Genomic DNA, 55475 nt, shown 5'->3' on the forward strand with positions numbered 1-55475 from the left:
GTTGCGCGCGATCTTGCTCTTCTTAGCCATGGATCAACGCTCCTCTCGGAATTCGACGTGCTGACGGATGACCGGGTCGTACTTCTTGAGCACGAGGCGGTCGGGGGTGTTGCGGCGGTTCTTCTTGGTCACGTACGTGTAACCCGTACCCGCCGTCGAACGCAGCTTGATGATCGGACGGACGTCCTGAGCCTTCTTGGCCATTAGAGCTTCACACCCTTCGCCTGGAGGTCCTTGACGACGTTCTCGATGCCGCGGACGTCGATCACCTTGATGCCCTTGGCGGACACGTTGAGCGTGATCTTACGACCGAGCGACGGGACGAAATACGTCTTCTTCTGCACGTTCGGGTCGAAGCGACGCTTCGTCCGGCGGTGCGAGTGCGAGACGTTGTGTCCGAAGCCGGGAACAGCTCCGGTCACCTGGCACACTGCTGCCATGATGTGACTCCTTCTATACCGTGAGACCGGACGGCCTCACCCAAGATCCCTTGTCTGCACGCAACCCCACCACGCCCGATCTCTCGGTCACTGAGGGGGAAGCACGCGAACTGCGCACAGGAGTGTGCGCAGACGAAGAGTCAGTCTAGCACGGCGCCGGACACCCCGAGAGCCGCCGCCTCCTTGGCACCGCGACCCCATCGGAACGACGAGACCGTGGGGTCGCCGTCGATCCAGAAGCGCCAGGGGAACGCCGCGGTTCCTGCGATGCCGGCCACACCGACCCGCGGGCCCGTGGCCACGTCGCTGCGCCGGGACCCCAGCCACAGCTCGGCCGTGGCTCCGTGCCGTTCGAGAGCCGTGATCGCATCGATACCGTCGTGGATCGGATGCCGGAGTCCGACCGCCTGTCCGAGCCGACCGGGACCGCGGGCCAGGTCTCGGAGCGTCGCGCGGCTCAGCGGCGCGGTCGCGTTCCGGCGCCGCGCTGCCGCATCCACACCGGACACGATCTCGCCCGCCCGCAGCAGCACACCGTCGCCCTGCCCCTCCGGTCCGCAGGCGACGTTGATGCAGGAGTGGATGCCGTGGCTCAGGTACACGTACAGATGCCCCGGCTCCCCCACATCGTGGCGTTGCGCGCCGTCCGCCCCATCCGCGCATGCGACCCCGGATCGGCACGGTCCCCCGTGCCCTGTCCGTGGTAGGCCTCGACCTCGGTGATGCGCACCCGCACCTCGACCGCCCGTCCGTGCTCGACCACGACGGTCCGCAGCTCTCCACCGAGGAGCGACGGAGCGACCTCGACGGCCGAGCCCCCGACGTCGTCTCTGGTCGCTCGACGCAGTGCTTCCGGCGCGGGCATCTCAGAACCGCGGAGCCGTCTGGCACCAGGACGCGTCGAAGCCGGTCAGGGCCACGATCTCCTTGCCCGACTCCATGTCGATCAGGTGCGTCTCGACGTTCTCGGGGAGCGGCAGCAGCATCCCGTCGTAGGCGTTGTTGGCCAGGTCAGGGGCGACGACGACCGCGGCGTACTGGCCGCTCGGCGACGCGCATGCCTGCAGGATCGAGTCCGTCGAGCCGACCTCGACCAGGGGCGTGGCCGTGCCGTCGTCGTCGACCCGGATGACGGCCTGTCCGACCGGGAGTCCCGCATCGTCGCGCGCGACGACGTGGCGGAGTGTCCCCCGGGGTACGGCGTGATCGAGGTGGCCGTGCCGTAGTCGGGGTCGGATGCCGCGAGCGGCTGCTCCGACCCGTCGGCGAGGTCGAGCTCGACCACCGACCCGTCGAGCCGTTCCACGATCGCCGTATAGGTTCCTCGGGAGATGCCCTGGATCGTCGCCGCGAGGCCCAGCGACTGCACGCCCGCGTCGCTCGAGCGGTCGACGAGCGACAGCGCCCCGTCGAAGTCGATGAACAGCACGGCAGCACTGTCGGGAACGAACTGCCACACGAAGACGCTGGCCTCCGCGCCGGCGACCTCGATGATCTGCGGTGCGTCCTTGCCGCTCAACGACTGCGTGACCAGCACGCTCGCCCGGCCCTCGTCGTCGCTCAGCTCACGGTCGGAGTAGCTGTAGCCGACGAGCCCACCGCGCTCCGACACCTGGATCGCACCGACGTGGCCGTCGCCCGGGAGCGTCAGTTCGCGCTGGTTCTTCCCGTCGCGGTCCATCACGAGCAGCTGAGAGCCGTCTTCGTCGCCGACCGAGACCACCAGCTGCGTCGACGTGGCACGGAAGTCGTTGATCTTGTCGTTCTCGTAGACCGGCACCGCCTTCTCGCCGCTGAGATCGGTGAGGAAGATCTTGTCCTTGCCCTCGACATCGCGGCGCAGCAGGAAGATGGAGGATGCCGGAGTGCTGAAGGTCGTCGTCAACGTGGTCGTCGGCCCGCCGCCGGCACCGCTCACGCCTGCGACCCGGATCGTGTATTCGGTCGCGTCGTCGAGCGGCACCGTGAACCGCACGCCGACACCGCGACCGGAGGCATCGACCGTGAACGGCACGGCGGGATCGACCGTCACCTGCTTCGGATCGATGTCGGCGAGCGCCTGATTCGCGGTCAGGATGACACGGCTCCCCGACGACTCGATCGCCTGAGCCGCATCGACCTGCACGTCGCTGATCCGCGGACCCTGCAGCAGGCTCGCGATGCCGAGCCCGGTGCCGACGAGCACCAGGACCCCGAGCACCGCCGCGAGCGTGAGGACGAAGCGTCGGGGCGGCACGGAGGTGCGCGTGACCGATTCGGCGGAGGGGATGCGGGGCGCCGGCTGTTCCGAGTCGACGTCTGGCCGCTCCTCTTCGGCGGGGTCGACCGGGGTCGCGCCCACGAAGACGGGGTCGGTGGCGAGCGGGACAGCCGGAAGCGCCGTCGCCTCGGCATCCTCTCGGGCCGCGGCCTCGAACGCCGCCATCTTGCGCGCGGCGGCCTCCTGCTCCGCGACCTCACGGTCGCCGGCCTCACGGACGGCGGCCTCGCGCGCTGCCGCCTCACGCGCAGCGGATTCGTCATCCGCCGCCTCGTCGGCGTCGGCATCCGACGCGGCGCGGGCATCCGACTGCTCGTCGCCGTGGGCGGCGAGACCCGACGTCGCGGCCGCGCGCTCGATCCGCTCGGCCTCCTCGCGCTCGGCGGCCTCGCGCGCGGCACGCAGCTCCGCACGCGTGCGCGGCACGGCGGGCACCTCGGGGCGCTCGTCGTCAATACTCATAGGGGTCCCCGGGCTCGTCGATCGCGACGACGTCGGTCGGTTCGATGCGGAGCTTGCCATCGGCATCGGCCCGCACTGTCCCCGTGACCTCGACCCACTGGCCCGTCGCATAGTCGCCCTTGTCGACGTCGACCGGCAGGGCGGCGGTCTGCGCATCGATCACGCAGTGCGTGATGACCAGGCGCGTGAGGTTCACGTCGTCGCCGGAGGACCCCGGCGTCACGAAGCCCGTGAGCGTCACCGCGGTGCCGTCGTACGCCGCCGTGTTCGTGGACGCCGCGAAGACGGCGGCCCAGTCGCCGACCCCGAACGTGGAGGTGTCGGCCGCACCGAGCGCGACCGTGTCGGCGCCCGCGAACAGCGCGGTCTGCTCCCCCGCGCGAGACATGGCGAGTTGGACCGACAGCGATGCCGGAGGAAGCACGAGCGCTGCCGCGACGACTCCCGTGGCGATCACACCACCGGCGATCGCCGTGACACCGGACAGAGACCGCCGGGCCGAAGACGTGGGGCGATGATCGCCGTGGTCGGGGTGCTCCGCGGCCTCGGCGACCGGTCCGTGATCGTGCCCGTGGTCACCCTCTTCACCGAGGGGGAGCGTGCAGGACCAGATCGCGCCGGCGAGGGTGACGACGGCTGCGGCACAGGCGAACCACACCGACTCGGGGCTGATGTAGAGGGTCAGCCGTCCGGTGAGTCCGAGCCCGAGCGTGACGACCGAGATGACGGCGGCGAGCCCCACACCCAGCCAGCGGGTGCCGAGTGCGCGGGCACGCGTCCTGGTCTGCTCAGACAAAGACGTTCACCCCGATCCCGATCGCGAAGGCCGAGGCGAGGACGATGCCGACGATCCCGACGAGCGTGCGGCCGGTGAAGGTCGTGCGCATGAGCGCGAGCATCTTGATGTCGACCAGGGGTCCGACCAGAAGGAACGCGACGATCGCCCCGGAGGAGAACGTCGATGCGAACGACAGCGCGAAGAAGGCATCGACGTTCGAGCAGATGGCGACGGTCATCGCGAGGACCATCATCGCGACGATCGACAGCACCGGGTTCGACCCGATCGCGAGCAGCATCTCTCGCGGGATCAGCACCTGGACGGCCCCGGCGAGCGCGGATCCGATCACGAGGGCGGGCATCACGGCGCGCAGCTCGACGAGGAACTGCGTGAGGCTGCGGCGCACCGGCGTGCCCGGTTCGTGCGTCACACGGTCGCACGTGTCGACGAACCGCTGCGTGAGCATGCCGTCGGGGTCGGGGTGCCGACTGTAGATCCAGCCGATCAGGTTCGCGATGAGGTATCCGCCCACCAGGCGCGCCACCAGGATGCCGCCGTCCCACCCGAACGCCGCGTGCGTGGTGAGGATCACGATCGGGTTGACGATGGGCGCCGCGATCAGGAACGTCATGGCCTCGGCCGGTGCGAGCCCGCGCATCATGAGTCCGCGGGCGAAGGGCACGTTGCCGCACTCGCACACCGGGATCAGCATGCCCAGCAGCGACAGCACAGCGCGTCGGGCCCAGGCGCGTTTCGGCAGCCAGCGGTGGATCACGTCGGCCGGCAGCCACACCTGCACCACGATCGACAGCAGCACGCCGAGGACCACGAAGGGCAGGGCCTCGATCAGGACGCTGAGAGCGAGGGTCAGGCCGTCCTGCGCGCGAGTAGGCAAGGAGGCGGGGAAGAGGGTCGGCAGGAAGGCGTCGATCAGGAACAGCGCAGCGATGATGACGGCACCGAGGCCGAGACCGATCCATGCCGAGCGCGGCGAGGCGCTCGGGCGGTGCGTGTGACCGTGTCGGGTCGCCGTGCCTGCCGAGGGGCTCACGCGTTCGCAGCCCTTTCGGCATCGCGCTTGTTCGCGCACGGAGTGCACAGTCCGAAGATGTCGACGACGTGCGCGGCTTCCGTGAATCCGTGCAGGGCCGCGGTGCGGTGCGCCCACTGCTCGACGTCCTTGGCCTCGATCTCGACCGTGAGACCGCAGTTGCGGCAGATGAGGTGGTGGTGGTGTCCCTGAGTGGTGCACGCACGGTACAGCGCTTCACCCTCGGGGCTCTGCAGCGAGTCGGCATCTCCCGACGCCGCGAGACCTGCCAGTGCGCGGTAGACCGTGGCGAGGCCGATGCCCGTGTTGTCGTCGCGCAGCGAGGCATGCAGCGATTGGGCGCTCACGAAGCCGCGCGCGTCGGCGAGCGCTTCGCGTACACGTTCGCGCTGCCAGGTGTTCCGCTGAGCCATACGTCGAGTCTAGGCCGCGGGGGTTGGCGAGGGCTGGGAGCCCGATTCGACGGCACCGGACCGACCATCCGCCGAGGTTGCGACGATCCACCGACGATCCGGCCGAATGCCTCGGCGGATCGTCATGCCGTCGGTGAATCGTCAGGCAGGGACACGCCGCACACGCGCCCGCGTCTTCTGCACGATCCAGCACACGACGTAGATCGTGAACGACAGCGTGGTGATGTACGGGCTCACCGGCAGCGTCCCCGCGAGGGCGAGCAGGATGCCGCCGACCGCCGAGACGAACCCGAACAGCGCGGCCAGCAGCGGCACCGCGATGGGACCGGCGGTCACGCGCATCGCGGCGGCGGCCGGTGTCACCAGGAGCGCCATCACGAGCAGTGCCCCGATGATGTGCACGCTGACGGCGACGATGAGTCCGAGCAGCACCATGAACAGCAGGCTCACGGCGCGGGTCGGGACCCCGCGGGCGGCAGCCGACTCGGGGTCGAGCGAGTCGAACCGCAGCGGGTTCCACATGATCAGCAGCCCGAGCAGCACGACGATGCTGATGCCGATGAGCCAGCCGAGGTCGGGGCTCGACACCGACACGATCTGGCCGGTGAGCAGGCTGAACCGGTTGGCGCTGCGCCCGTCGTAGAGCGAGAGGAACAGGATGCCGAGGCCGAGGCCGAACGGCATCAGCACGCCGACCACCGAGTTGCGGTCGCGCGCCTTGGCGCCGAGGATGCCGATGAGGATCGCGGCCACGAGCGCCCCGCCGAGGGACCCGGCGACGACGCTGCCGCCGAAGAGGAGCGCGGCAGCGGCTCCGGCGAACGACAGTTCGCTCACGCCGTGCACCGCGAACGCGAGATCGCGCTGCATCACGAAGACGCCGATCAGACCGCCGACGATGCCGAGCACGGCGCCCGCGATGATCGAGTTCGAGAGCAGGGCGACGAGCTCGCCGTAGTCCTGGAACGAGAAGATGTCGCTCCAGTCGAGGAGAGGCCTCATGCCGCGCCTCCGTGCTCGTGGCCGCCGTGGTCGTGGTGGGGCTCGGCATCCGGGACGCCGACGACGACCAGACGGTCTCCGGCGCGCAGCACGAACACCGGAGTGCCGTAGAGGTCGGTGAGCACCCGGGTCTGCAGCACCTCGTCCGGCGTTCCGAGCAGGAAGCGTCCGCCGGCGATGTAGAGGATGCGGTCCACGCGGCCGAGGATCGGGTTGATGTCGTGCGTCACGAAGAGCACCGCCGCCTCGCGCTCACGACGCTGACGGTCGATGATGTCGGTCACGGCGAGCTGGTTCGCGAGGTCGAGGTTCGACAGCGGTTCGTCGCACAGCAGCAGGGTGGGTTCGTCGGCGAGCGCCTGACCCACGCGCAGTCGCTGCTGCTCACCACCCGACAGAGACCGACGCGGCGGTCGGCGAAGTGCGAGGCCCCGACCGCCTCGAGGAGACGGTCGACCTTCGCCCGGTCGCCGCGATGCGGGATGGGAAATCCGAACCGGCTGCCCTGCACCCCCAGAGCGACGAGGTCGCGCGCACGCATGCTCGTGTCGGGGGCGAGCGTGCGCTGCTGCGGGATGTAGCCGATGCGGGGGTTTCCGCGATGCACGGGCTCCCCGGCCACCCGGATCGCCCCCGACGAGAGCGGCTGCAGGCCCAGGATGCTCCCGCAGCAGAGTGGTCTTGCCCGACCCCGACGGACCGAGCACCGCGATGAACTCCCCGGCTGCACCGTGAGGTCGAGTCCCGACCAGAGTTCGCGGTCTCCGCGGTGCAGGGCCGCGTCGGTGATCTCGAGGACCGGACTCTCGCGCTGTGCAGCGCCGCTCACGACTGGACGGCGGCGGCGAGGCTCTGGATCGCGTCACTCATCCACTCAGAGTACGACGATCCGTCCTCGAGCAGCTCCGTGAAGGCGACGACGGGGATGCCGGCGTCCTTCGCCGCGACCTCGACGCGTTCGGTCTCGGCCCCGCCGGTCTGGGCGTTGGTCAGCAGCGGTGGCCTGTCCGTCTTCGATCACCTTCAGCGCCTCGAGCAGCACGGCGGGCGCGACGTCCGTGCCCTCCTCGACCGACTCGGCGAACCCCTCGGGAGTGACGTCGGTCAGGCCGGCCGCGGCGGCGAGGTAGCCCGGCAGCGGTTCTGTCATGAAGACCGTGGCGCCCGCGGCATCCGTCTTGATGGTCTCGAGGTCGGCCTCGAAGCCCTCCAGGTCGGCGACGATCGCGTCGGCGTTCGCGGTGAACTCCTTCGCGCCGTCCGGGTCGAGCTCGGACAGTTCGTCGGCGATCGCCTCGACGACGTGGATCATCGTGTGCGGGTCGAACCACACGTGCTCGTTGAAGCCCTCGATGTGGTCGTGTCCTTCGTGACCTTCTTCGCCCTCGGCGTGGTCGTGGTCGTGTGCGTCCTCTTCGGGGGCGTCGGTGGCCGACTCGTCCGCGTGATCGTGGTCGGCGTCCTCCTCGTGCCCCTCGTTGCCGGGGAAGTCGTGCGAGTACTCGACGGCCGTGACGACGTGCGGGTCCTGCGCATCCTGCAACAGGGTGTCGACGAATGCGTCGTAGCCGCCGCCGTTCTCGATCACGAGGTCGGCCTTCTGCACGGTGAGCCGGTCGCGCGCGCTCGCCTCGTAGGAGTGCGGGTCCTGGGTGGCGGACGTGATGATCGCTTCGACATCGACCCGGTCGCCGCCGATCTGCGCGGCGATGTCGCCGTACACGTTGGTGCTCGCGACGACGGTGATGGTGCCGTCGTCGCCCTCTCCCGCTGCCGGGGTGGAGCATCCGGCCAGCGTGAGGGCGGCGACGGATGCGAGGGCGAGAGCGAGGACGGGCTTCTTCATGCTCTCACTCTAAACGCTAATGAGAACCATTATCAAATCAGCTGTTCCGCGCGTCTCCTCAGTCGACGAGCAGAGCGGGCTCCTCGAGGATCGACGCCACATCGGCGATGAAGCGGCTCATGCCGTCGCCGTCGATCACCCGGTGGTCGAAGGAACCGGCGACCGTGGTCACCCACCGAGGACGCACCTCGCCGTCGACCACCCACGGCTTCTGGCTGATCGTGCCCATCGCCACGATGCCGGCCTCGCCGGGGTTGATGATCGGGGTTCCGGCATCCATCCCGAAGACGCCGATGTTCGTGATCGTGATGGTGCCGCCCTGCTGGTCCGCGGGTGAGGTCTTGCCCTCGCGCGCCGTGAGGGTCAAGCGGTTCAGCGCACGAGCCAGGTCCTTCATGCTCAGGTCCTGCGCGTCCTTGATGTTGGGCACCAGCAGGCCGCGCGGGGTCGCCGCCGCGATGCCGAGGTTCACGTAGTGGCGCACGGCGATCTCGGCTCCGGCATCCGTCTCGATCCAGGCGGCATTGACCATCGGGGTGCGACGTGCGGCCCAGATCACGGCGCGCGCCATGATCAGCAGCGGCGACACCCGGATGTCGGCGTAGTCGGGCGAGGCCTTGAGCCGCTTCACGAGCTCCATCGTGCGGCTCGCATCGATCTCCTTCCACACGGTCACGTGCGGGGCCGAGTACGCGCTCTGCACCATCGCGGAGGAGGTGGCCTTGCGCACGCCCTTCACCGGGATCGACTCCGTGCGGTCGTCGCCGGCCGCCGACGGACGGGTCGGCGCGAGGCCGCGCGCGAGCCCCGCAGGTGCGCTCTGCGGCGCGGGAACGGTCTCCTCGCGCACGGCCCCCACTCCGGCGTCTCGATGTTGCGGAAGACGCTGGCCTGCGAGGCGTGCTTGACCACGTCGTCGCGGGTGACCTCCCATCGGCGCCGGTGGGCGCGACCGTGGTGAGGTCGACGCCGAGGTCGCGGGCGAGCTTGCGGATCGGCGGCTTGGCGATCACGCCGACGGAAGAGCGCACAGGACGCTCGGCCGGGCGCTTGCGACGAGAGGTCGCTCCGCCGCCCGTGCCGTAGCCGACCAGCACCGAGCCACCGCCCTCTTCCGGCGCCGGAGCCTCCGCGGTGACGACGACACCCGGGCCTGCATCGTCACGCGTCGGTCACGAACGTGATGATGGGCGTGCCCACCTCGACCGTCGCCCCCTCCTCGACGAGGAGTTCGCCCACCACCCCGGCGTGCGGTGACGGCAGCTCGACGAGCGACTTCGCCGTCTCGATCTCGCACACCACGTCGTTGATCGCGACGGTGTCACCGGGGGCGACCTTCCATGCCACGATCTCGGCCTCGGTCAGACCTTCGCCGACGTCGGGGAGGTTGAAGTTCTGGGTGCTCATGACGAGTCCTTTCGGCCGAGCGACGGTGTCAGTAGGCCAGCGAGCGGTCGACGGCCTCGAGGATGCGGTCGGCATCCGGAAGGTACGCGCCTTCGAGCTTGGCAGGGGGGAACGGGGTGTCGTAGCCGGAGACGCGCAGCACCGGAGCCTCGAGGGCATAGAACGCGCGCTCCATGACGGTCGCCGCGATCTCGCCGCCGATGCTGCCGAAGCCCTGCGCCTCCTGCGCGTAGACCATGCGTCCGGTCTTGCGGATCGAGCCGAGGATGGGTTCGTAGTCGACCGGCGACAGCGAGCGCACGTCGACGACCTCGCAACTCGTGCCCTCCGCCTCGGCGAGCGCCGCCGCCTGCAGGAGCGTGGTGACCATGGCGCCGTGACCGACGAGGGTCACATCCGTCCCGGTGCGCACCACACGAGAAGAGTGCAGCGGGACGGCCGGCGCATCGAGCTCGACCTCGCCCTTCTGCCAGTAGCGGCTCTTCGGCTCCATGAAGATCACCGGGTCGTTCGAGGCGATCGCCTCCTGGATCATCCAGTACGCGTCGTTGGGAGTCGACGGCGAGACGACGCGAAGACCCGGAGTGTGCGCGAAGTACGCCTCGGGGCTCTCCTGATGGTGCTCGACCGCGCCGATGTGCCCGCCGTAGGGGATGCGGATCACGATCGGCATGCTCAGCGCGCCTTCGTGCCGGTTCGTCAGCTTCGCGAGCTGCGTCGTGATCTGGTCGAACGCCGGGAACACGAAGCCGTCGAACTGGATCTCGATGACCGGACGGTAGCCGACCATGGCCATGCCGATCGCGGTCCCCACGATCCCGGACTCCGCGAGCGGGGTGTCGAGCACCCGGCGGTCGCCGAAGTCGCGCTGCAGGTGCTCGGTCACACGGAAGACACCGCCGAGCTTGCCGATGTCCTCGCCCATGAGCAGGACCTTCGGGTCGTCCTCCATCGCCTTGCGCATGCCGGCGTTCAGGGCCTTGCTGAGCGGCATCGTCTCGAGGGTCACTGTGCTCCTCCTTCGAACGACGCCTCATAGCGGGCGCGCCAGGCCTTCTGCTCGTCGATCAGCGGATGCGGCTCGCTGTACACGTGGTCGAACATCTTGTCGGCGCTGGGCGGTCCGAGCTCGACGGTGCGCGCTCGGAGGTCTTCCGCGGCATCCGCCGCCTCGGCCTCCACGTCGGCGAACAGCTGCGCCGAGGCACCGCGCCCTTCGAGGAAGGCGCGCATCCGGACGATCGGGTCACGACCGGCCCACATCAGCTCCTCGTCGTTGCCGCGGTACTTGGTCGGGTCGTCGCTGGTGGTGTGCGCGCCGAGCCGGTAGGTGACCGCCTCGATCGCCTGCGGGCCCTTGCCGCTGCGGGCGTCGTCGAGGGCCACCCGGGAGACCGCGTAGCTGGCGAGCACGTCGTTGCCGTCGACACGGACACTCGGGATTCCGTAGCCGGCGCTGCGCTGGACGAGCGGCACCCGCGACTGCGTCGAGACGGGCACCGAGATGGCCCAGTGGTTGTTCTGGAGGAAGAACACGGTCGGTGCCTGGTAGCTCGCGGCGAAGACCATCGCCTCGTGCACGTCGCCCTGGCTCGACGCCCCGTCGCCGTAGTAGACGATGACGGCCTCGTCACGGTCCTTGTCGCCGGTGGCGGTGCGGCCGTCGAAGGCGAGCCCCATCCCGTATCCGGCGGCGTGCAGCACCTGCGACCCGAGCACGAGGGTGTACAACCGGGTGTTGCCGTTCTTGGGGTCGGTCGGGTCCCACCCACCGTGCGAGACGCCACGCATCAGCTTGATGATGTCTACCGGATCGACGCCACGGATGCGCGTGACGGCGTGTTCCCGGTAGGACGGGAAGATCGTGTCCTGCGCGCGGGCGGCACGACCCGAGCCGACCTGCGCCGCCTCCTGTCCGCGGCTCGGCGGCCACAGGGCCAGCTGCCCCTGCCGCTGCAGGTTCGTCGCCTGGGTGTCGATCGCGCGGATGACGACCATGTCTCGGTAGAACTGCTCGAGCTCTGCATCGCCGATCGCCTCGATCAGCGGGAGATACGGCTCGGCGGCGGGGCTGGGCGCGAAGGTCCCGGTCTCGTCCAGAACGCTCACAAGGGGTGTCTCGGAGGTGGTCACGGTCTCACGCTACCCGCGCCCGCATGCCAGGTCACGCATACCTAGGACGCCCACATAACTGCCCGGAAACCGGAGAATTCCGGGCGAAACGGGGCGCGGCGCGACGGTGGCGGCAGGTCAGCGGGCGGCCGCAGCGACCTCGAGCACGCGGTCGATGGAGTCCTCTTCGCCGACCGAGATGCGGATGCCGTCGCCCGAGAAGGGTCTGACGACGAGGTCGTTCTCCACGAAGGCGGCCGCGACGTCGTCGGTGCGCTCCCCCGCCGGCAGCCAGACGAAGTTCGCCTGGGAGTCAGGGACATCCCAGCCCTGCGCGCGGAGGCCGGCGACGAGACGGGTGCGCCGCTCGACGATCACGGCGACGCGCTCGAGGAGCTCCGCTTCGGCGTCGAGGCTCGCGATCGCGGCGTTCTCGGCGGCCGAGGTCACCGAGAGCGGGATGCCGGTCGTCCGCGCCGCATCCAGCACCTTCTCGTGACCGATCGCGTAGCCGACCCGCAGGCCGGCGAGACCGTAGGCCTTCGAGAACGTACGGAGCACCACGACGTTCGGGTGCTCCTCGAACACCCGCTCGGCGAGACCGTCGACCGCATCGGGGGCCGTGACGAACTCGGCGTACGCCTCGTCGAGGATGATCAGGATGTCGTTCGGCACGCGCTCGACGAAGGCGGCGAACTCGGCGCTCGTGATGATCGGGCCGGTCGGATTGTTCGGGGTGCACAGAATGATCGCGCGGGTGCGTTCCGTCACGGCCTCCAGCATCGCGTCGAGGTCGTGACGGGACTCGGCGGTGAGGGGGACCTGCACACCGGTCGCCCCGGCGACGAGCGGCAGGCTGGGGTACGCCTCGAAGGAACGCCAGGCGTACACGACCTCGTCGCCCACGGACGCCGTCGCGAGGATCAGCTGGTGCAGGATCGAGACACTGCCCGAGGCGACGTGCACCTGGTCGGGGTCGACGCCGTAGCGCGCGCCGAGTCGTTCGCGCAGCCGAGCGGCGGTGGCGTCCGGGTAGCGGTTGATGGGGGTGGTGCGCTGCAGCGCGTCGAGCACCGCGGGCAGCGGATCGAACGGATTCTCATTGCTCGAGAGCTTGAAAGCGTCGGGCCCTGCCTGCTTGCCCTGCCGGTACGGCGCGAGGGCGGCGATGGCGGGGCGGATGCGGGGCAGGATCGGCTCGGTCACGAGACCGAGTCTACGAGGGGAGTTCGCAGCGCGAGTCCGGGTCTCCTCTGTCGACACGCGAACTGCGGTGGTACCATTTTGGTATGGCGATGACGGTGCGACTCCCGGAAGAACTCGATGCCCAGCTCGAGGCGATCGCGCGTGCGCGGCACACCTCCAAGCACGCGGTGATCATCGAGGCCGCCGCGCGGTTCGCGAACAGCGAGTCCAAGACGGATCGAGTGCTCTCCCTCGCCGCCGAAGTCACCGAGCGCTACGCCGACACTCTCCGGCGGCTCGAAGACGCCTGACAGATGGCGACCGAGTACATCGAGCCCGAGCAGGCACTCGCTCTGATCGCGAAGCTCGGGCTGCACGTCCGCGATGAGGGGCTGCTCTTCTCTGCACTGGCTCGCCCTGCAGCCGGGATGTTCGGCGTCGACGCCTATCCGACCTTCGAAGAGAAGGCCGCGGCACTGATCAGTTCGGTGGCACAGAATCATGCGTTGTTCGACGGCAACAAGCGCATCTCCCTGTACCTGACGTTCATCTTCATCCGGCTCAACGAGTACGACGTCACCTTCACGAACGACGAGGCGTTCGACTTCGTCCTCGACGTCGCTCAGAGCCGGCTGGACCTGAAGGAGATCGCGCAGGTCCTCGCCTCGCATATCCGGGAAGCCGCCGAAGGCTGACTCTCGCGGGCGTCCGTGCGACACTGGTCGGACTATGCGCTTCATCATCCGCGTCGTCGTCAACGCCTTCGCTCTGTGGGTCGTCACGCTGATCCCCGCCCTGCAGGTCACGATCACGGCCTTCCCTCCCGGCGAGACCCTGCAGCTCGTGCTGACGCTGCTCGCCGTGGCCGCGATCTTCGCGCTCGTGAACACGATCATCGGCACCGTCGTCAAGATCGTGGCGTTCCCGCTCTACATCATCACGTTCGGGCTCATCGGCTTCCTGATCAACGGCTTCCTGCTGTGGCTGACCGCGTGGATCACGAGCGGTTTCGGATGGGGACTCGCGGTCGGCGACTTCTGGTGGGGAGTTCTCGCCGCGCTCATCATCTCGGTCATCAACGGCATCTTCGGGTTCATCCTGCGTCCGCAGAGCAAGAAGTCCCGCCGCGACTGACCCGACCATTGTGGTCATCCCGTCCGCTCCGCGTGGAACTCGGTGCGCTCGACGTCGACCGCTTCGCCGAGTTCTGCCCAGTACGCGTCGAGCGCCTCGGCGCGCGGATCCGGCGACGCATCCACCATCTCCGCGGTCTCGATGTACGTCTCGAGCGCGTGCGCCTGGAGCTTCAGGTCTTCGACGCCCGCTCGCGGATCGCCGACCCGCGACGCGGTGAAGCTGTCACCTGACCCCGTGCCCGCCGCCGACCCACCTCCCGCGAGCGCGGAGACGACATCGTCGGTGTGCCGGAGCTGAACGAGCGTCTGGTCGTCGCCGATCGTCGGCTCCTGCGGGCTTCCGCGGTCAGCTGCATCGTCACCTCGTACGGGCTCTCCATCGCCAGATGCGCGGCGATCATCCCGCCCTGCGAGTACGCGACGACGTCGACCCGCGCGCCGCCCTCCGCCCCCGCGGCCTCGAGCGCATCCAGCGTCGCCTCGTAGGACGCCGACTCCCGCCCCTGATACAGCTCGACGTTGGACTTCATGTCCCACGGCTCCTCCTCTCCGCCCGCCACGGCGCGGAGTCTCGGGTCCCCGTGACGTAGGCCACATAACGAGGCGCACCGTCGCGCATCGTGTACTTCTCGACGGCCACCTGCGCGTCGGATGACGGGATCCGCCGCAGTGCTCCGGCAAGGCTCTGCGGCGCTTCGGGGTCGATGTCTTCACCGCCGTCACCCGCACCGGGTCGGCCGATCCGTGCAGCGTCATGCCGGGAACCAGCTTTCCAGCCCCGGAGGTCACCCCCACGAGCGCCCCGGCCAGGAACAGCGGCGGCAGCAACCCCCGGCGTCGAACTGCTCGCCCAGCCCATCGAAACGCCGTTCCTCCCATCCCGCCACCAGATAGTCCGCCATGTCGGCGACCCTTCCGTCGGCCGCCACGAGTCGGTCGGCACGGGCGCTGGCGGCATCTGCTGCGGCCGCGTCGGTCAGGGCGAGCGCTTCCGCTCTGGCGCGCAGCTCGACCACCTCGAACGCGTCGGCCATCAGCATCACCCCGGTGCAGGCGCTGTCGAGTTCGGTGCGCAGCGCCTCGAGGTGCTCGTCGCTCCGCTGCAACGCCGAGGCATCGAGGTGCGGGCAGGCGGTCTGTTGCGCTGCGGCGGCACGGAGCGCGCGACCCACCGCATCACGAGCCTCCTCGTACTGCGCCGTCACCGCCCGCATCCGTGCTCCGACGTCGCGCAACTGCCCGGTGTCGACAGCGATGGCCCCTCCGTGATCGATCTCCAGTGCGCTCATCCCCTGCCTCCCGCACTCGATTCCCACGCACGCACGTTCAGCCTCCCGAACTCGGCGCCGGTGTCGTCGCGCATCCGGACGAGCAGCGCATGCAGTGCGCGGAACCCCTCGGATCGCCAGTCGGCCTCGTCGACGAGCCGCACCAGCAGCGCCTGCCTCCTCGACGGTCGACAGCGCCGCCATGATCTCGCGATGGATGACGAGGCGGGCCCAGAGGTCGTCGGAGGCGACGATGTGATCTCGTGCGACGGGGTGCATGGCTTCAGGTTCCCGGATCGTGACGTTCGCGGGCGCGATGCTCCCCTCGGAAACACACGAGCAGTGCAGAGCCGACGTGCGGATCTGCGTGTGCAGAAAAGGCCCGCGCTCCCGCGCGCGCTGTGCAGGAACGCCCGAGGCGGGCAGAATGTACCTGTGACGTCCCCGGTTCCCTTCCGCGTGATCTTCGTGTGCACGGGGAACATCTGCCGGTCCCCCATGGCCGAGGTCGTCTTCCGCGACCTGGCGGAGAAGCAGGGCCTCGGCCAGCGCATCGTCTCGCGCAGCGCAGGAACGGGAGACTGGCACCTCGGTGAGCGCGCCGACCACCGCACGATCGACTCGCTCGCGCGCCGTGGGTACGACGGCTCGCAGCACCGCGCGCGGCAGTTCACGGCGGCGACCTTCGCCGAGAACGACCTCGTGGTCGCCCTCGACCGCACCCACGAGCGCATCCTCCGCGAGTGGGCCCACGACGAGGACGAAGAGGGCAAGGTCACCCTCCTGCTCGCTTTCGACCCGAACGCGTCGACACACGATGTCCCCGATCCGTACTACGCGGGCGCGGAGATGTTCGATTCGGTGCTCGGTATGATTGAGACGGCGACTCGGGGCCTGTTCCGCCAGCTCGAACCCGCTCTTCGTCTCCCCCGCACGCCCCGGACCTTCGGGGCCCCATCAGGAGGACTCCCCTGACTTTCCAGCCCTCGCTCCCGCCGCAGCCGCTCAGCCCTCTCGACGGTCGCTATCGCGGCGCCGTCGCAGGTCTCGCCGACTTCCTCTCCGAGGCGGGCCTGAACCGCGCACGCGTCGAGGTCGAGGTGGAGTGGCTCATCGCCCTCACCGACCGCTCGCTGTTCGAGACGACTCCGCTGTCCGACGCCAACAAGGAGCGTCTGCGCGCGCTGTACCGCGACTTCGGACAGGCCGAGATCGACTGGCTCGCCGAGAAGGAGGCCGTCACCCAGCACGATGTGAAGGCCATCGAGTACCTCGTGCGCGACCGGCTCTCCACGCTCGACCTCGACGCCATCGCCGAGCTCACGCACTTCGCGTGCACGAGCGAGGACATCAACTCCGCGGCCTACGCCCTGACCGTCAAGCGCGCCGTCGAGGAGGTCTGGCTCCCGGCCCTCGACACCGTGATCTCGAAGCTCCGCGAACTCGCGGTCGAGCACGCCGACGCCGCCATGCTCTCCCGCACGCACGGCCAGCCCGCGACGCCCTCGACGATGGGCAAGGAGCTCGCGGTCTTCGCGTGGCGCCTCGAGCGCGTGCGCTCCCAGATCGCGGCATCCGAGTACCTCGCCAAGTTCTCCGGCGCGACCGGCACGTGGTCGGCGCATCTCGCAGCCGACCCCGACGCCGACTGGCCGACCATCGCCCGCGAGTACATCGAGGGCCTCGGCCTCGGGTTCAACATCCTCACCACGCAGATCGAGTCGCACGACTGGCAGGTCGAGCTGTACGACCGCGTGCGTCACGCCGGCGGCATCCTGCACAACCTCGCCACCGACATCTGGACCTACATCTCGCTCGGCTACTTCGCGCAGATCCCTGTCGCCGGTGCCACCGGTTCGTCGACGATGCCGCACAAGATCAACCCCATCCGGTTCGAGAACGCCGAGGCCAACCTCGAGATCTCGGGCGCGCTGCTCGCCTCGCTCGGCCAGACGCTCGTCACCAGCCGGATGCAGCGCGACCTCACCGACTCCACGACGCAGCGCAACATCGGCGTGGCGTTCGGCCACTCGCTGCTCGCCCTCGACAACCTGCGCCGCGGGTTGAATGCGATCTCCCTCTCCCGCGATGTGCTGCTCGCCGACCTCGACGTGAACTGGGAGGTGCTTGCCGAGGCCATCCAGACCGTCATCCGCGCCGAGGTCGTCGCCGGCCGTTCGACGATCACCGACCCGTACGCGCTCCTCAAGGAGCTGACACGCGGACACCGGGTGGGCGCCACCGACCTCGCCACCTTCGTCGAGCAGCTCGAGATCGGGGACGCCGCCAAGCAGCGCCTGCTGGCGTTGACCCCTGCGACGTACACCGGCATCGCGGAGCGCCTCGCCCACTAGCGAGACGCCCCGTTCCGGCCCGTCAGCCCCGACGGATCGCCTCCGTGAGCACGCGGCCCTCGGCGGCGGCCGGCGCGTCCATGCCCAGCAGAGCGGCGATCGTCGGTGCGATGTCGACATGCCGCGGGGCATGAGCGACGTGGTTCGGACGCACCCCGGAGCCGGCGAGCACGAGCACGGTCTGCCTGGTGCGCGAGACCCCGTGCACGCCGGACACGCCGTCCGACGGGGCGGCGCCGAGACTCCAGCCCTCGTCGGGCTCGATCACCAGCTCGCCGTACTTCGCCGACATGTGCATCGCCTGCTGTTCGACCTCGTCGTACACGGCGGAGATGTGCGGCATCGCGGAGACCGCCGCATCGATGGCCGCCGCGGCCGTCGGATCACCCGCCGCTTCGCCGACGAGATGCAGCGACCCGACGCCGCCCACGACGATCACCGCGTCGGTCTCGGGGCGTGGCGACTGCCCCGCGGTGAGCAGCTCGGCCTGATAGCCGGCGCCGGAGATCGTCGAGAGCAGTTCGTCGCGCATACCCTGCGTGAACGTCTCCATGCCGTGGTCACCGGTCACCACGAACGCCGTTCGGCCGAAGATCCCGGCGTCCTTGGTCGCCTGCACGAGACGGCCGATCTGCGCATCGACCTCGGCTACGGCCGCCGGCATACCCGGAGCGTCCTTTCCGTCGGCATGACCGAGGGCATCGAGCCGATCGCAGTACACCGCGATGAGGTCCGGGACGCCGGACATCTGCACGGCCGCCCCCGCGCTCATCACGGGGCGGCCCTCGATCACGGCGACCGCGTCATCGGTGCGCCGTGCGCAGTCCCCGCCCGGCTGCGTGTACAGCCCCTGGGGATCGCCGAACGCGGTTCCGTGGTTCTGCACGATGAACCACTGCGAGGACAGCACCGTCCCACCCTGCTCCCTGATCGACTCCGCGATGGTCGGCACCGCCAGGTCACGCTGCTGGGCCACCGCCACGCCCGTTGCCGGGTCGTAGAAGTAGGCCGCGTTGTCGTGGGTCTCCGGCCAGGCGCCCGTCGCGATCGATGACCAGGATGGGTTCGTGATGGAGGTCATCACTCCGGTCGACTCGCTGATCGCACCGCGCGTCGCGAGCGCGCGGAGGTTCGGCATCGCGTCGCCGGCGAGATAGTCGGGGTCGAAGCCGTCCAGGGCGATGAGCACCACGTGATCGGCCAACGGAGGCCGCTCGCCCCGGTCACCGCCCGCCATCGCGGCCGCCGGAGCCGCGCCGACCGTGGCGCCCGCAGCCAGGGCCACCGTGGCGAGCAGGCCGAGACCCCCTGCCGCACGCGTCCTGCTCCTCGTCGTGAACCCGCTCATGCTGCCTCTCCTCACGTCGCACGCCCGACGCCTCTCGTCGACCGACTGCGTACGACGGTGTCGACATCCGGCGGGAAGGATCAAGGCACGGGCGGCCGGGTGCAAGAGATCGCCCATCCGCTCACGCCTGCTGAGTGATTCCGGCAGGATGGGCGACCCGTCAGATGATCGGTTTCTTGCGAGCCGAGCCGCCGGGGTGTCGATCCCTCGCATTCCGCCGTGCTCACGGGACATGGCGGTCGCCGTCTCGATTGGGTGCTGCAGGAACGCCCACGACGAGGAGGAGCGGACAGTGGAGCACACAACACCGAACAGACCCGTGACAGAGACGCCGCTGACCAGGCGAGGATTCCTCGGTGTGACGACCGCGGGCATCGCCCTCGGAGCGGCCGCGGGCTGGGGCCCCTGGCCGGGTGGCGAGATGGCGTCCGCATCGACGGAAGAGACCTCGGAGGGCGCTCTGCGCTTCGCCGTCCTCACCGACACCCACGCCAACGAGGACGAGTCGGCTCGGATGACCAACCTGCGCCGGGTCTTCGCCGCGATCGAGGCGGAAGATCCGCAATTCGTGCTGCACTGCGGCGACATCACGGACTACGGCAGCGACGACGCGTTCGAGGCCTACCGCGACCTCATACCCGCGGCGCTCTGGAGCCGTCTCCGGCACGTGCCGGGCAACCACGAGATCCGCTGGGACACGAGTGCCCGCCGGCGGTTCCAGCACTGGTTGGGCCCCACGAGCTACGGCTTCGACGCCGGTGGCGTGCATTTCATGGCGCTCGATCCGACGCAGCTGCTGCAGGAGCCCGGTCTCTTCGCCGACGACCTCGCAGCCCTGAAGGAGGAGCTGAGCGAGGTGAAGGACCGGCCGTCGATTCTGTTCCTGCACTATCCGCTCGGCGGCGCCAACTACTACGTGAATGACACGGATGCGCTGCTGCGCACGATCGCACCGTTCCCGGTGCGCGGCATCTTCGCCGGGCACCGCCACCTCAACGAGGTGGATCGCTTCAACGGCCTCACCCAGGTGACCACCAACGCCGCCAGGCAGGGCCCCTTCTACCTCCGCGTCACCGAGCGGCGGGGCCAGCAGGGGCGTGCACTGCACGTCGAGCACGTGACCCTCGGCACGACCGACGCCGACGTTCCGACCGTCGAGTCGCTCGCCGAGATCCCGCTGGAGGCGCCGTCGAGGCGCACCGAGGCGATCCGCATCGCCCCGCGCCCCGGCGACACCGAGATCGCCCTCACCGCGGTGCCGGACCGTACCGCCGTCTCGGTCGAGGCGCGCCTGCACCCGCAAGCCGTGTTCGGCGCGCGGGACGAGACCGCGTGGATCCCCCTCGTGGCCCGCGGCCGTTCCTGGCACGGTGCGGTCGACCGCACCGGGGTCGCCGCCGGCGCACAGCGGGTGCAGGTGCGGGCCGTCGACGCCTCCGGCATGCGCCGAGAAGAGTGGGCGGAGGTCGAGCTCCCCGGTTCCACGCGCGCTCGCCTCGCGTGGGAGCTCGACATCGGCGGACAACTCCAGGGAGCGCTGGCGGTCAACGGCACGACAGTGGTCGCATGCTCCACGTCGGGTCGTGTCACAGCGGTGGATGCGTCGAGACGGGGCAGAGTCAGACCCCTCTGGACCGCCGACGCCGGAGCCGTGCATCGGGGCGCCGCGTTCACGCCCGACGGCAACCGAGTCGTCGTGCCCGGCGCGGACGGCCGTCTGCTGGCGCTCGACGCGCGCTCCGGTCATGCGGTGTGGACCAGCCACTTCGACAAGCCCGTCCTCACCACGCCGCTCGTGGCCGGGACCGATGGCGACGACGGCCGCATCCTCATTTCGGCCGAGGACACGCTGCGGTGCCTCGACCTGGACGGTGCGACCCTGTGGGAGGCTCCGGTGCCCGTGCGCACCGCGGGCCGCGCGGCCTGCGACGGCGATCGCGTGTACGTCGGAGCCGGCGACGGACGCGGGTACGCCTACGACCTGCGCACCGGCGCCGTGCTCTGGTCGGTCCTCACGACCGACCGTCCCGACCGGTACCGACAGCTCATCTACGGCCCGTGGGACGACTGGGTCGAGGTGCTCCCGACGGGCGCCGTGGTCTTCAGCACCGTCGTCGACGCCATCGCCGTCGACCCGCGCACCGGGGAGGAGATCTGGCGCTCACCCGGAAGCTACATCTTCGCCCCGAGCCTGCCGCTTGCCGACGGCGGGCTGCTGCTCACCTCCGAATGGGGCGTGGTCACCGTCGTGGACCAAGCCACGGGGGCCACACGGTGGAGTGCCCAGGCGGTCCCGCGTGTCGTCAACGCCGGGCCGGTCATCGATCCGCGCACGGGTGCGGCGTGGTTGGTGTCGGTCGGAGGGCTGCTCGCCGAGGTGCGTCCCACCGATGGGGTCGTGACGATCGATCGGCAGCTGTTCACCGCGAACACGTTCTCGACGCCGGTGATGGCAGCCGACAAGCTCGTCGTCGCAGCGCAGGACGGTGTCCTGCGCGCCTTCACCGTATAAGCGGCGCGGCCATGCTGTGCGGCTCCACCGCGGCGACTTCGCGGAGGAGACCCGCACGCTTGACCGACCGCAATGCGACCGCCACATCGGCGTGCTGGAGTCCGGGGAGACCGCCGATCGTCGCGGAGATGAACTCGTACAGCGCGGCATCCGACGCGAGCGCCACCTCACCGCACAGATTCCGGTCGCCCGTGGTGGCCGAGATCATCAGCATGGACGGGTGCTGCGCCAGCATCTCGCCCGCCCGACCGAGCTGCGTCGGATTCACGCTCAACGAGATGAAGGCGTTCACGGCCAAGCCGACTGTCTCGGGGTCGACGACGGCTCGCATGCGCAGAGCTCCCGATCCGAGCATCGCCTCTGCGCGACGCCGCACGGTGACGGCACTCGCGTCGCAGCGGTCGGCCAACTGCTGCCAGCCGAGGCGTCCGTCGCCCGCGAGCGCATCGGCGATCCGCTCGTCGAGGGCGTCCAGACGAACCGGCTCGCCGGGCAGGGGGTCCCGCCACGGATCGAGCCGCTGCGACCGCAGCTGCGACGCGATCTCCTCGGACAGCAGCGCAGGCAGCCAGCTGTGCGGCGTGGCGAAGCGGCGCACGACCTGGTTGCTCCAGACCGCCAGCACGCCATCGAGCGAGGGCAGCTGCTCGAGCGTGATGGCGAGCAGGTGATCGTTGGATGTGTAGTTGATCTCGGCGATGCAGTCGACGCTTCCCGTGACGAGCTTGACCGAGCCGCACTCCGGCCAGGCGGCCAGCCGCTGCGCCGACCGGTTGCCGTCGCCGGGGCGGCATCGCAGCCGCACGAACAGAGAGCGCGAGCGCGCGGTGGCCTCGCCGTCGAGCACGCCGATCACGCGGACGGCGCCCTCGCGGATCAGCCGGGCCACCCGGCGTGACGCCGTTGCCTCGGAGGTGAACACCGCATCGCTGATCTGGGCGTTGGTGGCGCGCGGGTTGGCCAGCAGCGCCCCGACGATGCGGCGGTCGAGATCATCCACGGATCGTACGATACCTTCACTATGACCGTTCCAGAAGACGATTCTTTGCATCGATCTGAACAATCTCACTAGAATCGCTCGCTTCACGGGAGGATCGCACCACTGCCGCGGCACCGCCGCCTCGGCGTTTCTCCCCCCGGCGCGCTGCGCCATGACCCGAGGAGTGTTGACGTGACCCGTATGTCAGCGCCGCGCATCGCGGCCCCCCTTGCGGCCCTCGCCGCACTGTCCCTGCTCGCCGGCTGTTCCGCTGCCGAAGACTCGCCGGAGGCCGAGGACCAGAGCATCGTGTTCTGGACCCCGCAGACGACTCCCGAGCGACTCGCCGCTCAGGAGGAGGTCGCCACCGCCTTCACCGAGAAGACGGGCATCGAGGTCGAGGTCGTGCCGATGGCCGGCGCGGATCAGGATCAGGCGCTCGTGACAGGTGCCGCCAGCGGGGATGTGCCCGACGTGATCCTGCACGCCTCGACGCAGACCGGGGCGTGGAGTTCGCAGGGCCTCCTCGACACTCAGGCCGCGACCGCCGCAGTCGACGCGCTCGGCCCCGACACGTTCAACGCGAACGCGCTCGAAGCCGTCACGATCGACGGGCAGATCTCCGCGGTTCCCAGCGACGGCTGGTCGCACGTGATCGCCTACCGCACCGACCTCCTCGAGCAGGCAGGGGTCGATGTGCCCACCTCGGTCGAAGAGCTCGCCGACGCAGCGACCACGGTCAAGGAGGAACTCGGCATCACCGGGCTGGCCTTCGGCACGCAAGCAGGCACCGCATCGGCCACCGAGGGCATCCAGTCCCTGTTCCAGAGCGCCGGATGCGAACTCGTGACCGACGGCGAGGTCACCATCGACTCCGACGCGTGCACCGAGGCCGCGGAGCAGTTCCTGGCCCTGCGCAACTCGTCGACCGCGGGAGACTTCGACGTGACCAGCGCACGCGCCGCCTACATGAACGGCGACGCGGCGATGCTCCTCTTCTCCACCCACATCCTCGACGAGCTGGCCGGACTCGACCCCGCCACCCCCGCCACCTGCCCCGACTGCGCGGCGACGCCGACCTTCCTCGCCGACAACACCGGCTTCATCACCGTGCTCGGCGAGGAGCCGCGACAGTATGGCGCCGTGCTCGGCTACGGCATCCCGACGGGTGCGAACACGGAGGCCGCCCAGCAGTACATCGAGTACGTGCTGGACGAGGGTTATGCCGACACTCTGGGCGTCGCCACCGAGGGGCGGGTGCCGCTGCGCAACGGGACGGCCGACGACCCCGAGGCATTCGCCGCCGCGTGGGGTGAGCTGGGCATCGGACCGGCCCACGACCGCACCTCGGCCGAGATCTACGGCGACGAGTTCGTGGACGGCATGAGCGAGGGCATCAACTCGATCTACCTGTGGGGCATGGGCACGGACGACGCCACGCTCGCCGGGCTGGTGTTCAGCCAGGGCGTGCTCGCCAACCAGATCGAGCAGCTCTACAACGGCTCGTCCCCCGCCGACGTGACCGCCGCCATGAAGGCGGCCGTCGAGGAGGTCCAGGCGGGCCTGTGAGCACGGCACCTCTCCGTCACCGTCGGGAGCGGCACACCCGCCGCTCCCGCCGGGACGACCGCAACGGACTCCTGCTCACCGCCCCGACGTTCCTCGTCATCCTGCTCGCGTCGGTCATCCCGCTCCTGCTCGTGATCGTCTTCGCGTTCAGCGAGGTCAGGCTCGTCGACATCCCGCGCCTGGGCACAGAGCCGATCGACTGGACGCTCGACAACTTCCGGCGCGCGATAGAGAACCCCGCCTTCTGGCGCGCTCTGGGCACCACGCTCCTGTACTCCACGCTGACGATGATCGGCTCGGTCGGCGTCGGCCTGGTGCTGGCCCTCGCGCTGCGGAGTCCGTTCCGAGGTCGAGGGATCGTGCGTGCACTCCTGCTCGTCCCGTACGTGCTCCCGCTGATCGCCGCCGTCACCATCTGGCAGACCATGCTCAACCCGCAGTACGGCATCGTGAACGCCTTCGGCCGTCAGGTCCTGGGATGGGATCAGGCGATCGGCTTCCTCAACACCTCCTCGACCGAGGTCTTCGGGGTTCCGGTGCCGCTGTCGTTGCTGGTGGTCGTGGCGTTCGAGATCTGGACCTCCGCCCCGCTCGCATTCCTGTTCATCACCGCGCGGCTGCAGGGCGTCTCTCCCAGCATCGAGGAAGCAGCCGCGCTCGACGGCGCGAACCGCATGCAGATCCTCTGGCGCATCGTCATGCCTCAGCTCAAGGGCGTCATCCTGCTGCTGTGCCTGCTGCGGTTCATCTGGACGTTCCAGAGCTTCAGCGAGGTCTATCTGCTCACCGAGGGCGCCGGAGGGACTCAGCTCATGGCGCTCAAGGTCTACACCGAGCTGGTCACCCGCGCCGACATCGGCAGCGCCTCCGCCTACGGACTGCTCATGTCGGTGGTGCTGATCGTGCTGCTCACCGTCTACGTCCTCGCCACCCGCAGAAAGGTGGACACCGAATGACCCGCCGTCGCTCGCCGTTGCGTCCGCGCCCCGCCGCGATCGTGGGTCGGACGATCCTCATCGCCGTCGCCCTCCTGTTCGCGATCGGTCCTGTGCTGTACGGATTCCTCCTGTCGGTGCGTCCGTACTCCTCGATCGTCCAGGCGCCGCTCGATCTGTTCCCCGCCCTCGGCGAGCTCGACTTCTCGGGGTACACCACGGCGATGCTCGACCCGGAGCAGGGCGGCTTCGGCCTGGGACGCTTCGTGCTCAACTCCCTCCTCGTGGGACTCGGCACCGTGGTCCTGTCGATCCTCGTCTCGATCCTGGGTGCGTACGCCGCCGCACGTCTGCGCTACCGCGGTCGGCGCGGGATGAACGCGATCATCCTCGCGGTCTACCTGTTCCCCGGGATCGTGCTCTCGGTGCCGCTCTTCGTGCTCCTCGCCAGGGCGGGCCTCACTGGTTCGCTCATCGGGTTGTTCCTCGTCTACGTCGCGACCACGGTTCCGGTGTCGATCTACATGCTGCGCAACTACTTCCAGGCGCTGCCGGAGAGCGTCGAGGAGGCAGCGATCGTCGATGGGGCCTCGCTCCCGCAGATGCTGCGCAGCGTCGTGCTGCCGATCGCGCTCCCGGGGGTCGTCGCGACCTCGATCTACGTGTTCATGATCGCCTGGAACGAGTACTTCTACGCCCTGCTCTTCCTCGTGCGCGACCGCGCGCAGTGGACGGCGCCGCTCGGCATCTCGCAGCTGGCCGACTTCAACGTCCCGGTGACCGTGCTGCTGTCCGGATCCATCGCGGTGACCGTCCCCATCGTCATCCTCTTCTTCCTCGCGCAGCGCTACCTCGTCGAGGGACTGACGGCAGGAGCCGAGAAATGAGCACGTCAGCGGGACCCCAGCGCATCGTCATCATCGGCGCGGGCGGCCGAGGTCGCGACGCCTACGGGCGATGGGCGATCGAGCACCCCGACCGCGCACGGATCGTGGCGGTGGCCGACCCGGCCCCAGATCGGCGTGAGGCGTTGGCCGCCGCGGCCGGAGGCGCGCGCACCTACGAGGACTGGCGGGGCGCGATCGCCGACCTCGGGCTGCTTCAGGCCGACGCCGTCGTGATCGCCGTGCCTGATGCCCTTCATGTCGATGTCGCGATCGCCGTCGCCGACGCAGGGCTGCCCTTCCTGCTCGAGAAGCCCGCCGCGCCGAGCGTCGAGGAACTCCGCCGACTCGCACAGCACGCCCGTCGCACATCGTCGGCCCTCGCCATCGGCCACGTGCTGCGCTTCACGCCGTTCTGGCGTTCGGTGAAGCGCATCCTCGACTCCGGCGCCATCGGACGCATGATCACCCTCGAGGTTCGCGAGAACGTCGGCTACTGGCACTTCGCGCACTCCTACGTGCGGGGCAATTGGCGGAACAGCACGACCTCGGGCCCGATGGCTCTGACGAAGACGTCGCACGACCTCGACATCATCCGCTGGCTCGTCGGCGCAGCGCCGGAGACGGTCTACAGCATCGGGGAGTTGAGCTGGTTCCGCGCCGAGAACGCTCCCGCCGGCGCGCCGGAGTTCTGCGTGCAGGGCTGTCCCGTCGCCGACAGCTGCCCCTTCTTCGCCCCTCGGTACTACGTCGACGCACTCGCGGGGGTCACGGGCCACCCCGTGCATCTGCTGGGCGACGACATCTCCCCGCCGGCCGCATGCGCGCGTTGCGCGAGGGCGACTACGGCCGCTGCGTCTTCCGCAGCGACAACGACGTGGCAGACCATCAGCAGACCACGATGCGGTTCCCCCGAGGGGTGACCGCAACGCTCACGGCCTCGGCCTTCACCGCCGAGAACACCCGCAACGTCACGATCACGGGTTCGGCCGGCCAGTTGTCAGGACACATGGAGAGTGGAGAGATCGTGGTGGATCTGTTCTCACCCGATGGCCGGATCCCGGAGGGCTTGCCCCTCGACGCGCACGACATCAGTCCCAAATCCGTCCTGGCGCACGAGCGCCACACTCTGCGGGTGGCCTTGCCCAACCCCGACCTCGGCGATCACGCCGGTCATGGCGGAGGGGACGCAGGGCTGATGGCCGAGTTCGTCGAAGCGGTGCGGCTCGGCATGGTCGGCACGGGCGAGCTCTCCTTCGAGACGGCACTCGACAGCCATCTCATGGCGTTCGGCGCGGAGGAATCGCGACGAACGGGTGAGCCCATCGACTTCGCCTCCTGGGCGCAGCGGATGGCACTGCCGCTCGATGAGGGGATCCGCCGGTGACGGAGCACCCGGAGTCGGTGGTGCTCGCCCTGCTGGAGCGGGTGGGCGCCGACACGTCGCACGTGCGCGTGGAGGAGCTGCCGCCGGAGGAGACCCACGCCGCGGTCGCAGGGTTCGAGGCCGGGAACGGCGTGCTCACACTGCGCGGCACGGACGTGCTGTCGACGGCACGCGCGTTCGCCCGGTACCTGCACGGTCAGGGGCGTCGCATCACATGGGAGGCGCCGCGACTGGACCCGCCTTGGGGAGCGGTGGCCCGATGCGCCGCGAACCGAGCTGCGCACGCCCTTCGCCGTCAGATACCACCTGAACGTCGTCACGCACGGATACTCCACGGCCTATTGGGATGAGGACCGATGGGAGCGGGAGCTCGACTGGATGGCGCTGCACGGGGTCACGCATCCTCTGCTGCTCACGGGCTACGAGTCGGTCCTGGCGGAGACGCTGCGTCGAGCCGGCGTGGATGCGACCGCTGCGCGCGTGGATCGGCAGCGCCGCACACCTGCCGTGGATGTCGATGGGCGGGATGCACGACTTCGGCGGCCCGTTGCCTGAGCGCTGGGACGACCGGAGGATCGCGCTCGCACGTCGCATCCTGACGCACGCCCGCGAGCTGGGCATGACGCCTGTGCTGCCCCTTCCCGGAGGCCACGTCCCGCGCTCGGTCGCCGGTCCCGACGCGCTCGAGATCGAGTGGCAGGGCTGGCGCACACCCCTGATGGATCCCGCCTCCGCCGACTTCGCCCGCTTCATGAAGCTCTTCCTCGACACGCAGGAGGAGCTCCTCGGAGACCCGGGCTTCGCGCCCGTCTTCGCCGTCGATCCCTTCATCGAATCGCTGCCTCCGTCCGGTGACCTCGCCGACCTCGCCGCTGCCGGCGCGGGGGTGCACGACGCCATCACGGCCGTGCATCCGCGGGCGACCTGGCTTCTGCAGGGGTGGCCGTTCCACTATCACCGCGGATTCTGGACGGACGAGCGCGTGGCCGCGTACCTGTCTCGCGTGCCCCACGACCGGCTCCTCCTGATCGATCTCTGGGGCGAGCACGCGCCGATGTGGCGCAAGGGCATGCACGGGCGCCGATGGATCTGGACGGCCGTACACAACTTCGGCGGCCGTTTCGCGCTCTTCGGGGACCTTCGCGGTCTCGCACGCGACGTGGCGGAGCTGATCGAGACGGCCCCCGACCGCCTGGAGGGCATCGGGCTCGCACCCGAGGCGATCGAGAACAACACCGTGTTCTACGAGGCCGCCTCCGATCTGGTCTGGGGACCGCTGGACATCGACACCTGGCTCGCAGACTTCGCCGTCCAGCGGTACGGTGTCGCCGACGACTCGGCGGTCGAAGCATGGCGACTGCTCGGCGCCACTCTCTACGGCCCCGGCCGCACCCGATCGATCCCCTCACCGGTGATCGCGCGACCGTGGAGCGCGCGCGCCCCGTTCGCGACGCAGCGTCTCGCCGGAGAGGCCCTCCCTGCGGGACCGCCTCGCATGTCGGCCAACATCGACGCCGAGAACGATCCCGCGGTACTGGGCGACCTCCCCCGCGATCACGCGCGCCGCGCAGCTTGCTGCTCTCCCTCGCCGATCGCGCGCTCTCCCGAGAGTCGCTGGAGAAGGACGTGGTCGAGTTGACCGGGCACGTGCTCGCCCAGGGCACCCGCTACCGCATCCGCGGCGCGCTCGAGGCGTTCGCTGCGGGAGACGCGCCCGAGGTGCGCCGCCAGGGTGCCGCTTTGGAGGATGATCTGCTGGCCCTCGATCGGCTGGCGGCGACGCGCGAGGACTCCCGGCATCCTCCTGGATCGATCACGCGCGCGCGTGGGGTGACACCCCGGCGGAGCGCGATGCGATGGAGCGAGACGCGCGCAGCCTGATCTCGGTCTGGGGTCATCAGAGCAGCGGGCTGCACGACTACTCCGGTCGGCATTGGTCTGGTCTGATCCGAGATCTCTACGCTCCGCGTTGGGACGCATGGATCCGGTGGCTGGCGGAATCGGTGGAGCGAGACGCAATCCCGGACGAGTCGGTGCTGCATCGCCGCATCATCGAGATCGAGGAGCGCTGGCGCGCGGGCACCGGCTCGGACGACGTCTCGTCCGAGGATCCCCTCGACGTCGCCGCGCGGATCCTCGCTACGCGCGCATCTCCCCGGAGTGCGACTCCGGACGGTCGCGCGGCATGAAGGCGGCCGCGACCAGGGTGAGCACGGCGGTCGCGGCGACGGCGACGAACACCCACACCGACGCGTGGATGATCGTGTCCGGGTCGTCGGTCCCTGCGCCCTGCGCGATGACCGCGTTCGAGATCGCCCCGAACACGGCGACGCCGACGGCACTCCCGGCGGAGCGCGCGAACGCGTTCATCCCGGTCACGGCCCCTCGCTCACCCCATTCGACCGAGGACTGGGCGGCGATGAGCGTTGGAGCAGCAGTCCACCCGAGCCCGAACCCGAGGACGAAGGCGATGCCCGCGACCATGAGCGGGTGCGGCCATGACGCCACCGCTGCCAGGGTGATCGCGGCGAGGGTGGTGATGCTCATCCCGATCATGGTGGTGCGACGGAAGCCGATCCTCAGATACAGGCGGCCGACGTTGGCGGCCGCGATCGGCCACCCCAGGGTCAGTGCCGCGACCGCGAGCCCTGAGAGCAACGGCGCGATGCCGAGCGAGCCTTCGAGGTAGGCAGGCGCGAAGCTCGTGACACCGATCATGAGTGCGCCGACACCGAGCGACACGACCGTGGTCGTCAGGATCAGCGGCCTGGCGACGAGGCGGAGGTCGACGATGGGCTCCTCGACGCGGCGCTCGACGACGGCGAACAGCGCAAGGGCGACGATCCCGATCCCGAAGCAGAGCGCGCTCTGGACGGAGATCCATGCCCAGGCGTTGCCGCCCTCCAGCATGCCGAGGATGAGTCCGGTCAGCCCGATCGTCAGCAGCACGGCGCCCGCATAGTCGATCCGATGCCGACTCGTCTGCTTCTGCTCCTTGTACTTGAGTTGCAGCATCCACGCGGCGATGAGACACAGGGGGATGTTCACCCAGAAGATCCACCGCCAGGCGTCGAGCTGTGCGAACACCCCGCCGAGGGCCGGACCGACGACCGACGAGATCGCCCACACGCTCGCGATGTATCCCTGCACCTTGGCACGCTCGGCGACCGTGTAGATGTCGCCGACGATCGTCATCGCCATCGGCGCGACGGCCCCGGCACCGAGCCCTTGGATGATGCGGAACACGATCAGCGCCGGCATGCTCCACGCGAAGCCGCAGAGCACGGAGCCCAGGAGGAACAGGGCGATGCCCAGGAGGATGATCGGTTTGCGCCCGACCGTGTCGGCGAACCGGGAGTAGATCGGAACACTCACCGCCTGCGCGAGCAGGTACACCGAGAACAGCCAGGGGAACTGCTGATAGCTGCCGAGATCGCGGACGATGCTCGGCACGGCTGTCGCGAGGATGGTGGCATCGATGGCGATGAGCCCGGTGGCGAGCATCAGCGCCCCGAGGATCGGCCCTCGCGCCGACCGGAATCCGATGGAGGCGCGGTCGACGGAGGCAGTCACCTCAGGGACAAGCGTGCGCGGCGCACGGGTATTCCGGTCACGATGACGCGGTGCGGCCCGGCTCCTCGCCGTCCGCGTCGCCCTCGGGCTCCGGGTCGTACAGCACCGGACGGTCGACGGTCTTGGTGACGTCGGCCGGGTCGACGGCGAGGATGAGCATCGCCAGGATCAGCAGTGTGACGATGAAGGCCCCGCCACCGACCACGAGGCCGAGCGCGACAGGGGTGAGTCCGTCGTAGGTGCCGTTCGCGATCGCGGTGTTCACGCGCGAGGTGAAGGCGCCGGTCGAGACCAGTGTGACCACCGCGGCGAAGACACCGCAGCCCAGGGCGATGAGCAGGAGGTGCAGGGGGCGCAGGATGTCCCGACGGGTGGGCTTCTCGTCGCTCATCGTTCTCCTCCGTGCACCGAGGGGGCGGCGCTTCCCGTTGACTCGTCGGCCGCGGCGGCAGCGTCCACCTTCTTCGGGGTGAGCCCGGCGATGCCGAGGAAGACCGCGACGATCGCCGCATAGCCGCCGAACATGCCGACACCCAGGATGATGCCGGAGAGCACGAAGGTCCCGGCCTCGTCGATCGTGTACTCCTGCACGAACCCGGACGGGATCAAGAGCAGGACGACGCCGAGCAGGATGCCCAGCGCCCCGACGGTGATCGCGTCGCGCGCCAGCGGGTCACGGGTGCGTCGTGCACGGATTCCTGCGAGCAGCTCGATCGCACCGCTGAGGATGGCCCAGCTCGAGACGACGATGAAGAACATGTCGTCCGAGCGCAGCGCGGGGATGCCGCTCAGCCCTCCCGCAAAGATGCCGAGCACCGCGAGCAGGATGGCCGACCAGCGTGACCCGGCGGGGAGCACCAGCCACGCGGCGAGCAGGTGCACCAGCGCGGTCACGAACGCGAAGCCGCTGAAGACCGCGAGGCCGATGGGCGCCGAGTGGTCCGACGAGAACGTGATCATCAGCGCAGCGACGGCGGCGAACAGTGCGCGCAGCAATTGCACGTGGCGCAGGGTGAATGCGCGAGCAGGGGCAGGCATGACGGTCCAGAGTCCTCCGGGGTGTTCCCCCAGTCTACGCGGGGCCACGGAGCCGCGATGCCGCGAGCACGGCGGCCGAGGATTCGTGAAGCCCGGCGGATCTCCCCAGATCGATTGCCGGGCTTCACGACATACGCAGCAAGGGGGGCATCACTGCGTCAGGCCGCAGCTCGCAGGGTCGGGCACCCGCCCACGAAGACGGCCAAGTGACCCCACATGCCCACCCGGTCCCCTGAGGTACGCGCGTGCGGTCGTATGCTCACTTTAGGGCGGTGGTCTTCACATACCGGACGGGGGCTGTGATGAGTTACGAATATGACGAACGCAGGTCCGGATCCGACGGTTTCGCGACGGCGCTGCGCGATGCGGTCAACGCCAGGGACGTGACGCTGTCGTGGTTGCAGCAGCAGCTCAACGCGCGAGGCAACCGGGTCTCGATGGCCACGCTGAGCTATTGGCGTTCGGGGGCGCGACGCCCCGAGGGCGCGCAGTCCCTGGCCGCACTCGCCGACCTCGAGGAGCTGCTCGGCCTCGACGCCGGCGCACTGCGACGGCACCTCGGACCCACCAACCGCACGGGGCCGCTGGGCCCGAACCGCTTCCCCATGGACGAGGAGGAGCTGGAACGCGCGGTCATGCTGGCGTTCGACGCGATGGGTGCGTCGTACCCCGACACCTCGCGGGAGCTCACCACACACTCTGTGACCGATGTGAACGCGCAGGGCAACGTCGCCTACAGCATCACGCGCAGCATCGTGCAGTCGACCATCGGCACGATAACGGCGATACCCTTCCTCGAGATCACCCCGGGGGTCAGCACTCCGCCGCCCCTGCTCGACGCCGTGTCCGGCGGGCGCATCGCCGCGCGCTACTCGCACCCGGACGGCGAGGTGCACGGCATCCTGTTCGAACTCGATCTCCCGCTCACCGCCCCCGACACGGCGATGGTCGAATGGTCGGTCGAGTACCCGTCCGACTACCCGCCGATGCGTGACACGGGCCATGCCCTGGCACAGAAGTGCCGCGAGCTGCTGGTGTGGACGCGGTTCCATCCTGATGCCGTCCCCGATTGGTGCGAGGAGCACGTCGAGACGCCTGATGGCGTGACGGTCACCCCCGTCGCCCTGACCAGGGGCACCTCCGTGCATCTGGTGCGCAGAGCCTTCGGTCCTGGGGCACTCGGTCTGCACTGGGGCTACGGACCGCGTGAGGATCAGCCCGGCTGATCTCCCGTCGCGACCGGACGACCCGGCGTGTTCGACCACTGACTCCACGATCCGGGGAACACTTTGGCGTCGATGCCGACCTCGTGCAGGATCAGGGCCGTATGCGCGGCCGTGACACCCGATCCGCAGTACGCGGCGACCGGGGTTCCGGGGTTCACGCCGACCTCGGCGAAGGTCGCGAGCACGGTGTCGCGATCGAGGATGCCGCCCTCAGCGTCGAGGTGCCGCAGCGTCGGCAGATTGCGCGCACCGGGGATGTGACCGGCGATCGGATCGAGCGGCTCGGTGTCGCCGCGGTAGCGCTCCGGCGCGCGCACGTCGAGGAGCACTCCCGACGCGGGGAACGCCGCCGCCTCATCGATCGACAGGGCGTCGCGGCCGATCTCGTCGAGCACGACATCGCCGGGCTCGGGGATCACATCATCCGTCGCGACCGCGAACCCCGCGGCGCGCCAAGCCCGGATGCCGCCGGTGAGCACGCGGACATCGACCCCGCCCTGCCGCAGCAGCCACCACGCCCGCGCAGCCGAGATGCCCTTGAGTCGTCGTACGCCACGACGGTGTCGCCCGCACGGACACCCCACCGGCGGGCCGCAGCCTGGAGCGTCGCGGTCGAGGGCAGCGGGTGCCGCCCCTCGGCGGGCGCACCGTGGGTGGAGAGCTCCGCGTCGAGCGAGGCGAACACCGCGCCGGGGATGTGGCCAGAGAGGTAGTCGCCGTGCCCGGCCTCCGGGCGATCCAGCCGCCACCGCACGTCGATCACGCGCACGGGCGCGCCCTGCTCCCGGAGGTCGTTCAGCTCTGCGGCACTCACGAAGTCGCTCATCCTGCGAGGCTACCGAGTCGGCGGCGGCATCCGGCTCGCGGGCGTCTTCTCCCGTCATGCGCCACGACTATGCTCGATCCGGCAACGTCGAGAAAGGCCAACGATGCCCTCTCGTCTCCGCTGGATGCGCTTCCGCCCGCAGGAGGCCGCGCTCATCGCGATCACCGCGGTGTGGGGCGGCACGTTCCTGCTGGTGCACTGGGCGATGGAGCACTCCGGGCCGTGGTTCTTCGTCGGCATCCGATTCCTCGTCGCAGGTCTCCTCAGCGTGCTGATCTTCCGTCGTGCGCTGCGCGGCATGCGGTGGCGCGACATCGGGGCGGGTGTCGCGATCGGGGTGATGATCTACCTCGGCTACGGTCTGCAGACGCTGGGGCTGCAGACGATCGACAGCAGCACGTCGGCGTTCATCACCGCCATGTACGTGCCGCTCGTCCCCTTCGCGCAGTGGGCGGTCTTCCGCACACGTCCGCCCGCCATGGCCTTCGTCGGAGCAGGCCTCGCGTTCGTGGGACTGCTGTTCATCGCGGGCCCCGACGCATTCGCGTTCACGCTGGGCACGGGCGAGATCGTCACCATGATCAGCACCCTGCCCATCGCCGCAGAGATCATCCTGATCAGCCTCTTCGCGGGCAGGATCGACCTCGGGCGCATCACCGTCGTCCAGCTGCTGACCGCCGGCGTGCTGGGATTGCTGACGATGCCGGTGGTCGGCGAGGCCGTCCCCGAGTTCTCCTGGATCTGGGTCGGCTGTGCCGTCGGACTCGGCGCGGCGAGCTGTCTGATCCAACTGACCATGAACTGGGCGCAGAAGTCGGTGTCACCGACGCGCGCGACCATCATCTACGCCGGGGAACCCGTGTGGGCCGGCGTCATCGGACGCATCGCCGGCGAGCGACTGCCCGCGACCGCGCTCGTCGGCGGAGCTCTGGTCGTGCTCGGCATCCTGGCGAGCGAACTGAGGTTCGTGCGGCGGCGGAAGGAAGAGTCCTCGGCCTAGCCCTCGGGAATACTCCCCCGCCTCCTGCGTTGCACCCGGCATGATTGAAACTTCAACCGTCGCTCCGGTCGCCACGGAACGCACCCGCGTCCGCGTGCCGCTGCGCTTCGGCGACGGCTTCTCCACCACGGCCGACGTGGTCACGTTCGACGGCCTCGTCGACGGACGGGAGCACCTGCTGCTCGGGCTCGGCGACTGGCACGCGGCACTCGAACGCGCGAGCGACGGCGGAGACGCGCCGCTCGTGCGCCCTCACAGCGAGTGCCTGACCGGTGACGTGTTCGGATCCGAGCGCTGCGACTGCGGTCCCCAGCTGCGCGAGGCCGCCGAGCGGATCGCGGCGGAGGGCGGCTTCCTGCTCTACCTGCGGCAGGAGGGACGCGGTATCGGCCTGTACGCGAAGCTCGACGCGTACGCCCTGCAGGACGCGGGCCTCGACACGTACGAGGCGAACGTCGCCCTCGGCCACGGCGAAGACGAGCGCGACTACACCGTCGCAGCGCAGATGCTGAACGCGGTCGGCGTCGACGGCATCCGTCTGCTCAGCAACAACCCCGACAAGGCCGTGCAGCTCGAGGCCCTCGGCATCCGCGTGACCGAGCGGGTCCGCACCGAGGTGCACCTGTCGGAGTCCAACTCGCGCTACCTCCAGGCCAAGCGCGACCACACGGCGCACACCCTCGACCTGTCGGCGGCGTGACACCCCAGGAGGGCACCATGACAGCGGAGCAGCATCGACGGCGACTCGACGACACCGAGATGGCGACCTGGCTCCCCGTCATCCGGTTCGTACAGTTGCTGCCCCAGGTGCTCGACCGCACCCTGAAGGACGAGGTCGGCCTCAACCACGCCAGGTACGCGATCCTCGTCACGCTCGCAGGTCAAGGCGAGGGAGCCGTCACGATGACGGAACTCGCCCGCATCGCCGGCCTCAGCCGCTCGCGTCTCAGCCACGCCCTGGACTCCCTGGAGGAGCGCGGCTGGGTGGAGCGCACCTCGTGCGGCACCGACAAGCGCACGCTCTCGGCCGCGCTCACCCGGAAGGCCGGGAGATGCTGCGCACCGCCGCACCCGTGCACGTCGAACAGGTGCGGGAACTGGTGCTCGATCCGCTCAGCCCGGAGGAGCGGGAGCAGCTCGCGTCGATCCTCGGCAAACTGCTGCCAGGAGTGACCGCGGCCCTGTGACGGCATCGGCCGAGCTTCGGCGTTCTGCTCTGAGCAGAACCGCTCGAAGCCTCCGGAACGGGCGGCATATCGTGAGGCATGGCCGACCTCCTCTCGTTCCCGCCCGCTCCCCGCTCCGACCGCCCGAAGCGCCACGACCCCGAGCCGTTGTGGCGCCACCTCCTGGGCGACCAGCTGCGTCGACGTCGACACGATCGTGAGGAGACCCTCACCGCGACCGCGGAGAAGGCCGGCGTCTCTCCCAGTACCTCTCCGAGGTCGAACGCGGGCTGAAGGAGCCGTCGAGCGAGATGATCGCCGCGATCGCCGGAGCACTCGACACCAGCCTGATCGAGCTGACGAGCGCCGTGGCCGACGAACTCCGCTCCGCCACGGTTCCGGCATCCGCGGCCGTGTCGGCATCGCGCACTTCCTTCGCCCTCGCCGCCTGACCCGTTCGTTCCGTCCGTCCGCCTGGCTCCCGGGGTCACACGGTGCGCGCGCCGAGCACCCTGTCGATGAGGCCGTAGTCCTGCGCGGCGGATGCCGTGAACACGCGGTCACGGTCGGTGTCCGCACGCAGCTCCTCGACCGTCCGGCCGCTGTGCCTGGCGAGGATCTCCTCCATGTCCGAGCGCACCCGCACCACCTCGTCCGCTGCGAGGATCAGGTCGGGGATCGCACCGCGCGACTGCCCGGCCGGCTGGTGCAGCACGATGCGCGCGTGCGAGAGGGCCGCACGCTCCCCTGGAGCACCCGCCGCGACGAGCAGCGCAGCCGGGCCGATCGCCTGTCCGACGCACGTGGTCGCGATGGCCGGACGGATGTGCTGCATGGTGTCGTAGATCGCGAGCGCGGCGCCGGGATCACCGCCCTCGCTGTTGATGTAGAACTGGATGCCCGATTCGGGACTGTCCGCGTCGAGGTGCAGCAGCTGGGCGATCAGGGCGTTCGCGACCCCCGCGTCGATCCCGGTGCCGAGGTAGATGACGCGCTCGGCGAGCAGGTGCGAGTAGACGTCCATGATGCGCTCACCCCGCGGGTGCTGCGCGATGACGTTGGGGATCGTGTAGCCGCTCATGCGCCCGCCCCCAGCCCGACGTGCGCGCGTCGACGCGGCATCACGTCGCCGATCGAGGCGACGATCTCGTCGATGAACCCGTACTCCCGCGCCTGCGTTGCGGTGTACCAGCGGTCGTGCAGGGAGTCTTCGAAGATGCGCTCGATCGGCTGGCCGGTGTCGTCGGCGATGAGTCCGAGCACCGTGTCGCGCATGTGTCGCAGGTCGTCGGCCTGCGTCTCGATCTCGACCGCCGAACCGCCGATGCCCGCCGATCCCTGATGCATGAGGATGCGTGCGTGCGGGAGTGCCCTGCGTTTTCCCGGAGTGCCGGCCGAGAGCAGGAACTGCCCTGCGCTGCACGCGAGTCCGAGCGCGAGTGTCGCGACGTCGTTGGGGACGAGTCGCATGATGTCGCGGATTCCGAGCATCGACGGCACCGAGCCGCCCGGCGAGTGGATCCAGAGGGCGATGTCGGCCGTCGGGTCCTCGGCCGACAGCGCGAGCAGCTGCGTCATCAGCAGCGTGCCGTTGTCGTCGTCGAGGGCGCCGTCCAGCACGAGCACCCGCTCGTGGAACAGCGCGCCCGGGCTTCGGGGCCGAACTGCGGGAGGGAGTTGTCTTCGCTCATGCCCCCAGCATCCGTCTGCGCCGGGTCACCTGCGGCCGTTTCCGCCCTCGGCGGCTCTGCCCTGAGCGGATGCCGGTGGGGCGGCATCCGCTCAGGCGGGGGTGGGGTGGGGGAGGGGTCAGGGGATGGGGTCAGGCGGCCAGGGCCAGGGCGCGGCGATGGGAGATGCGGTGGCCGACCCAGAAGCCGATCGCGATCAGTCCGGCCAGGGCGATGCCGAGGATCCAGGGCAGCGTCGACGGGGCCGCTCCGGCCGTGGCGGTGGCGAGGGCGCCGGAGCCGTCCGCGATCAGGCCGGTGCCGACGGCGAGGTCGGCCGCCCCGGCCTGCAGCGCGTCCCCGCCTGCCGCGAGGTCGTCGGAGCCGTCCGCGAGCGTCGTCGCGCCGTCGGAGAGCTTCCCGATGCCCGTGTCGAGGGCGCCGGAGCCTGATTGCAGCTCTCCGACCCCGACGGCGAGCGCACTCGCACCCTCGTTCAGGCGCGCCGCACCCGCGCTGAGGTTCACGGTTCCCGAGGAGAGGGCCGACGCGCCGGTGGAGAGCGTCTGCAGCCCGGATGCCAACCGCTCGGCGCCCGCGGAGAGCTGCGAGGTTCCGGAGTGGAGTTTCTGCGCCCCGGCCGCGAGTGCGGGAGCACCCTCGGGAGCGACGAGTGCGACGGTTCCCGGCCAGCCCTTCGAGGGGTCGCCATGCACGATCGCCCCGACACCGGCGGTGACCTTCGCCGCACCGTCGGCCGCGCCGACGAGTCCCTGGGCGAGAGCGGGAGCTGCGGCTGCGGGTACCGCCAGTGCGTCGACCTCCTGATCGACGCCGGCCGCGAGCCGGGCGAGCGCCTGCAGCTGCGGGTTCGTGGGGTCGGCTGAGAGAAGGCCGGCGAGGCCGTCGGCGAGCTGCTGGGAGTGACCGGGCGCCGTCGCGGCGACGCCCTGGAGCGCGGCCTTCGTGTCGGGGTGGGCGAGCGTCAGCACCGACGGCGTCACACCGGCGCGCAGAGTGTCGCTGAGCGTGCTCGCACCGGCGAGGACACCGTTCGCGTAGCGGTGTGCGCCGTCGACTCCTGCGGAGAGCTTCGCCGCCCCAGCCGCGACCGTCGCCGCACCGGCGTCGGCCTGCACCAGCGTGGTCGAGAGTTCCTGCGCCCCGGCGAGCGCCGTCTGCGCTCCCCCGCTGACCCGGCCGGCGCCGTCGACGGCGGTCGATGCACCGGCCGCGAGGTTTCCTGCACCCTCGGCCAGGGTGGTCGCTCCGACTGCCGCCTTCGTGGCGCCATCGCTCAGCTTCTGCGAACCGGAGTGCGCGGCTGCGGCACCCGCCGCGAGGTCGTCGCTGCCGTCGGCGAGCCGGTCGGCTCCGACGGCGAGGTCGTCGGCTCCGGCGGCGAGGTCGGCAGAGCCGTCCTTCGCGGCCACGGTGCCGTCGGCGAGCTCGGATGCTCCGGCGGCGATCTTGCTCGTCGTCACGAGGAACAGGATCACCATCGCGGCCAGCAGCAGGCTGAGCACGATCACGGCGATGCGCATGCCGGTTCCGTGCGCGTGGGGTTTTGCACTCGTCATCGAGGACTCCCAGGGTCAGTGGCGTCGTTGCCACGGGCGACTGTATGGGCGCGCCGACACTCCCCTTCAGGATTTGCCGGTCGAAACCAAGTCTCACCACAGTCGATACTCAGTTTCTTGTGGTGAGTGCACAATTCCTGTCCGAAACGGCTGTGCGCTCCAGGAAAACGGCCCGTAACATCGTCGACTCACGGGGCTCGTACCCTCGTGTCCATGGCGAAGCAGAAGACACCGGCCTGGTCGGAAGACGGACTCACCTTCCGCACCCGCAAGTGGGTGCGCCCAGAGGACCTCAATGCGAACGGCTCGCTGTTCGGCGGGAGCCTGCTCAAGTGGATCGACGAGGAGGCCGCGATCTACGCGATCGTGCAGCTCGGCAACTACCGCGCCGTCACGAAGCACATCTCGGAGATCAACTTCGAGGCGTCGGCCGTGCAGGGCGACCTCATCGAGATCGGCCTGCAGGCCACGCGCTTCGGCACGACCTCACTCACGATGCGCGCCGTGGCGCGCAACATGATCACGCGCAGGCGCATCCTGACGATCGACAAGATCGTGTTCGTGAGCCTCGACGACGACGGGACGCCGACCCCGCACGGCTATCGGGAGATCACCTACGACCGTGACCGCATGCCGACCGAACGGGTCGCGACGGGCACCATCCGGCTCCCGGCGCTCTGAGCGTCGAGCGCCCGGAAGGCCCGGGCGAGGTCGGCGATCAGGTCGTCCACATCCTCCAGCCCGATCGAGAGGCGGAGCACATCGGCGCCGGGGCGAGCCTCGGGCGGAACCGGACGGTGCGTGAGCGCGGCCGGATGCTGGATCAGCGAGTCCACCCCACCGAGGGACACCGCGTGCGTGAAGAGCGACGTCGCCGTCGTCACCGCTGACGCCGCAGCGAACCCGCCCCGCATCCGCATCGCGATCATCGCGCCCGTCCCGCGCATCTGCCGGTCGAGGATGCCGCGCGGGTCACCGTCGAGCCCCGGATAGAAGACCTCGGCGACCTCCGGACGGTCGATCAGCCACTGCACCACCCGCCGCGCGCTCTCCTGCTGGTGGCGCACCCGCACCGGCAGGGTCGTGAGTCCGCGGTGCAGCAGGTACGCCCCGAGCGGATGCAGCAGCCCCCGGTGACCGCACGCACGCGGCGCAGCGCCTCGGCGGTCTCTTCGCTGCAGGCGACGACGCCGGCGATCACATCCCCGTGCCCGCCGAGGTACTTCGTGGCGCTGTGCAGCGACATCGCGGCGCCCAGGTCGATCGGGTTCTGCAGCACCGGAGTGGCGAAGGTGTTGTCCACCACGACAGGCACGGCGCCGGCCTGGCGCACGACGTCGGCGATGTCGGCGATGTCGAGCGTGGGGTTCGCCGGGGTCTCCACCACGACCAGCCCGGTGTCCGGGCGCATGCTCGCCGCCACCTCATCGGGGTGGCAGTAGGTGGTCTCGACGCCGAGCAGCCCGGAACCGAGGAGGTGGTCGGTGCCGCCGTAGAGCGGGCGGACGGCCACCACGTGCCGCACCCCGGACGCGCCGGTGTGGGCGAGGATCACCGCCGTCATCGCGGCCATGCCCGACGCGAAGGCCACGGCGGCCTCGGCGTGCTCGAGCTCGGCGAGAGCCGCCTCGAAGCGGGCGACCGTGGGGTTCCACAGTCGCGCGTAGACCATGCTGCCGTCGGCGGGCGGTCGGCCCCCGTTGCCATGGCCTCGTAGGAGTCGCCGCCGCGTTCGATGTCGGGCAGCGGGTTCGTCGTCGACAGGTCGATCGGCAGCGCGTGCACTCCGAGACCCTCGAGGTCGGAGCGGCCGCTGTGGACGGCGACGGTGTCAGGATGCAGCGGTGCAGTCATGCCTCCACGTTGCCGGAATCACGATGAATCCGCACGAAGTCGACAGAAGCCGCCGGAGATCTGCCCGCTGACGCTATTCTGAGCGAGATCTGGCCGATGAAAGGGGACCGTGTTGGCGAAAGCACAACTCGACGAGATCGACCTCGAGCTGCTCGCGGTCCTCACCCGCGACGCCGAGATCACGAACAAGGCGCTCGCGCATCGGCTGGGTCTCGCCGACTCGACCTGCGCCCACCGCGTGCGGGCGCTCCGCGAGCGAGGCGTCATCCGCGACACCCGCATCCGGGTGGACGGTGCCGCCCTCGGCTACCCGTTGCAGGCGATCATCAAGGTGCGCCTGGCGAATCACACCGGCGCGAAGGTCACGGCACTGTTCGACGCACTCGCGGGCATCCCACGGGTGCTGCAGGTGTTCCACGTCGCCGGTGTCGACGACTTCCTCGTGCACGTGGCGGTGGAGGACGCGACGGCGCTCCGCGACATCGTGCTCGAGCACATCACGATCCACCCTGTGGTGCGCGGCACCGAGACCCAGCTGGTGTTCGAGCTTCGCGACGGCACCGGTCTCCTTCCCGCCTGACGCCCGGATGTCACGGCGTCCTCGTCGTGCGCGAAGATGGAATGCACGTCCGCACAGGAGCAGAGGAGCACCATGAGCCGCAGCGCCACCGCAGCCACCGCGAAGATCCGCGAGATGCGGGACTTCCTCTTCGCGAATGCGACCGACTACGCGGCAGCCCGCGCCGGTTTCTCCTGGCCCGACGTCGACGAGTTCAACTTCGCGCTGGAGTGGTTCGACGTGGTGGCCGCCGAGGCGCCGGATCGCCCTGCGGTGCAGATCGTCGAGGCCGACCTCAGCCTGCACGCCTGGACGTACGGGGAGCTCTCCACCCGGTCCGATCAGGTCGCCGCCTGGCTCACGGGACTCGGCATCCGCCGTGGCGACCACGTGATCGTGATGCTGAACAACACCATCGAGCTGTGGGAGGTGATGCTGGCGATCACGAAAGTCGGCGCCGTGTCGATCCCGACCTCCACCCTGCTCTCCTCCTCCGACCTCGAGTACCGCGTGCAACACGGACGTGCCGGCGCGGTCGTGACGCTCGGAACACTCGCCGACCGCCTCGACGGCATCGACAGCCGCGTCCTGCGCATCGGCGTCGGCGCGGACATCCCTGCCGGATGGGCGCGCTTCCACGACTCGTCCTCCGCGCCGACGGACTTCGAGCCCGACGGCCCGACGCCGGCATCGGACACCGCACTGCTGTACTTCACCTCGGGAACGACCAACCGTCCCAAGCTCGTGCAGCACACGCACGTCTCGTATCCGATCGGTCATCTGTCCACCATGTGGTGGCTCGGCGTGCGGCCGGACGACGTGCACCTCAACATCTCGTCCCCCGGCTGGGCCAAGCACGCATGGTCGAGCTTCTACTCGCCGTTCCTCGCCGGGGCCACGGTCTTCGTCTACAACTACGACCGCTTCGACGCGAACGCGCTCATGCAGGTCATGGACACCCACCACGTGTCGACGTTCTGCGCGCCGCCGACCGTGTGGCGGATGCTCATCCAGGCCGACCTCACCAGGCTCGGTCATCCCCCGCGCGAACTCGTCGGCGCGGGCGAGCCCCTGAACCCCGAGGTCATCGACCGCGTGCGCGACGCCTGGGGCGGCACGATCCGCGACGGGTTCGGGCAGACCGAGATGACCGCCTGCATCGGGAACTCCCCCGGCCAGACCGTCAAGGTCGGATCCATGGGACGACCGCTGCCCGGCTACCCGGTCGTCCTGCTCGATCCCGTCACCGGAGAAGTGGTCGACGGTGAGGGCGAGATCGCCCTCGACCTCTCGCACCCGCCGCTCGGGCTGATGGCCGGGTACTACGACGACCCCGAGAAGACCGCCGAGTCACGTATCGGCGGCTTCCACCACACGGGTGATATCGCGGTGCGCGACGACGACGGATACCTGACCTATGTCGGACGCTCCGATGACGTGTTCAAGGCCTCCGACTACAAGATCTCGCCGTTCGAGCTCGAGTCGGTGCTGCTGGAGCACGACCTCGTGGTCGAGGCGGCTGTGATCCCGAGTCCGGACCGCACGCGGCTGGCCGTGCCGAAGGCCTACGTCTGCCTGGCCCCCGCTGCCGGCGCTGCGGAGTCGGACGCGGCACGCGCCATCTTCGCCTACGCGCACGAGCGACTGTCGTCGCACCTGTGGGTGCGGATCATCGAGTTCGTGCCCGAGCTGCCGAAGACGATCTCCGGCAAGATCCGTCGTGTCGAACTGCGCGCACGAGAAGCCGCGCGAGTGGACTCCGGTGACGAGTCGGGACAGCACCGCGACCGCGACTACCGCTGAGCGCTCAGGGCACGATCGCGATCGAGGCGGTCGCCGTGGTCGCTCGCGCGGGCTTGGACACGGCGACGGTCGGCTTCACCGGGGCCGGGAGCGGTTCGTCGGGCGTGCGCTGCGGGCGCTCGACACCCGACGCGTTCACGAGGGCCCGCACGACGCCGCCGATCGTCAGCATGGCGACGAGCGCCGCGCACGCCAGGATCAACGGCAGCCACTGCTGAGCGAACGATGCCGTGACGCTCATCAGCGCACCCACGATCCAGAGCCCGACAGCACCGCCCGTGACCGCTCCGGACCCGCGGATGATCGCGACCGCCGCGACGATCGCGCAGACGCCGGCGACTGCCGCTCCCACGTATCCGATCGGCACCATCACCGCAGCCAGATCGCTGGCCACTCTCATTGTCGTCATGACGACCCCCGTCAGCGGAAACCCCGCTACCTCGACAGTAGAAGTGTGTCGCGGAAAGGCCATCCGTCTCAAGTCCCATCCGCATCATCCTCGAGACGGATATCCGCGCGACGGCGAGCCGCGGGCGGGGCTCAGCCGCGGCTCGGCCAGCGCAGACGACGCGGCCGCACGACCCGCACCGGCTGGGTGACCACGGCGTCGACGACCATGGAGCCGTCTGTCGGCCCGAGGATCGCGATCGCCGAGGTCTCGGTCGCCTCCGCCGGGGCGATGGGCAGCCTGCCGAGTGCCCGGTGCGCGCGGACGTACGCCGGCACCAGCAGCACGATCGCCCCGACCCACGCGAGCGGGTTGCTGAGGGCCACCCCGTCGAACCCGATCCAGGCGCCCAGCACGATGGCCGCCCCGACGCGCATGACCAGTTCGATCACACCCGTCACGGTCGGCACGAGCGTGTGGCCAAGGCCCTGGGCGCGCCGCGCAGCACGAAGAGCATGCCGAGCGCCCAGTAGCCGCATCCGTTGATGATGAGCATCCGGTGCGCCATGTCGACCACGTCGTCCGAGCCGTCGCCGATGAACAGGCGGACCATGGGGGCGCCGAAAGCGATCAGCAGACCGCCGAGCACCACGCCGGCGCCGACCGACATCCAGGTCGCCTCGACCACACCGCGACGGATGCGATCGGGGCGTCGGCCCCCGTGGTTCTGCGCCGCGTACATCGAGACCGCGAGGCCGAGCGAAGACAGCAGCGCCACGGCGAGGCTGTCGACGCGGGATCCGGTCGTGTAGGCGGCGACGGCGTCGGCGCCGAGGGTGTTCAGAGCCACCTGCACCGTGAGCGTTCCGATCGCGATGATCGACGCCTGGAACCCCATGGGCAGCCCGAGACGCAGGTGCTCGGCGATGTCGGCGCGGCTGACGCGCCAGTCCGCGCGACGCAGGTGCAGCATCGGCAGGCGGCGGCGGACGAACTCCAGGCAGAGCGCGACCGAGACGGCCTGCGCGATCACCGTCGCCAGCGCTGCACCGGCGACGCCCCATTCGAGGGGACCGACCATCAGCACCACGAGGCCGACGTTGAGTGCACAGGACACGGTGAGGAAGACGAGCGGCGTCCGGGAGTCGCCGATCGCGCGGATGATCGCCGAGAGGTAGTTGAAGAACATCGTCGCGCTCGCGCCGAGGAAGCTGATCTGCGTGAAGACCGTCGCCTCCGGCATGAGCTCGGCCGGCGTCTGCAGAAGAGCCAGGATCGGCCCGGCGAGGAGCGGAGCGGCGACCGTCAGGATCACGCTCGTGATCGCGCTGAGGATCACACCCGTCGCGACGGATCGCCGCACGGCGGCATCGTCGCGGGCACCGAACGCCTGAGCGATCGGGATCGCGAAACCGCTGGTCAGACCCCAGGCGAATCCCAGCAGCAGGAACAGCAGGCTACCGGTCGCACCGACCGCGGCGAGCGACGTGACGCCGAGGTGTCTGCCGACGACGATCGCGTCGGCGAACTGGTAGAGCTGCTGCACCACGTTGCCGAGGAGGAGCGGGATGGAGAAGGCAAGGATGACGCGCCACGGGCGGCCCGTGGTGAGGGAGGTGGCCATGGAGGGAGGCTCGCAGAACTGAGGGGTGGATCGGGGCCGTCCCAGCTTATCGAATCGTTTCGGCGCAGTATGCCGGATCGCGGTTCGAAAGGTCGCGGACGGACGCAGGTACCGTCGGAGCGACACCGTCGACGACGACCGGAGGAAGCACGTGACGAAGCACCATACCGGCGGGACCGGACGCGACCGCGACGCCACGGACGACGGCGAGGGACGGCAGCTGCGGCGAGCGCTGAGCAACCGCCACATCCAGCTGCTCGCGATCGGCGGAGCCATCGGCACCGGCCTGTTCATGGGCAGCGGGAAGACGATCTCTGTCGCGGGCCCGTCGGTGATCTTCGTCTACATGATCATCGGGTTCATGCTGTTCTTCGTCATGCGGGCGATGGGCGAGCTGCTGCTGTCGAACCTGAAGTACACGTCGTTCAGCGACTTCGCGAGCGACCTGCTCGGACCGTGGGCAGGATTCTTCACGGGATGGACCTACTGGTTCTGCTGGGTCGTGACCGGCGTGGCCGACGTGATCGCGATCGCCGGGTATACGGATGCGCTGATCCCCGGCATCCCGCTGTGGATCCCCGGCGTGCTGGTGGTCGTGATCCTGCTGGCCCTCAACCTGCCGACGGTCGCCGCGTTCGGCGAGATGGAGTTCTGGTTCGCGCTGATCAAGATCGTCGCGATCGTGGCGCTCATCCTCACGGGGCTCGTGATGATCTTCACCGGATTCCAGCATGGCGCCGGGACCGCGAGCTTCTCGAACCTGTGGGATCACGGAGGCATGTTCCCGCACGGCTTCCTGGGTTTCGTCGCCGGATTCCAAATCGCGGTGTTCGCGTTCGTCGGGATCGAGCTCGTCGGCACGGCCGCGGCCGAGACGAAGGATCCGAAGCGCAACCTCCCCAAGGCCATCAACGCGATCCCGATCCGGGTGCTGCTGTTCTACGTGGGAGCGCTCATCGTGCTGATGTCCGTCACCCCATGGACCGAGTACGTGGCCGGCGAGAGTCCGTTCATCGCGATGTTCGCCCTCGCCGGACTCGGCATCGCCGCCACCGTCGTGAACCTCGTGGTGCTGACCTCGGCGATGTCGAGCGCGAACTCCGGGATTTACTCGACCTCTCGCATGGTCTTCGGCCTGGCTCGGGACGGCGACGCCCCGCGCGTGTTCGCCCGCCTCTCCCGCCGCCGCGTGCCGCAGAACGCCCTGTTCCTCTCGTGCATCCTGCTGCTGTCCGGCGTGGTGCTGCTCTATGCGGGCAAAGACATCGGCACCGCCTTCGACATGGTCACCACGGTCTCGGCGCTGTGCTTCATGTTCGTCTGGACGATCTTCCTGTGCAGCTACCTCGTGTACCGGCGCACCCGCAAGGACAAGGTCGCGGCATCGACGTTCCGGATGCCGGGCGGCGTGTTCATGGTCTTCGTCGTGTTCGCGTTCTTCGTGTTCATCCTGTGGGCTCTCACGACGCAGCCCGACACGCTGACCGCGCTGCTCGTGACGCCGATCTGGTTCGTGCTGCTCATCGTGGCGTGGCTGTTCGTCCGCCGGTCGCCGGACCATCTCGCACGCCACGAGGCGCACATCGCCCACCTCCGCGACGAGTCCGTCGAGGAGTAGTCCGATCAGGCAAGGACAGAGTCAGCCGGAACGGCAGGCTTCGCGGCGGACAGACGCGTGCGCAGAGCGAGGAACAGCAGCACCATCCCGGCGCTGAGCAGGATGTGCCCCATGCCCGCGATGCCGGCGATCATCTTCGACGACTCCTGCCCGAGCACCGTGAGGCAGCCGTGCCAGAACAGCGTCGCGGAGGTCAGCACGAGTCCGGCGATATAGGTCCAGAAGAACCAGCCGAACAGACGGCTCTCGGAGAGCGCGAAAACCTTCTCGAGCAGCAGCACGATCAACAGCACGACGAAGCCCAGCACGAGCAGGTGCGTGTGCACGAGCCCCAACTGCGTGGACTCCCCCTCCGGGAAGCCGTTGATCTTGGTGAACTCCCGGTAGAAGAGTCCGGAGGCGACGCCCACGAGCATGGAGGCGAACGCGGCGTAGAAGAGTCTGCGCATGGTGGTCCTTTCGAGTCTCTTCCAGCCTCCGCGCCGTGCGCGCGTCACGGATCCATCGAACGGTTGAGACGCGGCGCCCGCCCCTTGCGCGCCCGACAGGAGATGTGGTGACCTGTGGGCATGACCTTCTTCCCTCCCGACCCCGAGATCCCGGAGCCCGAGGAGAACGAGTCGGAGCGGCAGCCATGGTGGCAGGCCCCCGAGGACGAGTTGCCGGTGCTGCTTCCCGTCTCGGAGACCTTGGCGGTCAACGACCACCTGGCGTTGGGGCTCATCGGCGTCGCGGTGTACAGCGACGGGGTGGAGTTCCGGCTGGAGGGACGGCTTCGACGCGACGGGCTTCCGGCGGCCGAATGGAACGAGCTGTGCGCCGATTTCGTGGGACACGGCCCGATGGGCGGACCGACGAACCCGGACGGCCGCCTGCGCTTCGGCCTGGTGCTCGGCGACGGCGAGAAGGTCCTCGTGGAGGGCTTCCCGTACTTCGGCGGAGATGCGCCTGCGTCGGACACGACCGCGCACTCCCTCTCGCGCAACAGCGCGGGCGCGAGCGGCGGAAGCCACAGCTACTCGTCGACCGATCGTCTGTGGCTGTGGCCCCTGCCGCCGGAGGGCCCGATCGAGTTCGTGATGCAGTGGCCCGCGCTCGACGTCGATGAGCGGCGCATCGTGCTCGACGGCTCCGCGATGCGCGAACTCGCCACGCGTGTGCAGCGGTTCTGGGACTGAGCGGGATCCTCGGACCGCGTCAGAGCAGTCCGGTGTCGCGGGCGATGGCGATAGCGCGGGCGCGACTGTCGGCGCCGAGCTTCTCGAACACGTGCACGAGGTGGGTCTTCACAGTCGCCTCTGTGACGAACAGGGTCTTCGCGATCTCGCGGTTCGAGGCTCCGGTGTCGAGCAGCCGCAGCACATCGAGCTCCCGATCGGTCAGGCGCACCCGTGGCGCGCGCAGGACCTGCACGACGCGTTCACTGAGTTCCGGCGTGAGCACGAGCCCACCCGAGGCCGCCTGTCGGATCGCGCGCACGATGTCATCGGGAGCGACGTCTTTCACGAGGTAGCCGGCAGCACCCGCCTCGATCGCCCCGAGGATCTCGGCGTCGCGGTCGAACGTCGTCAGGATGATGACGGCCGGTGCCGGGCTGTCCGCTCGCAGCGCAGCGGTCGTCTGCACGCCGTCCATCCCCTCTCCCAGCCGCAGGTCGCAGAGCACGACATCCGGGTGCAGATGCCGTGCGAGCACCACGGCCTCCTCGCCGGAGGACGCCTCGCCGACCACGTCGATGTCGTCACGACGGTCGAACAGCGAGCGCACACCCGCGCGCACGATCGGATGATCGTCGACGAGCAGCACCCGCACGGCGGTCATGACACCCCGATAGGGAAGGTGGGCTGAGAGCGCGGTGCCGTCACCGGGTGCGCTCTCGACGTCGAGGCCCCCGCCGAGCTCGCGGAGCCGCGCGCGCATCGAACGCAGACCGTAGCCGCCCCCACGGGCGCCCACCCCGCCCCGGGCATCCCAGCGGGCGGCGTCGAAGCCCACCCCGTCGTCGACGATGTCGAGCCGCACCGCGTCGCCCGCGTCGGCCAAGGTGACCACGACGCGCGACGCGTCGGCGTGGGTACGGACGTTCGCGAGGGCGGACTGCGCGGTCCGCAGCAGGGCGATCTCCGCGTCGATGCCGAGCGACGGCAGGGCGTCGTCGGCGTGGAGCGTCACCGCGATCCCGGTCTCGTCGGCGAGGCGTTCGAGCATCCGGGCGAGGGCATCCCCCAGAGCGGTGGACTCGAGCTCCGCGGGCATCAGCGCGTTCACGATGCGCCGTGCATCGGCGAGACCCTCGGCGGCGAGCGCATCGATCTGTCCCAGGGCACGCGCGCGCTGCGAAGGGTCGTCGGAGGCGAGGGCCGAGCGCGCCAGCATGCCGATCGATGACAGGCCCTGCGCGACGGTGTCGTGGATGTCACGCGACACCCGCGTGCGTTCCGCGCTGGCGCCGGACTCGCGCTGCGTGCGGGCGAGCTCGTCCTGCAGCGCCGACATCTCCTCCTGCGTCGCCACGAGCGAGGCGATCAGCTGACGTCGTTCGCGTCCGTCGCGTACGAGCTCCAGATATCCGCGCGAGATGCCCAGCGCGAAGACCCCGCCGACGAGAGGACCGATCACGTTCGCATAGCTCGTCGCGCCCGTGTGCACCACGGGTGCTGCGACCACGATGGCGAAGATCAACACGCTCAGCGCCACGGCCCACCGCAACGGCATCACGAATCCCGCGAGCAGCCACAGCGGGAACGCGAGCCAGACGAACTCCGGCGACACGACGACGGCTCCGAGCCAGATGAGGGTCAGTCCGAGCAGCCACCAGGTCGCCAGACGGCGATCCGATGTGCGATCGCCTGTGCGATCGCCTGTGCGATCGCTCACCAGGAGACCGCCGCCGTACCAGCCGAGGAACACGAGAGAGAGCGAGAGCACCCACGGCAACGGCACCCCGTCGCCCACCGCACGCCAGGCGCCGATCACCACCAGCACCACGGTGATGAGGGCCTGACCGATCCGGATCGACCCGACCAGGCTCGCCCAGGTGCGCGCGGGCCGCAGGGGTGGGGGTCGATGGACGGCATGCTCACATTCTTCCCCCGAACGCGCCGACCGCACCTCCATCGTTCGGTCGATCCGATCCGCCGGAGGGGCTCCGAGGAAAGGGGGTACTCACAGACCCCTCCCTCGCGGCCCCGCTCGCGCGTAACGTCGACCCCACGGCCACCGACCCGTCGGAGGCCACGACGAAAGGACCGCACATGCATGCACGCACACTCGGACAGGGCCTTCGAGTCTCGGCCATCGGACTCGGCTGCATGGGCATGTCGCAGAGTTACGGCCCCAACCCCGGAAGCCGTGACGACATGATCGCGGTGCTGCGGTCGGCGCTCGACCACGGTGTGGACTTCTTCGACACCGCCGAGGTGTACGGACCCTACGTGAACGAGGAACTCGTCGGCGAGGCGCTGGAGCCGATCCGCGACCGTGTCGTGCTCGCGACCAAGTTCGGATGGGATATCCAGGACGGGAAGAGCGTCGGTCTGAACAGTCGACCGGATCAGATCAGGCGGGTGGCCGAGGCATCGCTGCGCCGGCTGCGCACCGACGTGATCGACCTCTTCTACCAGCACCGCGTCGACCCGGACGTGCCGATCGAGGACGTCGCCGGAACCGTCGGCGACCTGATCCGCGAGGGCAAGGTCCGCCACTTCGGACTCTCCGAGGCCTCGGCAGACACCATCCGCCGCGCCCACGCCGTGCATCCGGTCACCGCGCTCCAGAGCGAGTACTCGTTGTGGACCCGCGATCCCGAAGCCGAAGTGCTGCCCGTGCTGGCGGAGCTGGGCATCGGGTTCGTTCCGTTCAGTCCACTCGGCAAGGGATTCCTCACCGGCACCGTCGGCCAGGACACGGACTTCACCGCCGGCGACATCCGCGCCACGCTCCCGCGCTTCGCGGCGGACAACCGCGCCGCGAACCAGGCGCTGGTCGCCCACGTCGCCCGACTCGCCGCGGCGAAAGAGGTCGCTCCGGGGCAGATCGCGCTCGCCTGGCTGCTCGCCCGGCAGCCGTGGATCGTGCCCATCCCCGGGACACGGCGCACGGCGCGCATCGCCGAGAACGCCGAAAGCACGAAGGTCGCCCTCTCCGCCGATGAGGTCGCCGACCTCACCGACCTGGCCACGCGCATCGGCGTGCGCGGCGAGCGCTACACCCCACAGCACATGGCCTACCTCGATCGGTGAGTCGCGCGACGCGTCGGTATCGTGAGGCGGGTGACCTCCGCTCGCAGCTACCCCGCGACCATCGCGGCCGCGGTCGAGCACGAGAGCGTCATCCGCAAGTCGCGCTTCCTCACCCGCATCGAACCCGTCTCGTCGGTCGCACAGGCCGAGGTCGTGATCGCCGGCATCCGCAGGCGCGCGTGGGATGCCAACCACAACTGCACCGCGATGGTCACCGGGCTGCTCGGCGACCAGGCGAGGTCGTCGGATGACGGGGAGCCGTCGGGGACCGCTGGTGTCCCCATGCTCGAGGTGCTGCGCCGGCGCGAGCTGACCGACGTCGTCGCGGTGGTGACGCGCTACTTCGGCGGTGTGAAGCTCGGGGCGGGCGGTCTCGTCCGCGCGTACTCCTCGGCGGTGTCGGAGGCTCTCGACCTCGCCGCGCTCGTACGTCGCGCGGCGCTCCGGCAGGTGACGCTCGAGGTTCCGCATGCCGACGCCGGGCGCTACGACAACCTGCTGCGCGACTGGGCGTCGCATCACGGCGCGACGCTGGGCGAGCCGACGTACGCGGCGACCGCCACGCTCGAGCTGTGGGCGCCCGAGGCCGAACTCGCTCGCCTCGCCGCCGACCTGGCCGCGGCATCCGCCGGTTCGGTCGTCCCCGTCATCGGCGTCGAACGCATCGTCGACGTGCCCGACTGACCCCTTCCGCGAGCGCTCCGAGCCCACCCATACAGAGCGGCGGATATCCTGGATGCCGCGGTCGCGGAGGGAGAGCGATGTTCGACAGTCCGCTCTCGGCCTCGGCCTACGAGATCCTCGGCGTCGACCGCACGGTCGATGACGTCGAGCTGCGCCGCGCCTACCGTCTGCGGTTGCGCCAGACGCACCCCGACACCGGCGGCGATGCGGCGATCTTCATCCAGGTGCAGCGTGCGTGGGAGCTGATCGGCACCGTGGAGGGTCGCGCCGCCTACGACCGGCGCACCGGCGTGACCCACGAGACCGGGGCCGGATGGAGCGGGTGGCGACCGCAGGCCGCGCGCACCGACACGCGTCCACGCGCCCGGTCGTACGGCCACCCAGGCGGCTGGCGCCGCGAGCGCTACCTGGCTCTCATCCGCGAGTGGGCGGGCCGCGGCGTCGACGTGCCCGATCCCTACGACCCCGCGATGGTGCGTTCGGCCCCGCGGGATCTGCGCCGCCTCCTCGCCGACGCCCTCGCGGAAGAGGCCACCGCACGGACGGTCTCCGACCTGGGCATGGGCTTCACGGTGTGGCACGACGTGGTGGCCGGGGCCACGGCCGACGACAAGCTCGACCATGTGGTGCTCGGCCCCTCCGGTCTGTACGGCGTGATGTCGGAGGACTTCGGCGGCGTCGTCGGCTTCCGCCGCGGCGAGATCACCGGCCCGAGCCTCGGCACCTGCGCACCCGTCACGGCGGCGCTCGGCCGCATGCGCACGATCGCGAAGGCGGCGCGGATCAGATTCAGCGGCGCGATCATCGTGCTCCCCGACGACGACCTCGCCCAGGCCGTGACCCCCTGGGAACGAGCCGTGGCGTCCCGGTCGTCGTCGTGCGCCGGAGCGCCCTCGCGATGGTGCTGCGCCAAGGCGTCCCGCAGGCCAGGGCCATCGGCGGCAACGAGCTGTTCGACGTGCGCACCCGGCTGCAGCAGACCGTGCGCTTCGTCTGACGCGTCCCCGGCTCTCCCCGACGATTCCCGGACCTGCCGACGAGTCCCGGACCCGCCGACACTTCCCGACGGATTTGAGGCGAATCCTCGGCATATCGTCGTGTCCTCGGCGAATCGTCGCGGTGCGCATCGCCGGCGCGACGACATCCCGGCATGCTGTTCTTTTGAACTATTCAAAAGACGGGTATGCTCGAGATATGGAGACAGAACTCGACTCGGCGCTTCGCGACGCCGGGCTTCGGGCGACCGCGGGCCGCGTCGCCGTGCTCGAGGCTCTGGACTCCATGGCCCATACGGATGCGGAGCGGGTCTACCGCAGCGTGTCCGAAGTGCTGCCGACCACGTCGATCCAGTCGGTGCACAACATCCTCGCGGACCTGACGACGGCGGGACTCATCCGCCGGATCGAACCGGCAGGCTCCGCAGCGCTCTATGAGCGGCGCATCGGCGACAACCACCACCACGTCGTCTGCACCTCCTGCGGTGCCGTCGGCGATGTGGACTGCGTCGTCGGCGAGGCGCCGTGCCTCACCCCGTCATCAGCGGGGGGATTCACCGTCCAGACAGCCGAAGTCACCTTCTGGGGCCTGTGCCCCAGCTGCCAGAACGCCGCGCAGTAGTCCGGCCGATCACTCCTCCACGAGAGGGGGTGTTCGTCGCGCCTGCGCGGAGAAGGAGAACACCATGACGAACCCTGCCACCCCGAACCCTGCCGCTCCGACACCCGCCACCACGACGCAGACCGGCACCCCGGTCGCCAGCGACGCGCACTCCCTGACGGTCGGCGCCGACGGCCCCACCGTGCTCCACGACCGTTACCTGGTCGAGAAGCTCGCCTCGTTCAACCGCGAGCGGGTGCCGGAGCGCAACCCGCACGCCAAGGGCGGCGGCGCCTTCGGCACGTTCGTCGTCACCGAAGATGTGTCTGCCTACACGCGGGCTGCCGTGTTCCAGCCCGGAGCCGAGAGCGAGACGCTCATCCGCTTCTCGTCCGTCGCCGGCGAGCAGGGATCCCCCGACACCTGGCGCGATGTGCGCGGCTTCTCGCTGCGCTTCTACTCGACAGAGGGCAACCTCGACATCGTCGGCAACAACACCCCGACGTTCTTCCTCCGCGATGCCATGAAGTTCCCGGACTTCATCCACTCGCAGAAGCGCCTCGGCGACTCCGGTCTCCGCGACGCCGACATGCAGTGGGACTTCTGGACCCTCTCGCCCGAGACCGCCCACCAGGTCACCTACCTCATGGGTGACCGCGGACTCCCCCGCAGCTGGCGGCACATGAACGGCTACGGCTCGCACACGTACCAGTGGGTGAACGCCGCAGGCGAGCGCTTCTGGGTGCAGTACCACTTCCTCTCCGCGCAGGGCGTCGAGGCCATGGGCGCCGACGAGGCCGAGCAGCTCGCCGGATCGGATGCCGATCACTACCGTCGCGACCTGTTCGACGCGATCGGCCGCGGCGAGCACCCGTCGTGGGACATGTACGTGCAGATCATGCCCTACGACGAGGCCAAGGCCTACCGGTTCAACCCGTTCGACCTCACGAAGACCTGGTCGAAGAAGGACTACCCGCGCATCAAGGTGGGCACGTTCACCCTGAACCGCAATCCGCAGAACTTCTTCGCCGAGATCGAGCAGGCCGCGTTCTCGCCGGGGAACCAGGTGCCCGGCACCGGGATCTCCCCCGACAAGATGCTGATGGCGCGGGTGTTCGCGTACTCCGATGCGCAGCGCTACCGCATCGGTGCGAACTACAACCAGCTTCCGGTGAACCAGCCCCACGCCGCCGAGACCCGCAACTACATGCACGAGGGTCAGATGCAGTACCGCTTCAATCCCGCGGAGCACCGCACGTACACGCCGAACTCCTACGGTGCGGCCGGCGGTCCGGCAGCGGATCCCGTGGCAGGCGTCGAGGCGAGCTGGGAGGCCGACGGCGAGCTCATGCGCTCGGCGGCGACCCTGCACGCCGAGGACGACGACTTCGGCCAGGCCGGGACCCTGTATCGCGAGGTCTTCGACGGCGAGCAGCGCGTCCGGTTCCTCGAGACGCTGACCGGTCAGGGCCGTTCGATCACGATCGACGAGATCCGTGAGCGGTTCTTCCAGTACTGGACGAACGTCGACGCCGAGCTCGGCGCCGCGCTGCGCGACCGCGTCTGACCGACGGCGGCACATCGAGACGCCGCGTTCTCGCCGAGACCCCCTCCCGCACCCCGCAGGAGGGGGTCTCGGCGTTCGAGGCGAGCGATCCCGGCACCCGGGTCATCGGCTTCGGCGTGCTGCGCGGACCCCGC

At 69.6% G+C, this 55475-nt stretch carries 56 protein-coding genes and 9 pseudogenes (1 of these 65 running past the window's edge); 31 read left to right on the plus strand and 34 right to left on the minus strand.

Annotated features, from left to right (window positions below; all coding sequences use genetic code 11):
• From rpsN to G4G29_RS19530, 15 genes and pseudogenes are all read right to left on the minus strand, one after another.
• A pseudogene (rpsN, locus tag G4G29_RS19460) lies at positions 1 to 30 on the minus strand (30S ribosomal protein S14); it reaches 275 nt to the left of the window's first position.
• A gap of 3 nt (positions 31 to 33) precedes the next feature.
• Positions 34 to 204, minus strand: a complete 171-nt coding sequence (gene rpmG, locus G4G29_RS19465; protein WP_017203558.1) for a 50S ribosomal protein L33 — start codon at positions 202 to 204, stop codon at positions 34 to 36.
• Positions 204 to 440, minus strand: coding sequence for a 50S ribosomal protein L28 (gene rpmB / locus G4G29_RS19470; protein WP_017203559.1), 237 nt, complete (start codon positions 438 to 440; stop codon positions 204 to 206). The genes rpmG and rpmB overlap by 1 nt, the downstream gene beginning before the upstream one ends.
• Before the next feature lie 140 nt (positions 441 to 580).
• Positions 581 to 1305, minus strand: a pseudogene (locus tag G4G29_RS19475) (DNA-3-methyladenine glycosylase).
• Positions 1306 to 1386: 81 nt separating this feature from the next.
• On the minus strand, positions 1387 to 3162 hold the full coding sequence (locus tag G4G29_RS19480) for a hypothetical protein (protein WP_244632225.1): 1776 nt from the start codon (positions 3160 to 3162) through the stop codon (positions 1387 to 1389).
• Positions 3152 to 3958, minus strand: a complete 807-nt coding sequence (locus G4G29_RS19485; RefSeq protein ID WP_183151265.1) for a TIGR03943 family protein — start codon at positions 3956 to 3958, stop codon at positions 3152 to 3154. Before G4G29_RS19485 ends, G4G29_RS19480 begins: the two co-directional genes overlap by 11 nt.
• Complete coding sequence (locus G4G29_RS19490) at positions 3951 to 4991, minus strand: permease (RefSeq protein ID WP_183151266.1); 1041 nt, start codon at positions 4989 to 4991, stop codon at positions 3951 to 3953. The genes G4G29_RS19485 and G4G29_RS19490 overlap by 8 nt, the downstream gene beginning before the upstream one ends.
• On the minus strand, positions 4988 to 5404 hold the full coding sequence (locus G4G29_RS19495) for a transcriptional repressor (protein ID WP_183151267.1): 417 nt from the start codon (positions 5402 to 5404) through the stop codon (positions 4988 to 4990). Before G4G29_RS19495 ends, G4G29_RS19490 begins: the two co-directional genes overlap by 4 nt.
• A gap of 141 nt (positions 5405 to 5545) precedes the next feature.
• Positions 5546 to 6406, minus strand: a complete 861-nt coding sequence (locus tag G4G29_RS19500; RefSeq protein WP_183151268.1) for a metal ABC transporter permease — start codon at positions 6404 to 6406, stop codon at positions 5546 to 5548.
• Positions 6403 to 7235: pseudogene (locus G4G29_RS19505) on the minus strand (metal ABC transporter ATP-binding protein). The gene G4G29_RS19500 and the pseudogene G4G29_RS19505 overlap by 4 nt, the downstream one beginning before the upstream one ends.
• Positions 7236 to 7280: 45 nt before the next feature.
• Positions 7281 to 8252, minus strand: a complete 972-nt coding sequence (locus tag G4G29_RS19510) for a metal ABC transporter substrate-binding protein (RefSeq protein ID WP_345941123.1) — start codon at positions 8250 to 8252, stop codon at positions 7281 to 7283.
• Between the two features lie 58 nt (positions 8253 to 8310).
• Positions 8311 to 9659: pseudogene (locus tag G4G29_RS19515) on the minus strand (dihydrolipoamide acetyltransferase family protein).
• Positions 9660 to 9687: 28 nt separating this feature from the next.
• A complete protein-coding gene (locus G4G29_RS19520) occupies positions 9688 to 10653 on the minus strand; it encodes an alpha-ketoacid dehydrogenase subunit beta (RefSeq protein WP_183152906.1) in 966 nt (321 codons plus the stop codon).
• 11 nt (positions 10654 to 10664) lie between these two features.
• Complete coding sequence (locus G4G29_RS19525) at positions 10665 to 11792, minus strand: thiamine pyrophosphate-dependent dehydrogenase E1 component subunit alpha (protein ID WP_183151269.1); 1128 nt, start codon at positions 11790 to 11792, stop codon at positions 10665 to 10667.
• A 117-nt stretch (positions 11793 to 11909) separates the two neighbouring features.
• Positions 11910 to 12977 carry a histidinol-phosphate transaminase gene (locus tag G4G29_RS19530; protein ID WP_183151270.1) on the minus strand — a complete coding sequence of 356 codons (1068 nt, stop codon included), beginning with the start codon at positions 12975 to 12977 and terminating at the stop codon, positions 11910 to 11912.
• An 83-nt stretch (positions 12978 to 13060) separates the two neighbouring features.
• On the opposite strand from G4G29_RS19530, the gene G4G29_RS19535 reads away from it, so the two are divergent.
• Genes G4G29_RS19535 through G4G29_RS19545 form a run of 3 tightly spaced genes read left to right on the plus strand, consistent with a single transcriptional unit; the run spans position 13061 to position 14090 of the window.
• Positions 13061 to 13267 (plus strand): ribbon-helix-helix protein, CopG family, encoded by a 207-nt coding sequence (locus G4G29_RS19535; RefSeq protein ID WP_183151271.1) that lies wholly within the window; start codon positions 13061 to 13063, stop codon positions 13265 to 13267.
• Positions 13268 to 13270: 3 nt separating this feature from the next.
• Positions 13271 to 13651, plus strand: coding sequence for a type II toxin-antitoxin system death-on-curing family toxin (locus G4G29_RS19540; RefSeq protein WP_183151272.1), 381 nt, complete (start codon positions 13271 to 13273; stop codon positions 13649 to 13651).
• Positions 13652 to 13685: 34 nt separating this feature from the next.
• A complete protein-coding gene (locus G4G29_RS19545) occupies positions 13686 to 14090 on the plus strand; it encodes a phage holin family protein (RefSeq protein WP_183151273.1) in 405 nt (134 codons plus the stop codon).
• A 172-nt stretch (positions 14091 to 14262) separates the two neighbouring features.
• Here G4G29_RS19545 and G4G29_RS19550 read toward each other — a convergent pair whose 3' ends face one another.
• The 3 genes from G4G29_RS19550 to G4G29_RS19560 form a co-directional block, all read right to left on the minus strand.
• Complete coding sequence (locus tag G4G29_RS19550; protein WP_183151274.1) at positions 14263 to 14622, minus strand: hypothetical protein; 360 nt, start codon at positions 14620 to 14622, stop codon at positions 14263 to 14265.
• 255 nt (positions 14623 to 14877) lie between these two features.
• A complete protein-coding gene (locus G4G29_RS19555) occupies positions 14878 to 15381 on the minus strand; it encodes a hypothetical protein (protein WP_183151275.1) in 504 nt (167 codons plus the stop codon).
• The gene (locus tag G4G29_RS19560) at positions 15378 to 15524 is read right to left on the minus strand and encodes a hypothetical protein (RefSeq protein WP_183151276.1); all 147 of its coding nucleotides are present in this window, start codon (positions 15522 to 15524) and stop codon (positions 15378 to 15380) included. Before G4G29_RS19560 ends, G4G29_RS19555 begins: the two co-directional genes overlap by 4 nt.
• 271 nt (positions 15525 to 15795) lie before the next feature.
• Here G4G29_RS19560 and G4G29_RS19565 point away from each other — a divergent pair, with 271 nt between their 5' ends.
• A complete protein-coding gene (locus G4G29_RS19565; protein ID WP_274601203.1) occupies positions 15796 to 16335 on the plus strand; it encodes a low molecular weight protein-tyrosine-phosphatase in 540 nt (179 codons plus the stop codon).
• Positions 16332 to 17714: an adenylosuccinate lyase gene (gene purB, locus G4G29_RS19570; protein ID WP_183152908.1), complete on the plus strand. Its 1383-nt coding sequence runs from the start codon at positions 16332 to 16334 to the stop codon at positions 17712 to 17714. The genes G4G29_RS19565 and purB overlap by 4 nt, the downstream gene beginning before the upstream one ends.
• 22 nt (positions 17715 to 17736) lie before the next feature.
• On the opposite strand, the gene G4G29_RS19575 is transcribed toward purB, so the two are convergent.
• Positions 17737 to 19062, minus strand: coding sequence for an ectonucleotide pyrophosphatase/phosphodiesterase (locus tag G4G29_RS19575; RefSeq protein WP_183151277.1), 1326 nt, complete (start codon positions 19060 to 19062; stop codon positions 17737 to 17739).
• A gap of 292 nt (positions 19063 to 19354) precedes the next feature.
• Here G4G29_RS19575 and G4G29_RS19580 point away from each other — a divergent pair, with 292 nt between their 5' ends.
• Positions 19355 to 21574, plus strand: a complete 2220-nt coding sequence (locus G4G29_RS19580) for a PQQ-binding-like beta-propeller repeat protein (protein WP_210274211.1) — start codon at positions 19355 to 19357, stop codon at positions 21572 to 21574.
• On the opposite strand, the gene G4G29_RS19585 is transcribed toward G4G29_RS19580, so the two are convergent.
• Entirely contained in the window at positions 21564 to 22574 is a 1011-nt protein-coding gene (locus G4G29_RS19585) for an Lrp/AsnC family transcriptional regulator (RefSeq protein WP_183151279.1), read from the minus strand. The two genes, G4G29_RS19580 and G4G29_RS19585, sit on opposite strands and share 11 nt — an antisense overlap.
• A gap of 180 nt (positions 22575 to 22754) precedes the next feature.
• Between G4G29_RS19585 and G4G29_RS19590 the strand changes: the two genes are divergently transcribed.
• From G4G29_RS19590 to G4G29_RS23720, 9 genes are all read left to right on the plus strand, one after another.
• A complete protein-coding gene (locus G4G29_RS19590) occupies positions 22755 to 24122 on the plus strand; it encodes an extracellular solute-binding protein (protein ID WP_244632626.1) in 1368 nt (455 codons plus the stop codon).
• Positions 24119 to 25078 (plus strand): sugar ABC transporter permease, encoded by a 960-nt coding sequence (locus G4G29_RS19595; RefSeq protein WP_183151281.1) that lies wholly within the window; start codon positions 24119 to 24121, stop codon positions 25076 to 25078. Before G4G29_RS19590 ends, G4G29_RS19595 begins: the two co-directional genes overlap by 4 nt.
• Complete coding sequence (locus G4G29_RS19600; protein WP_183151282.1) at positions 25075 to 25944, plus strand: carbohydrate ABC transporter permease; 870 nt, start codon at positions 25075 to 25077, stop codon at positions 25942 to 25944. Before G4G29_RS19595 ends, G4G29_RS19600 begins: the two co-directional genes overlap by 4 nt.
• Positions 25941 to 26864, plus strand: coding sequence for a Gfo/Idh/MocA family oxidoreductase (locus G4G29_RS19605; protein WP_202045404.1), 924 nt, complete (start codon positions 25941 to 25943; stop codon positions 26862 to 26864). The genes G4G29_RS19600 and G4G29_RS19605 overlap by 4 nt, the downstream gene beginning before the upstream one ends.
• On the plus strand, positions 26843 to 27328 hold the full coding sequence (locus G4G29_RS20825; protein WP_202045406.1) for a hypothetical protein: 486 nt from the start codon (positions 26843 to 26845) through the stop codon (positions 27326 to 27328). Before G4G29_RS19605 ends, G4G29_RS20825 begins: the two co-directional genes overlap by 22 nt.
• Complete coding sequence (locus G4G29_RS19610; protein WP_183151283.1) at positions 27325 to 27678, plus strand: hypothetical protein; 354 nt, start codon at positions 27325 to 27327, stop codon at positions 27676 to 27678. Before G4G29_RS20825 ends, G4G29_RS19610 begins: the two co-directional genes overlap by 4 nt.
• A gap of 113 nt (positions 27679 to 27791) precedes the next feature.
• Complete coding sequence (locus tag G4G29_RS19620; RefSeq protein ID WP_183151284.1) at positions 27792 to 28967, plus strand: alpha-N-acetylglucosaminidase TIM-barrel domain-containing protein; 1176 nt, start codon at positions 27792 to 27794, stop codon at positions 28965 to 28967.
• Positions 28955 to 29209, plus strand: a complete 255-nt coding sequence (locus G4G29_RS23715) for a hypothetical protein (RefSeq protein WP_183151285.1) — start codon at positions 28955 to 28957, stop codon at positions 29207 to 29209. Before G4G29_RS19620 ends, G4G29_RS23715 begins: the two co-directional genes overlap by 13 nt.
• Positions 29185 to 29517: an alpha-N-acetylglucosaminidase C-terminal domain-containing protein gene (locus G4G29_RS23720; protein WP_274601204.1), complete on the plus strand. Its 333-nt coding sequence runs from the start codon at positions 29185 to 29187 to the stop codon at positions 29515 to 29517. The genes G4G29_RS23715 and G4G29_RS23720 overlap by 25 nt, the downstream gene beginning before the upstream one ends.
• Here G4G29_RS23720 and G4G29_RS19635 read toward each other — a convergent pair.
• From G4G29_RS19635 to G4G29_RS19645, 3 genes are read right to left on the minus strand one after another with little or no spacing between them, the layout of a single operon-like run.
• Positions 29468 to 30901 (minus strand): MFS transporter, encoded by a 1434-nt coding sequence (locus G4G29_RS19635; RefSeq protein ID WP_183151286.1) that lies wholly within the window; start codon positions 30899 to 30901, stop codon positions 29468 to 29470. The two genes, G4G29_RS23720 and G4G29_RS19635, sit on opposite strands and share 50 nt — an antisense overlap.
• A 37-nt stretch (positions 30902 to 30938) precedes the next feature.
• Complete coding sequence (locus tag G4G29_RS19640; RefSeq protein WP_183151287.1) at positions 30939 to 31292, minus strand: hypothetical protein; 354 nt, start codon at positions 31290 to 31292, stop codon at positions 30939 to 30941.
• Entirely contained in the window at positions 31289 to 31939 is a 651-nt protein-coding gene (locus G4G29_RS19645) for an acyl-CoA synthetase (protein ID WP_183151288.1), read from the minus strand. The genes G4G29_RS19640 and G4G29_RS19645 overlap by 4 nt, the downstream gene beginning before the upstream one ends.
• 302 nt (positions 31940 to 32241) lie before the next feature.
• Between G4G29_RS19645 and G4G29_RS19650 the strand changes: the two genes are divergently transcribed.
• Positions 32242 to 33165 carry a hypothetical protein gene (locus tag G4G29_RS19650; RefSeq protein WP_183151289.1) on the plus strand — a complete coding sequence of 308 codons (924 nt, stop codon included), beginning with the start codon at positions 32242 to 32244 and terminating at the stop codon, positions 33163 to 33165.
• Here the strand turns inward: G4G29_RS19650 and G4G29_RS24330 are convergent.
• Positions 33153 to 33644, minus strand: a complete 492-nt coding sequence (locus tag G4G29_RS24330) for a rhodanese-like domain-containing protein (RefSeq protein WP_345941124.1) — start codon at positions 33642 to 33644, stop codon at positions 33153 to 33155. The two genes, G4G29_RS19650 and G4G29_RS24330, sit on opposite strands and share 13 nt — an antisense overlap.
• The gene (locus tag G4G29_RS24335) at positions 33581 to 33991 is read right to left on the minus strand and encodes a rhodanese-like domain-containing protein (protein ID WP_345941125.1); all 411 of its coding nucleotides are present in this window, start codon (positions 33989 to 33991) and stop codon (positions 33581 to 33583) included. Before G4G29_RS24335 ends, G4G29_RS24330 begins: the two co-directional genes overlap by 64 nt.
• Positions 33992 to 34094: 103 nt before the next feature.
• On the opposite strand from G4G29_RS24335, the gene G4G29_RS19660 reads away from it, so the two are divergent.
• The 5 genes from G4G29_RS19660 to G4G29_RS24345 all read left to right on the plus strand — a co-directional run bounded on the left by G4G29_RS19660 (position 34095) and on the right by G4G29_RS24345 (position 36609).
• Positions 34095 to 34991 carry a DMT family transporter gene (locus G4G29_RS19660; protein WP_244632226.1) on the plus strand — a complete coding sequence of 299 codons (897 nt, stop codon included), beginning with the start codon at positions 34095 to 34097 and terminating at the stop codon, positions 34989 to 34991.
• A gap of 40 nt (positions 34992 to 35031) precedes the next feature.
• Entirely contained in the window at positions 35032 to 35691 is a 660-nt protein-coding gene (gene ribA, locus G4G29_RS19665) for a GTP cyclohydrolase II (protein ID WP_183151290.1), read from the plus strand.
• Between the two features lie 17 nt (positions 35692 to 35708).
• Entirely contained in the window at positions 35709 to 36164 is a 456-nt protein-coding gene (locus G4G29_RS19670) for a MarR family transcriptional regulator (protein ID WP_244632227.1), read from the plus strand.
• A gap of 92 nt (positions 36165 to 36256) precedes the next feature.
• Entirely contained in the window at positions 36257 to 36451 is a 195-nt protein-coding gene (locus G4G29_RS24340) for a hypothetical protein (RefSeq protein WP_345941126.1), read from the plus strand.
• Positions 36448 to 36609, plus strand: coding sequence for a hypothetical protein (locus tag G4G29_RS24345; protein WP_345941191.1), 162 nt, complete (start codon positions 36448 to 36450; stop codon positions 36607 to 36609). The genes G4G29_RS24340 and G4G29_RS24345 overlap by 4 nt, the downstream gene beginning before the upstream one ends.
• Positions 36610 to 36644: 35 nt before the next feature.
• On the opposite strand, the gene G4G29_RS19680 is transcribed toward G4G29_RS24345, so the two are convergent.
• The 3 genes and pseudogenes from G4G29_RS19680 to G4G29_RS19690 all read right to left on the minus strand — a co-directional run bounded on the left by G4G29_RS19680 (position 36645) and on the right by G4G29_RS19690 (position 39407).
• Entirely contained in the window at positions 36645 to 37238 is a 594-nt protein-coding gene (locus G4G29_RS19680; RefSeq protein ID WP_183151291.1) for an ATP-dependent Clp protease proteolytic subunit, read from the minus strand.
• Positions 37235 to 37848: pseudogene (locus G4G29_RS19685) on the minus strand (ATP-dependent Clp protease proteolytic subunit). The gene G4G29_RS19680 and the pseudogene G4G29_RS19685 overlap by 4 nt, the downstream one beginning before the upstream one ends.
• Before the next feature lie 131 nt (positions 37849 to 37979).
• Positions 37980 to 39407, minus strand: coding sequence for a hypothetical protein (locus tag G4G29_RS19690; RefSeq protein ID WP_183151292.1), 1428 nt, complete (start codon positions 39405 to 39407; stop codon positions 37980 to 37982).
• 213 nt (positions 39408 to 39620) lie between these two features.
• Here G4G29_RS19690 and G4G29_RS19695 point away from each other — a divergent pair, with 213 nt between their 5' ends.
• Positions 39621 to 40088: a hotdog domain-containing protein gene (locus G4G29_RS19695; RefSeq protein ID WP_183151293.1), complete on the plus strand. Its 468-nt coding sequence runs from the start codon at positions 39621 to 39623 to the stop codon at positions 40086 to 40088.
• Here G4G29_RS19695 and G4G29_RS19700 read toward each other — a convergent pair.
• Positions 40022 to 41261: pseudogene (locus tag G4G29_RS19700) on the minus strand (PLP-dependent aspartate aminotransferase family protein). The gene G4G29_RS19695 and the pseudogene G4G29_RS19700 sit on opposite strands and share 67 nt — an antisense overlap.
• A gap of 109 nt (positions 41262 to 41370) precedes the next feature.
• Here G4G29_RS19700 and G4G29_RS19705 point away from each other — a divergent pair.
• Both G4G29_RS19705 and G4G29_RS19710 read left to right on the plus strand, forming a co-directional pair.
• Entirely contained in the window at positions 41371 to 41841 is a 471-nt protein-coding gene (locus G4G29_RS19705) for an Lrp/AsnC family transcriptional regulator (RefSeq protein WP_244632228.1), read from the plus strand.
• Positions 41842 to 41913: 72 nt separating this feature from the next.
• Positions 41914 to 43623, plus strand: a complete 1710-nt coding sequence (locus tag G4G29_RS19710) for an AMP-binding protein (RefSeq protein ID WP_183151295.1) — start codon at positions 41914 to 41916, stop codon at positions 43621 to 43623.
• Between the two features lie 4 nt (positions 43624 to 43627).
• On the opposite strand, the gene G4G29_RS19715 is transcribed toward G4G29_RS19710, so the two are convergent.
• Positions 43628 to 44032 (minus strand): hypothetical protein, encoded by a 405-nt coding sequence (locus G4G29_RS19715; RefSeq protein ID WP_183151296.1) that lies wholly within the window; start codon positions 44030 to 44032, stop codon positions 43628 to 43630.
• 131 nt (positions 44033 to 44163) lie between these two features.
• Positions 44164 to 45635 (minus strand): annotated as a pseudogene (locus G4G29_RS19720) (MATE family efflux transporter).
• 151 nt (positions 45636 to 45786) lie between these two features.
• On the opposite strand from G4G29_RS19720, the gene cycA reads away from it, so the two are divergent.
• Positions 45787 to 47253: a D-serine/D-alanine/glycine transporter gene (cycA, locus tag G4G29_RS19725; protein ID WP_183151297.1), complete on the plus strand. Its 1467-nt coding sequence runs from the start codon at positions 45787 to 45789 to the stop codon at positions 47251 to 47253.
• A 5-nt stretch (positions 47254 to 47258) separates the two neighbouring features.
• Here cycA and G4G29_RS19730 read toward each other — a convergent pair whose 3' ends face one another.
• The gene (locus G4G29_RS19730) at positions 47259 to 47702 is read right to left on the minus strand and encodes a DUF2871 domain-containing protein (RefSeq protein WP_183151298.1); all 444 of its coding nucleotides are present in this window, start codon (positions 47700 to 47702) and stop codon (positions 47259 to 47261) included.
• 120 nt (positions 47703 to 47822) lie between these two features.
• On the opposite strand from G4G29_RS19730, the gene G4G29_RS19735 reads away from it, so the two are divergent.
• Positions 47823 to 48431, plus strand: coding sequence for a hypothetical protein (locus tag G4G29_RS19735; RefSeq protein ID WP_183151299.1), 609 nt, complete (start codon positions 47823 to 47825; stop codon positions 48429 to 48431).
• A gap of 19 nt (positions 48432 to 48450) precedes the next feature.
• On the opposite strand, the gene G4G29_RS19740 is transcribed toward G4G29_RS19735, so the two are convergent.
• Together G4G29_RS19740 and G4G29_RS24350 are read right to left on the minus strand one after the other, a co-directional pair.
• A complete protein-coding gene (locus G4G29_RS19740; protein WP_183152913.1) occupies positions 48451 to 49074 on the minus strand; it encodes a response regulator transcription factor in 624 nt (207 codons plus the stop codon).
• A gap of 69 nt (positions 49075 to 49143) precedes the next feature.
• Positions 49144 to 50370, minus strand: a pseudogene (locus tag G4G29_RS24350) (sensor histidine kinase); the annotation flags it as partial.
• Positions 50371 to 50507: 137 nt separating this feature from the next.
• On the opposite strand from G4G29_RS24350, the gene G4G29_RS19750 reads away from it, so the two are divergent.
• The 5 genes and pseudogenes from G4G29_RS19750 (at position 50508) to G4G29_RS19770 (ending at position 55341) form a co-directional block, all read left to right on the plus strand.
• A complete protein-coding gene (locus tag G4G29_RS19750; protein WP_183151300.1) occupies positions 50508 to 51494 on the plus strand; it encodes an aldo/keto reductase in 987 nt (328 codons plus the stop codon).
• Positions 51495 to 51524: 30 nt separating this feature from the next.
• Positions 51525 to 52178, plus strand: coding sequence for a YigZ family protein (locus G4G29_RS19755; RefSeq protein WP_183151301.1), 654 nt, complete (start codon positions 51525 to 51527; stop codon positions 52176 to 52178).
• A 77-nt stretch (positions 52179 to 52255) separates the two neighbouring features.
• Positions 52256 to 53175 (plus strand): annotated as a pseudogene (locus G4G29_RS19760) (DnaJ domain-containing protein).
• A 197-nt stretch (positions 53176 to 53372) separates the two neighbouring features.
• The gene (locus G4G29_RS19765; RefSeq protein WP_183151302.1) at positions 53373 to 53795 is read left to right on the plus strand and encodes a Fur family transcriptional regulator; all 423 of its coding nucleotides are present in this window, start codon (positions 53373 to 53375) and stop codon (positions 53793 to 53795) included.
• A 64-nt stretch (positions 53796 to 53859) separates the two neighbouring features.
• Positions 53860 to 55341 (plus strand): catalase, encoded by a 1482-nt coding sequence (locus G4G29_RS19770; RefSeq protein ID WP_183151303.1) that lies wholly within the window; start codon positions 53860 to 53862, stop codon positions 55339 to 55341.
• The last annotated feature ends 134 nt before the right edge of the window (positions 55342 to 55475 follow it).

Source organism: Microbacterium sp. Se63.02b (assembly GCF_014171575.1).
GTDB lineage: Bacteria > Actinomycetota > Actinomycetes > Actinomycetales > Microbacteriaceae > Microbacterium.

Coding starts and splice junctions, on each gene's coding strand:
- G4G29_RS19710 (WP_183151295.1), top strand. CDS start 41,914: ATGAGCCGCAGCGCCACCGCAGCCACCGCGAAGATCCGCGAGATGCGG.
- G4G29_RS19540 (WP_183151272.1), top strand. CDS start 13,271: ATGGCGACCGAGTACATCGAGCCCGAGCAGGCACTCGCTCTGATCGCG.
- G4G29_RS19740 (WP_183152913.1), bottom strand. CDS start 49,074: ATGACCGCCGTGCGGGTGCTGCTCGTCGACGATCATCCGATCGTGCGC.
- G4G29_RS19555 (WP_183151275.1), bottom strand. CDS start 15,381: ATGAGCGCACTGGAGATCGATCACGGAGGGGCCATCGCTGTCGACACC.
- G4G29_RS19605 (WP_202045404.1), top strand. CDS start 25,941: ATGAGCACGTCAGCGGGACCCCAGCGCATCGTCATCATCGGCGCGGGC.
- G4G29_RS24335 (WP_345941125.1), bottom strand. CDS start 33,991: ATGAGCGACTTCGTGAGTGCCGCAGAGCTGAACGACCTCCGGGAGCAG.
- G4G29_RS19735 (WP_183151299.1), top strand. CDS start 47,823: ATGACCTTCTTCCCTCCCGACCCCGAGATCCCGGAGCCCGAGGAGAAC.
- G4G29_RS19480 (WP_244632225.1), bottom strand. CDS start 3,162: ATGAGTATTGACGACGAGCGCCCCGAGGTGCCCGCCGTGCCGCGCACG.
- G4G29_RS19730 (WP_183151298.1), bottom strand. CDS start 47,702: ATGCGCAGACTCTTCTACGCCGCGTTCGCCTCCATGCTCGTGGGCGTC.
- G4G29_RS19715 (WP_183151296.1), bottom strand. CDS start 44,032: ATGACGACAATGAGAGTGGCCAGCGATCTGGCTGCGGTGATGGTGCCG.
- G4G29_RS24340 (WP_345941126.1), top strand. CDS start 36,257: ATGGCCGACCTCCTCTCGTTCCCGCCCGCTCCCCGCTCCGACCGCCCG.
- G4G29_RS19620 (WP_183151284.1), top strand. CDS start 27,792: ATGCGACCGCTGCGCGCGTGGATCGGCAGCGCCGCACACCTGCCGTGG.
- G4G29_RS19550 (WP_183151274.1), bottom strand. CDS start 14,622: ATGAAGTCCAACGTCGAGCTGTATCAGGGGCGGGAGTCGGCGTCCTAC.
- G4G29_RS19765 (WP_183151302.1), top strand. CDS start 53,373: ATGGAGACAGAACTCGACTCGGCGCTTCGCGACGCCGGGCTTCGGGCG.
- G4G29_RS19670 (WP_244632227.1), top strand. CDS start 35,709: ATGACAGCGGAGCAGCATCGACGGCGACTCGACGACACCGAGATGGCG.
- G4G29_RS19660 (WP_244632226.1), top strand. CDS start 34,095: ATGCCCTCTCGTCTCCGCTGGATGCGCTTCCGCCCGCAGGAGGCCGCG.
- G4G29_RS19575 (WP_183151277.1), bottom strand. CDS start 19,062: ATGAGCGGGTTCACGACGAGGAGCAGGACGCGTGCGGCAGGGGGTCTC.
- G4G29_RS19600 (WP_183151282.1), top strand. CDS start 25,075: ATGACCCGCCGTCGCTCGCCGTTGCGTCCGCGCCCCGCCGCGATCGTG.
- G4G29_RS19645 (WP_183151288.1), bottom strand. CDS start 31,939: ATGCCTGCCCCTGCTCGCGCATTCACCCTGCGCCACGTGCAATTGCTG.
- G4G29_RS19770 (WP_183151303.1), top strand. CDS start 53,860: ATGACGAACCCTGCCACCCCGAACCCTGCCGCTCCGACACCCGCCACC.
- ribA (WP_183151290.1), top strand. CDS start 35,032: ATGATTGAAACTTCAACCGTCGCTCCGGTCGCCACGGAACGCACCCGC.
- G4G29_RS19695 (WP_183151293.1), top strand. CDS start 39,621: ATGGCGAAGCAGAAGACACCGGCCTGGTCGGAAGACGGACTCACCTTC.
- G4G29_RS20825 (WP_202045406.1), top strand. CDS start 26,843: ATGCGGTTCCCCCGAGGGGTGACCGCAACGCTCACGGCCTCGGCCTTC.
- G4G29_RS19650 (WP_183151289.1), top strand. CDS start 32,242: ATGAGTTACGAATATGACGAACGCAGGTCCGGATCCGACGGTTTCGCG.
- G4G29_RS19520 (WP_183152906.1), bottom strand. CDS start 10,653: ATGCCGCTCAGCAAGGCCCTGAACGCCGGCATGCGCAAGGCGATGGAG.
- G4G29_RS19510 (WP_345941123.1), bottom strand. CDS start 8,252: ATGAAGAAGCCCGTCCTCGCTCTCGCCCTCGCATCCGTCGCCGCCCTC.
- G4G29_RS19500 (WP_183151268.1), bottom strand. CDS start 6,406: ATGAGGCCTCTCCTCGACTGGAGCGACATCTTCTCGTTCCAGGACTAC.
- G4G29_RS19590 (WP_244632626.1), top strand. CDS start 22,755: ATGTCAGCGCCGCGCATCGCGGCCCCCCTTGCGGCCCTCGCCGCACTG.
- G4G29_RS19535 (WP_183151271.1), top strand. CDS start 13,061: ATGGCGATGACGGTGCGACTCCCGGAAGAACTCGATGCCCAGCTCGAG.
- rpmB (WP_017203559.1), bottom strand. CDS start 440: ATGGCAGCAGTGTGCCAGGTGACCGGAGCTGTTCCCGGCTTCGGACAC.
- G4G29_RS19690 (WP_183151292.1), bottom strand. CDS start 39,407: ATGACGAGTGCAAAACCCCACGCGCACGGAACCGGCATGCGCATCGCC.
- G4G29_RS23720 (WP_274601204.1), top strand. CDS start 29,185: ATGGAGCGAGACGCGCGCAGCCTGATCTCGGTCTGGGGTCATCAGAGC.
- G4G29_RS19680 (WP_183151291.1), bottom strand. CDS start 37,238: ATGAGCGGCTACACGATCCCCAACGTCATCGCGCAGCACCCGCGGGGT.
- rpmG (WP_017203558.1), bottom strand. CDS start 204: ATGGCCAAGAAGGCTCAGGACGTCCGTCCGATCATCAAGCTGCGTTCG.
- G4G29_RS19750 (WP_183151300.1), top strand. CDS start 50,508: ATGCATGCACGCACACTCGGACAGGGCCTTCGAGTCTCGGCCATCGGA.
- G4G29_RS19495 (WP_183151267.1), bottom strand. CDS start 5,404: ATGGCTCAGCGGAACACCTGGCAGCGCGAACGTGTACGCGAAGCGCTC.
- G4G29_RS19545 (WP_183151273.1), top strand. CDS start 13,686: ATGCGCTTCATCATCCGCGTCGTCGTCAACGCCTTCGCTCTGTGGGTC.
- G4G29_RS19640 (WP_183151287.1), bottom strand. CDS start 31,292: ATGAGCGACGAGAAGCCCACCCGTCGGGACATCCTGCGCCCCCTGCAC.